The 56,479-nt window shown below is 58.6% G+C and carries 56 protein-coding genes, 1 tRNA gene and 1 riboswitch (2 of these 58 running past the window's edge); of the genes, 36 read left to right on the plus strand and 21 right to left on the minus strand.

Annotated elements, in window-relative coordinates; genetic code table 11:
- Together QO002_RS12760 and QO002_RS12765 are read right to left on the minus strand one after the other, a co-directional pair.
- Positions 1-477, minus strand: partial view of a DUF1775 domain-containing protein gene (locus tag QO002_RS12760; RefSeq protein WP_307230174.1) — the 5' portion only. 492 nt of this gene lie to the left of the window's left edge; 477 of the gene's 969 nt are visible here — the first part of the coding sequence; the start codon lies at positions 475-477; its stop codon lies beyond the left edge, outside the window.
- Between the two features lie 104 nt (positions 478-581).
- Positions 582-944: a hypothetical protein gene (locus QO002_RS12765; RefSeq protein WP_307230176.1), complete on the minus strand. Its 363-nt coding sequence runs from the start codon at positions 942-944 to the stop codon at positions 582-584.
- Between the two features lie 254 nt (positions 945-1,198).
- Positions 1,199-1,286, plus strand: a riboswitch (glycine riboswitch).
- 144 nt (positions 1,287-1,430) lie between these two features.
- Here QO002_RS12765 and gcvT point away from each other — a divergent pair.
- From gcvT to gcvP, 3 genes are read left to right on the plus strand one after another with little or no spacing between them, the layout of a single operon-like run.
- Positions 1,431-2,570, plus strand: coding sequence for a glycine cleavage system aminomethyltransferase GcvT (gcvT, locus tag QO002_RS12770; RefSeq protein ID WP_307230179.1), 1,140 nt, complete (start codon positions 1,431-1,433; stop codon positions 2,568-2,570).
- A gap of 16 nt (positions 2,571-2,586) precedes the next feature.
- Entirely contained in the window at positions 2,587-2,949 is a 363-nt protein-coding gene (gene gcvH, locus QO002_RS12775; RefSeq protein WP_307230181.1) for a glycine cleavage system protein GcvH, read from the plus strand.
- Entirely contained in the window at positions 2,949-5,819 is a 2,871-nt protein-coding gene (gcvP, locus tag QO002_RS12780) for an aminomethyl-transferring glycine dehydrogenase (protein WP_307230183.1), read from the plus strand. The genes gcvH and gcvP overlap by 1 nt, the downstream gene beginning before the upstream one ends.
- A gap of 95 nt (positions 5,820-5,914) precedes the next feature.
- On the opposite strand, the gene QO002_RS12785 is transcribed toward gcvP, so the two are convergent.
- The 9 genes from QO002_RS12785 to QO002_RS12825 all read right to left on the minus strand — a co-directional run bounded on the left by QO002_RS12785 (position 5,915) and on the right by QO002_RS12825 (position 15,352).
- Positions 5,915-6,340 (minus strand): response regulator, encoded by a 426-nt coding sequence (locus QO002_RS12785; RefSeq protein WP_307230185.1) that lies wholly within the window; start codon positions 6,338-6,340, stop codon positions 5,915-5,917.
- A 5-nt stretch (positions 6,341-6,345) separates the two neighbouring features.
- A complete protein-coding gene (locus tag QO002_RS12790) occupies positions 6,346-8,220 on the minus strand; it encodes a PAS domain-containing sensor histidine kinase (RefSeq protein ID WP_307230187.1) in 1,875 nt (624 codons plus the stop codon).
- 103 nt (positions 8,221-8,323) lie between these two features.
- On the minus strand, positions 8,324-8,716 hold the full coding sequence (gene sufA, locus QO002_RS12795) for a Fe-S cluster assembly scaffold SufA (protein WP_307230189.1): 393 nt from the start codon (positions 8,714-8,716) through the stop codon (positions 8,324-8,326).
- A gap of 98 nt (positions 8,717-8,814) precedes the next feature.
- Positions 8,815-9,195 carry an SUF system Fe-S cluster assembly protein gene (locus QO002_RS12800; RefSeq protein WP_307230191.1) on the minus strand — a complete coding sequence of 127 codons (381 nt, stop codon included), beginning with the start codon at positions 9,193-9,195 and terminating at the stop codon, positions 8,815-8,817.
- A 12-nt stretch (positions 9,196-9,207) separates the two neighbouring features.
- The gene (locus QO002_RS12805) at positions 9,208-10,449 is read right to left on the minus strand and encodes a cysteine desulfurase (RefSeq protein ID WP_307230193.1); all 1,242 of its coding nucleotides are present in this window, start codon (positions 10,447-10,449) and stop codon (positions 9,208-9,210) included.
- Between the two features lie 13 nt (positions 10,450-10,462).
- Positions 10,463-11,737 (minus strand): Fe-S cluster assembly protein SufD, encoded by a 1,275-nt coding sequence (sufD, locus tag QO002_RS12810; RefSeq protein ID WP_307230195.1) that lies wholly within the window; start codon positions 11,735-11,737, stop codon positions 10,463-10,465.
- Between the two features lie 10 nt (positions 11,738-11,747).
- A complete protein-coding gene (sufC, locus tag QO002_RS12815) occupies positions 11,748-12,503 on the minus strand; it encodes a Fe-S cluster assembly ATPase SufC (RefSeq protein ID WP_307230197.1) in 756 nt (251 codons plus the stop codon).
- A gap of 72 nt (positions 12,504-12,575) precedes the next feature.
- Entirely contained in the window at positions 12,576-14,045 is a 1,470-nt protein-coding gene (sufB, locus tag QO002_RS12820; RefSeq protein ID WP_307230199.1) for a Fe-S cluster assembly protein SufB, read from the minus strand.
- 140 nt (positions 14,046-14,185) lie between these two features.
- A complete protein-coding gene (locus QO002_RS12825) occupies positions 14,186-15,352 on the minus strand; it encodes a cysteine desulfurase family protein (RefSeq protein WP_307230201.1) in 1,167 nt (388 codons plus the stop codon).
- A gap of 222 nt (positions 15,353-15,574) precedes the next feature.
- On the opposite strand from QO002_RS12825, the gene QO002_RS12830 reads away from it, so the two are divergent.
- Positions 15,575-16,252: an alpha/beta hydrolase gene (locus QO002_RS12830; protein WP_307230203.1), complete on the plus strand. Its 678-nt coding sequence runs from the start codon at positions 15,575-15,577 to the stop codon at positions 16,250-16,252.
- A 169-nt stretch (positions 16,253-16,421) separates the two neighbouring features.
- Here the strand turns inward: QO002_RS12830 and QO002_RS12835 are convergent, their stop codons facing one another.
- Complete coding sequence (locus QO002_RS12835) at positions 16,422-17,618, minus strand: GGDEF domain-containing protein (RefSeq protein WP_307230204.1); 1,197 nt, start codon at positions 17,616-17,618, stop codon at positions 16,422-16,424.
- Positions 17,619-17,725: 107 nt separating this feature from the next.
- The gene (locus QO002_RS12840) at positions 17,726-18,868 is read right to left on the minus strand and encodes an anhydro-N-acetylmuramic acid kinase (RefSeq protein ID WP_307230206.1); all 1,143 of its coding nucleotides are present in this window, start codon (positions 18,866-18,868) and stop codon (positions 17,726-17,728) included.
- Positions 18,869-19,020: 152 nt separating this feature from the next.
- On the opposite strand from QO002_RS12840, the gene tyrS reads away from it, so the two are divergent.
- The gene (tyrS, locus tag QO002_RS12845) at positions 19,021-20,274 is read left to right on the plus strand and encodes a tyrosine--tRNA ligase (protein WP_307230208.1); all 1,254 of its coding nucleotides are present in this window, start codon (positions 19,021-19,023) and stop codon (positions 20,272-20,274) included.
- 40 nt (positions 20,275-20,314) lie between these two features.
- Here the strand turns inward: tyrS and QO002_RS12850 are convergent, their stop codons facing one another.
- Positions 20,315-23,710, minus strand: coding sequence for a YhdP family protein (locus QO002_RS12850; protein WP_307233357.1), 3,396 nt, complete (start codon positions 23,708-23,710; stop codon positions 20,315-20,317).
- A 329-nt stretch (positions 23,711-24,039) separates the two neighbouring features.
- Here QO002_RS12850 and QO002_RS12855 point away from each other — a divergent pair, with 329 nt between their 5' ends.
- The 4 genes from QO002_RS12855 (at position 24,040) to QO002_RS12870 (ending at position 28,553) form a co-directional block, all read left to right on the plus strand.
- Positions 24,040-24,525: a peroxiredoxin gene (locus QO002_RS12855; protein WP_307230210.1), complete on the plus strand. Its 486-nt coding sequence runs from the start codon at positions 24,040-24,042 to the stop codon at positions 24,523-24,525.
- On the plus strand, positions 24,522-25,349 hold the full coding sequence (locus tag QO002_RS12860; protein ID WP_307230212.1) for a ferritin-like domain-containing protein: 828 nt from the start codon (positions 24,522-24,524) through the stop codon (positions 25,347-25,349). Before QO002_RS12855 ends, QO002_RS12860 begins: the two co-directional genes overlap by 4 nt.
- Positions 25,350-25,468: 119 nt before the next feature.
- On the plus strand, positions 25,469-26,797 hold the full coding sequence (locus tag QO002_RS12865; protein WP_307230214.1) for a M23 family metallopeptidase: 1,329 nt from the start codon (positions 25,469-25,471) through the stop codon (positions 26,795-26,797).
- Positions 26,798-27,026: 229 nt separating this feature from the next.
- Positions 27,027-28,553: a DEAD/DEAH box helicase gene (locus QO002_RS12870; RefSeq protein WP_307230216.1), complete on the plus strand. Its 1,527-nt coding sequence runs from the start codon at positions 27,027-27,029 to the stop codon at positions 28,551-28,553.
- 130 nt (positions 28,554-28,683) lie between these two features.
- Here the strand turns inward: QO002_RS12870 and QO002_RS12875 are convergent, their stop codons facing one another.
- Complete coding sequence (locus QO002_RS12875; RefSeq protein ID WP_307230218.1) at positions 28,684-28,818, minus strand: hypothetical protein; 135 nt, start codon at positions 28,816-28,818, stop codon at positions 28,684-28,686.
- A 208-nt stretch (positions 28,819-29,026) separates the two neighbouring features.
- Here QO002_RS12875 and QO002_RS12880 point away from each other — a divergent pair, with 208 nt between their 5' ends.
- The 4 genes from QO002_RS12880 (at position 29,027) to QO002_RS12895 (ending at position 30,881) form a co-directional block, all read left to right on the plus strand.
- Positions 29,027-29,245, plus strand: a complete 219-nt coding sequence (locus QO002_RS12880; protein WP_307230220.1) for a hypothetical protein — start codon at positions 29,027-29,029, stop codon at positions 29,243-29,245.
- A gap of 143 nt (positions 29,246-29,388) precedes the next feature.
- A complete protein-coding gene (gene lexA / locus QO002_RS12885) occupies positions 29,389-30,093 on the plus strand; it encodes a transcriptional repressor LexA (protein ID WP_307230222.1) in 705 nt (234 codons plus the stop codon).
- A gap of 124 nt (positions 30,094-30,217) precedes the next feature.
- Positions 30,218-30,291: transfer RNA gene (locus tag QO002_RS12890), tRNA-Cys, on the plus strand.
- A 329-nt stretch (positions 30,292-30,620) separates the two neighbouring features.
- Positions 30,621-30,881 carry a hypothetical protein gene (locus tag QO002_RS12895; RefSeq protein ID WP_307230224.1) on the plus strand — a complete coding sequence of 87 codons (261 nt, stop codon included), beginning with the start codon at positions 30,621-30,623 and terminating at the stop codon, positions 30,879-30,881.
- A 173-nt stretch (positions 30,882-31,054) separates the two neighbouring features.
- Here the strand turns inward: QO002_RS12895 and QO002_RS12900 are convergent, their stop codons facing one another.
- Positions 31,055-31,582, minus strand: a complete 528-nt coding sequence (locus QO002_RS12900; protein WP_307233359.1) for a flavin reductase — start codon at positions 31,580-31,582, stop codon at positions 31,055-31,057.
- Positions 31,583-31,721: 139 nt separating this feature from the next.
- Between QO002_RS12900 and QO002_RS12905 the strand changes: the two genes are divergently transcribed.
- The 8 genes from QO002_RS12905 (at position 31,722) to QO002_RS12940 (ending at position 38,389) form a co-directional block, all read left to right on the plus strand.
- Positions 31,722-32,801, plus strand: a complete 1,080-nt coding sequence (locus tag QO002_RS12905) for an ABC transporter substrate-binding protein (RefSeq protein ID WP_307230226.1) — start codon at positions 31,722-31,724, stop codon at positions 32,799-32,801.
- A 2-nt stretch (positions 32,802-32,803) separates the two neighbouring features.
- Complete coding sequence (locus QO002_RS12910) at positions 32,804-33,814, plus strand: P1 family peptidase (RefSeq protein ID WP_307230228.1); 1,011 nt, start codon at positions 32,804-32,806, stop codon at positions 33,812-33,814.
- Positions 33,815-33,905: 91 nt separating this feature from the next.
- Positions 33,906-34,580 (plus strand): ribulose-phosphate 3-epimerase, encoded by a 675-nt coding sequence (gene rpe / locus QO002_RS12915; RefSeq protein WP_307230230.1) that lies wholly within the window; start codon positions 33,906-33,908, stop codon positions 34,578-34,580.
- Entirely contained in the window at positions 34,580-34,747 is a 168-nt protein-coding gene (locus QO002_RS12920) for a hypothetical protein (protein WP_307230232.1), read from the plus strand. Before rpe ends, QO002_RS12920 begins: the two co-directional genes overlap by 1 nt.
- Positions 34,748-34,755: 8 nt before the next feature.
- Positions 34,756-35,304 (plus strand): hypothetical protein, encoded by a 549-nt coding sequence (locus tag QO002_RS12925; RefSeq protein ID WP_370878547.1) that lies wholly within the window; start codon positions 34,756-34,758, stop codon positions 35,302-35,304.
- 80 nt (positions 35,305-35,384) lie between these two features.
- The gene (gene purB / locus QO002_RS12930; protein WP_307230235.1) at positions 35,385-36,686 is read left to right on the plus strand and encodes an adenylosuccinate lyase; all 1,302 of its coding nucleotides are present in this window, start codon (positions 35,385-35,387) and stop codon (positions 36,684-36,686) included.
- 146 nt (positions 36,687-36,832) lie between these two features.
- Positions 36,833-37,138, plus strand: a complete 306-nt coding sequence (locus QO002_RS12935) for a PilZ domain-containing protein (RefSeq protein ID WP_307230236.1) — start codon at positions 36,833-36,835, stop codon at positions 37,136-37,138.
- A 219-nt stretch (positions 37,139-37,357) separates the two neighbouring features.
- On the plus strand, positions 37,358-38,389 hold the full coding sequence (locus tag QO002_RS12940; RefSeq protein ID WP_307230238.1) for an IS110 family RNA-guided transposase: 1,032 nt from the start codon (positions 37,358-37,360) through the stop codon (positions 38,387-38,389).
- 237 nt (positions 38,390-38,626) lie between these two features.
- On the opposite strand, the gene QO002_RS12945 is transcribed toward QO002_RS12940, so the two are convergent.
- Entirely contained in the window at positions 38,627-39,433 is an 807-nt protein-coding gene (locus QO002_RS12945; RefSeq protein ID WP_307230240.1) for a DUF2189 domain-containing protein, read from the minus strand.
- Between the two features lie 202 nt (positions 39,434-39,635).
- Here QO002_RS12945 and QO002_RS12950 point away from each other — a divergent pair, with 202 nt between their 5' ends.
- Together QO002_RS12950 and QO002_RS12955 are read left to right on the plus strand one after the other, a co-directional pair.
- Positions 39,636-40,190 carry an RBBP9/YdeN family alpha/beta hydrolase gene (locus tag QO002_RS12950; protein WP_307230242.1) on the plus strand — a complete coding sequence of 185 codons (555 nt, stop codon included), beginning with the start codon at positions 39,636-39,638 and terminating at the stop codon, positions 40,188-40,190.
- Positions 40,191-40,305: 115 nt separating this feature from the next.
- Positions 40,306-42,915: a sensor domain-containing protein gene (locus QO002_RS12955; protein ID WP_307230244.1), complete on the plus strand. Its 2,610-nt coding sequence runs from the start codon at positions 40,306-40,308 to the stop codon at positions 42,913-42,915.
- Positions 42,916-42,976: 61 nt separating this feature from the next.
- Here the strand turns inward: QO002_RS12955 and QO002_RS12960 are convergent, their stop codons facing one another.
- Positions 42,977-43,291: a DUF1476 domain-containing protein gene (locus QO002_RS12960; protein ID WP_307230246.1), complete on the minus strand. Its 315-nt coding sequence runs from the start codon at positions 43,289-43,291 to the stop codon at positions 42,977-42,979.
- A 235-nt stretch (positions 43,292-43,526) separates the two neighbouring features.
- Here QO002_RS12960 and purC point away from each other — a divergent pair, with 235 nt between their 5' ends.
- The 6 genes from purC (at position 43,527) to arsC (ending at position 46,682) form a co-directional block, all read left to right on the plus strand.
- Positions 43,527-44,291: a phosphoribosylaminoimidazolesuccinocarboxamide synthase gene (purC, locus tag QO002_RS12965; protein ID WP_307230248.1), complete on the plus strand. Its 765-nt coding sequence runs from the start codon at positions 43,527-43,529 to the stop codon at positions 44,289-44,291.
- 16 nt (positions 44,292-44,307) lie between these two features.
- Positions 44,308-44,550 carry a phosphoribosylformylglycinamidine synthase subunit PurS gene (gene purS, locus QO002_RS12970; protein ID WP_307233363.1) on the plus strand — a complete coding sequence of 81 codons (243 nt, stop codon included), beginning with the start codon at positions 44,308-44,310 and terminating at the stop codon, positions 44,548-44,550.
- An 18-nt stretch (positions 44,551-44,568) separates the two neighbouring features.
- Complete coding sequence (locus QO002_RS12975; protein ID WP_307230251.1) at positions 44,569-44,826, plus strand: hypothetical protein; 258 nt, start codon at positions 44,569-44,571, stop codon at positions 44,824-44,826.
- Positions 44,823-45,494: a phosphoribosylformylglycinamidine synthase subunit PurQ gene (purQ, locus tag QO002_RS12980; RefSeq protein ID WP_307230253.1), complete on the plus strand. Its 672-nt coding sequence runs from the start codon at positions 44,823-44,825 to the stop codon at positions 45,492-45,494. Before QO002_RS12975 ends, purQ begins: the two co-directional genes overlap by 4 nt.
- A gap of 84 nt (positions 45,495-45,578) precedes the next feature.
- The gene (locus QO002_RS12985; protein ID WP_307230254.1) at positions 45,579-45,992 is read left to right on the plus strand and encodes a hypothetical protein; all 414 of its coding nucleotides are present in this window, start codon (positions 45,579-45,581) and stop codon (positions 45,990-45,992) included.
- 342 nt (positions 45,993-46,334) lie between these two features.
- The gene (gene arsC / locus QO002_RS12990; RefSeq protein ID WP_307230257.1) at positions 46,335-46,682 is read left to right on the plus strand and encodes an arsenate reductase (glutaredoxin); all 348 of its coding nucleotides are present in this window, start codon (positions 46,335-46,337) and stop codon (positions 46,680-46,682) included.
- 99 nt (positions 46,683-46,781) lie between these two features.
- Here the strand turns inward: arsC and QO002_RS12995 are convergent, their stop codons facing one another.
- On the minus strand, positions 46,782-47,003 hold the full coding sequence (locus QO002_RS12995) for a DUF1127 domain-containing protein (RefSeq protein WP_307230259.1): 222 nt from the start codon (positions 47,001-47,003) through the stop codon (positions 46,782-46,784).
- A 91-nt stretch (positions 47,004-47,094) separates the two neighbouring features.
- Between QO002_RS12995 and QO002_RS13000 the strand changes: the two genes are divergently transcribed.
- The 7 genes from QO002_RS13000 to QO002_RS13030 all read left to right on the plus strand — a co-directional run bounded on the left by QO002_RS13000 (position 47,095) and on the right by QO002_RS13030 (position 54,796).
- Complete coding sequence (locus QO002_RS13000) at positions 47,095-48,510, plus strand: aminotransferase-like domain-containing protein (protein WP_307230261.1); 1,416 nt, start codon at positions 47,095-47,097, stop codon at positions 48,508-48,510.
- 160 nt (positions 48,511-48,670) lie between these two features.
- On the plus strand, positions 48,671-50,905 hold the full coding sequence (gene purL, locus QO002_RS13005) for a phosphoribosylformylglycinamidine synthase subunit PurL (RefSeq protein WP_307230264.1): 2,235 nt from the start codon (positions 48,671-48,673) through the stop codon (positions 50,903-50,905).
- A gap of 19 nt (positions 50,906-50,924) precedes the next feature.
- Positions 50,925-51,158 carry a BolA/IbaG family iron-sulfur metabolism protein gene (locus QO002_RS13010; RefSeq protein ID WP_056326083.1) on the plus strand — a complete coding sequence of 78 codons (234 nt, stop codon included), beginning with the start codon at positions 50,925-50,927 and terminating at the stop codon, positions 51,156-51,158.
- Positions 51,159-51,164: 6 nt separating this feature from the next.
- Positions 51,165-51,389 (plus strand): hypothetical protein, encoded by a 225-nt coding sequence (locus QO002_RS13015; RefSeq protein ID WP_307230267.1) that lies wholly within the window; start codon positions 51,165-51,167, stop codon positions 51,387-51,389.
- A gap of 169 nt (positions 51,390-51,558) precedes the next feature.
- The gene (gene grxD / locus QO002_RS13020; RefSeq protein WP_307230269.1) at positions 51,559-51,894 is read left to right on the plus strand and encodes a Grx4 family monothiol glutaredoxin; all 336 of its coding nucleotides are present in this window, start codon (positions 51,559-51,561) and stop codon (positions 51,892-51,894) included.
- A 334-nt stretch (positions 51,895-52,228) separates the two neighbouring features.
- Positions 52,229-53,467, plus strand: a complete 1,239-nt coding sequence (locus QO002_RS13025; RefSeq protein ID WP_307230271.1) for a multidrug effflux MFS transporter — start codon at positions 52,229-52,231, stop codon at positions 53,465-53,467.
- 42 nt (positions 53,468-53,509) lie between these two features.
- Positions 53,510-54,796 carry a multidrug effflux MFS transporter gene (locus tag QO002_RS13030; RefSeq protein WP_307230273.1) on the plus strand — a complete coding sequence of 429 codons (1,287 nt, stop codon included), beginning with the start codon at positions 53,510-53,512 and terminating at the stop codon, positions 54,794-54,796.
- A gap of 61 nt (positions 54,797-54,857) precedes the next feature.
- On the opposite strand, the gene QO002_RS13035 is transcribed toward QO002_RS13030, so the two are convergent.
- Positions 54,858-55,682, minus strand: a complete 825-nt coding sequence (locus QO002_RS13035; protein ID WP_307230275.1) for an inositol monophosphatase family protein — start codon at positions 55,680-55,682, stop codon at positions 54,858-54,860.
- Positions 55,679-56,479, minus strand: the 3' portion of a protein-coding gene (gene ttcA, locus QO002_RS13040) for a tRNA 2-thiocytidine(32) synthetase TtcA (RefSeq protein ID WP_307230277.1). Its footprint extends 87 nt past the window's final position; 801 of the gene's 888 nt are visible here — the last part of the coding sequence; the start codon falls outside the window, past its right edge; its stop codon occupies positions 55,679-55,681. The genes QO002_RS13035 and ttcA overlap by 4 nt, the downstream gene beginning before the upstream one ends.

Below are 56,479 nucleotides of genomic sequence, written 5' to 3' on the forward strand. Positions count from 1 at the left end.
GTGAGCGCTCTGCCCCGCCGCAGGGATCTGATCCCACGTCACCTTGCCGTCGGTACCGCACAGTTGGATTACGGGGAAAGCTATTTCCGTTTCCTTGTCAAAACCCGAGATGCGACCGCTGATGACGAAGGTATCGTAATATTCATCCGGCAGTTCGCCGCCCTTCCAGCGAATTTCCAGAGGACCGGATTTCACCGGCTTGCCATGATCGTCATAGGTCTTCTGATAGTCGCCCTTGATGATTTCCAGCGTCCAGCCAGCCTTGGGCTGCGGCTTGGCGAATACGAATCCCTCGGGCAGCTTTACCTGCACCTCATTGGTCGGCTTGCCATCGCAACCATGCGGTATCTGCAGGATGGCCTTGAAGCCCCGTTCGGACACGGCCTTGTCGTTTTCAAAGCTTGCGTGGGCAAAAGCACTGGCCGCTCCAACGAGCGAAAATCCTGCAGCAAGCAGGGAAATATGAATGCGGTTCATCGTCTGTCTCCTGGCCGGCGCTGTTTCGCAAGGCCGGTTTCCGCCTGATTTAAGGCGTTTGTCTCGTCGTGATGTTGAAGCTTGCCGGCTATAGCGCGGCGCAATCATGCGAGCGCAGGGGGTGCGCGTGCGTGTGGGCGCGGATGGTAGCGATCAACAAGGGCGGGCTCGAATACCGCCCTCTCCGCTATGCGGAGATAGCCACGGACGAGAAAGTGCTCATGCGGTGCTTCCGGCACAAACGCAGTGCTTGCCAATCGGCAATAGTCACAGAATGGCGCCTGCTTCTCGTGCGGAACCGAATGATCCTGATCAGATACGCCGTCAGTTCCGAAGCAGATATCGGCAATCGTGCCGTCCGGCAGGGGAAGGTACGAGGCCGCGACGGGATCGAGCGCGCGTGCGGCAGGTACCTGATGGGCGAAGACGGAAAATAGAAGCGCGAACGCAGCCACAAGGCGCGTCATCACTCCCAAATTCCGTCGTTTCCGCATTGCGTGTACCCTCACCCGAGATGTCCGGAAATAATCCGAACGTGATGAAAAAGCAAACCGCAAGTTCAGGCGCCTCACCCCGAAGCGCCAGAAAATCCATCTCAATATTTCAGTCGACACAGCATGGGATTCCAAATGCCACGATGCACTTGATATGCAGCGACAGAAATCTGTTTGGGCGCGACATTTTACGCTTGCCAAGCTTCCGGTATCACCGTTATCTGAGGATGATCTTGTTGGGAGAATCCGGTTTCGACCGGTGCCGAAGGAGCAACCGCCCCGGAAACTCTCAGGCCAAAGGACCAGCAAGGTGCCTATAGGACTCTGGAGAGAAGCATTTTTCCGCTCGCCGAAGGGATAACAATCTCAGGCAAAGGGACAGAGGGGGCTCTATGAACGACGCCACAAGTGCGTCGGTAAGTTGGAGCCGGCGCATCGCGCCAGACCTGGAGGCCGGATTTGGACGATCGTTCCCCCCTGAAACAGACCCCGCTACATGCACTGCATGTTTCCCTCGGCGCTCGCATGGTGCCGTTTGCCGGTTATGACATGCCGGTGCAATATCCGGCAGGCGTGCTGAAGGAGCATCTGCACACCCGCACAGCGGCGGGCCTGTTCGACGTATCCCATATGGGCCAGATCCGCCTCACCGCAAAATCCGGACGGATCGAGGATGCAGCACTTGCGCTCGAAAAGCTCGTTCCCGTCGATGTTCTCGGGCTCGGGGAAGGCAGACAACGTTATGCGCTGTTCACCAACGCGAACGGCGGAATTCTCGACGACCTGATGGTGGCAAATCGTGGCGATCACCTGTTTCTGGTGGTCAATGCCGCCTGCAAGGACGCCGATTTTGCCCATTTGAAAACCCATCTTAGCGATACCTGCGATCTCGAAATGCTGGAGGACCGCGCGCTGATTGCGCTTCAGGGGCCGCATGCCGTCAGCGTGCTGGCCGAGCTGTGGGCCGATATCGCCACCATGCGCTTCATGGATGTCGCCGAGGCCGAATTGCATGATGTGCCCTGCATCATCTCGCGTTCCGGCTATACCGGCGAGGACGGTTTCGAGATCTCCATTCCCGCCGCTTCGGCCGAAGATGTCGCTCGCCGCATTCTCGAACATCCCGATGTCCTGCCGATCGGTCTTGGCGCCCGCGATTCATTGCGGCTCGAGGCTGGCCTTTGTCTCTATGGCAATGACATCGATACCGGCACGACGCCGGTGGAGGCCGGGCTCCAATGGGCGCTGCAAAAAGTACGACGCGGAGGCGGCAGCCGTGAAGGCGGCTATCCCGGCGCCGATTTTATCCTTCGCCAGCTATCCAATGGCGCAAGCCGACGTCGCGTGGGCCTGAAACCGGAAGGCAAGGCACCCGTTCGCGGTGGTGCATTGCTTTTCGCCACGGCCGAAGGCGGCAATCCGATCGGTTCCGTTACATCAGGCGGTTTTGGCCCAAGCGCGGAATTCCCCGTCGCCATGGGCTACGTCCCGACCGACCTCGCCTCTCCCGGCACGACCGTGTTCGCCGAAGTTCGCGGCAAGTACTTGGCCGTAACCGTTACCGCCCTTCCTTTTGTCACCCCAAGCTACAAGCGCTGATCAGGAGCTGAACCCGATGTTGAAATTTACCGATGAACATGAATGGCTGAAGATCGAGGGTGGCGTCGCGACGGTCGGCATCACTGCCTATGCCGTGGAACAGCTGGGCGATTTGGTTTTCGTCGAACTTCCCGAGGCCGGTTCGGCCTTTGCCAAGGGCGACACCGCATCGACCGTCGAATCCGTCAAGGCTGCTTCCGATGTCTATTGTCCGCTTGATGGCGAGATCGTTGAGAGCAACCAGGCCATCGTCGACGACCCGTCGCTGGTCAATAGTGACCCGCAGGGCGCCGGCTGGTTCTTCAAGCTAAAGCTCAGCGATCCTTCGGCCGTCAACGCCCTACTCGACGAAGCCGCCTACAAGGAGCTTATCGCCTGATGAGCATGCCCACTGATTTTACCTTCACCGACTACAAACCCTATGACTTCGCCAATCGGCGTCATATCGGCCCTTCGCCGGAAGAAATGGCCGAGATGCTCAAAGTCATCGGCTATCCGAGCCTTGATGCGATGATCGACGACACTGTTCCGCCGTCGATCCGGCAGAAGAGCGCGCTCGAATGGGGCGCGCCGATGACCGAGCGCGAGGCGCTCGACAAGATGCGCGAGACCGCGAACCGCAACAAGAAGCTCGTCTCGCTGATCGGCCAGGGTTACTACGGCACGATCACGCCGCCGGTCATCCAGCGCAACATCCTGGAAAACCCGGCCTGGTACACGGCCTATACGCCCTATCAGCCCGAGATCAGCCAAGGTCGTCTCGAAGCGCTGCTGAACTACCAGACCATGGTGTGCGACCTGACCGGTCTCGACGTCGCCAACGCGTCGCTGCTTGACGAGGCGACCGCTGCCGCCGAAGCCATGGCGATGGCGGAGCGCGTGTCGAAGTCCAAGCAGAAGACCTTCTTCGTTGACGAAAACTGCCACCCGCAGACGATCGCGCTTGTGAGGACCCGTGCCGAGCCGCTCGACTGGACCGTCGTTGTCGGTGATCCCGCGAAAGACCTGGAATCTGCCGATGTCTTTGGCGCGATCTTCCAGTATCCCGGCACCTATGGTCATGTCCGCGATTTCTCAGGCCTGATCGCCCGTCTGCATCAGACCGGCGCGATTGCCGTCGTTGCAGCCGATCCGCTGTCGCTGGCGCTGCTGAAGTCGCCGGGCGAAATGGGCGCCGACATCGCAATCGGCTGCAGTCAGCGCTTTGGCGTACCGGTCGGCTATGGTGGCCCGCATGCCGCCTATATGGCCGTCAAGGATGCCTACAAGCGTTCCATGCCCGGCCGCCTCGTCGGTGTTTCCGTCGATTCCCGCGGCAACCGCGCCTATCGCCTATCGCTTCAGACCCGCGAACAGCACATCCGCCGCGAAAAGGCGACATCCAACATCTGCACCGCGCAGGTTCTGCTCGCCGTCATGGCTTCGATGTATGCGGTGTTCCATGGGCCGAAGGGCATCAAGGCTATCGCCCAGAGCGTGCACCAGAAGACCGTACGGCTTGCCATGGGCCTTGAAAAGCTCGGCTATACCGTCGAGCCAGATGTGTTCTTCGATACGATCACCGTCGATGTCGGCAAGCTGCAGGGCATCATCCTCAAGACCGCGGTCGCCGAGGAAGTGAACCTGCGCAAGATCGGCGATACCAGGATCGGCATTAGCCTCGACGAGCGTTCGCGCCCGGTGACGCTTGAAGCCGTCTGGCGTGCCTTCGGCGGCGATTTCAAGGTGGAAGAGTTCGAACCGGACTACCGCCTGCCGGAAGCCCTGCTGCGCACCAGCGAATACCTGACGCATCCGATCTTCCACATGAACCGCGCGGAAAGCGAGATGACCCGCTACATCCGCCGGCTGGCCGACCGCGACCTCGCGCTCGACCGCTCGATGATCCCGCTCGGCTCCTGCACCATGAAGCTCAATGCGACGGCGGAAATGCTGCCGATCACCTGGCCGGAATTTTCGGAAATCCATCCGTTCGTGCCGGCAGACCAGGCCGAAGGCTATCGCTACATGATCGACGACCTGTCGCAGAAGCTCTGCGTCATCACCGGTTACGATGCGATCTCCATGCAGCCGAACTCCGGTGCGCAGGGCGAATATGCCGGTCTGCTGACGATCCGCGCCTATCACCTTGCCCGTGGCGACGATCATCGCGACGTTTGCCTGATCCCGACCTCCGCCCATGGCACCAATCCGGCGTCTGCCCAGATGGCCGGCATGAAGGTCGTGGTCGTCAAGGTCTCTGACAATGGCGACATCGACATGGACGATTTCCGCGCCAAGGCGAACCAGTATGGAGCCAACCTCTCCTGCTGCATGATCACCTATCCCTCAACCCATGGCGTGTTCGAAGAAAACGTCGGTGAGGTCTGCGAGATCGTCCACAGGCATGGCGGTCAGGTCTACATGGACGGCGCCAACATGAACGCCATGGTCGGTCTTGCCCGCCCCGGTGACATTGGCGGCGACGTCAGCCATCTCAACCTGCACAAGACCTTCTGCATTCCCCACGGCGGGGGCGGTCCGGGCATGGGTCCGATCGGCGTCAAGGCGCACCTTGCTCCCTACCTCCCGAGCCACCCGGAAATCGAGGGGCTCGGCGGCACGGGTGCTGTATCGGCCGCTCCCTTCGGCTCGGCCTCGATCCTGCCGATTTCCTGGAGCTACTGCCTGATGATGGGCGGCGAAGGCCTGACGCAGGCGACGAAGGTAGCGATCCTCAACGCCAACTACATCGCCGCCCGCCTGAAGGGCGCCTATGACGTGCTCTACAAGTCGGCCAAGGGCCGTGTTGCGCATGAGTGCATCATCGACACCCGCCCGCTGGTCGACAGTGCCGGCGTCACCGTCGATGATGTCGCCAAGCGCCTGATCGACTGCGGCTTCCACGCCCCCACCATGAGCTGGCCGGTCGCCGGCACGTTGATGATCGAGCCGACCGAATCGGAGACCAAGGCGGAACTCGACCGTTTCTGCGATGCGATGCTGGCAATCCGTCAGGAAGCCCGCGATATCGAGGAAGGCCGCATGGACAGGCTGAACAACCCGCTCAAGAACGCGCCGCACACGGTGGAAGATCTGGTCGGCGAATGGGATCGTCCCTATACGCGAGAGCAGGCCTGCTTCCCGCCCGGCGCTTTCCGGGTCGACAAGTACTGGTCTTCGGTCAACCGCGTCGACAATGTCTACGGCGACCGCAATCTTGTCTGCACCTGCCCGCCGCTCGAGGACTATGCCGAGGCGGCCGAGTAAGCAGGAAAACCATGGCGCGTCGAGCTACGGCGCGCCATGGCTCCGGGGTTGCAATAAGCCCGAACGCGCCGAGCGCGATATATCCTGACAGCTATTTAGTGAGGCCGCGTCGTGTGGGGATGTACCGCGACATCCAGCCAGAATCGCGAAAAGCCCTCGGCAAACTCCCGGTAGCCGCTGATCGAGGACGGCTTGATCGCATAGGCGTTGGCACCGGAGGCATAGGAACGATAGACGTCGCGCGGGTTCATGGATGATGTCAGCATGATCACCGGGAGGACGGCAGTTTTCTCATTGTTGCGAATCTGGCGCAGCAACTCCATGCCATCGGTCCCGGGAATGTTGATGTCCAGAAGAACATAGTCGAATTGACCGTCCGATAGCGAAATCGTTGCGTTGTCGGCATCCGTCACATGGATAATTTCCAGACCTGTTCCGATGTCCGTAAAAGCCCGGATCACGAAACGCGCATCGACCATATCGTCTTCGACGACAAGCAGTCTTTTTACGCCGGTTGCCACGTCTTCTATTCTTCCGATCTTGGTGCTTCTGGAAGCGTCACCACGAAACGTGCACCGCCTTGGAACGTCGTGTCAAGCTCGATGGAGCCATTGTGACTTTCCGATATCCGCTTTGCGAGCGACAGGCCGATACCTGTTCCCGGATAGCGCGTTTCGTCACGATGGAGCCTCTGGAAGACATCGAAAATTTTCTTGGCATAACGAGGCTCCACCCCGATGCCATTGTCTTCGACGCAGAGCGTCACGACACTATTTTCCGTCTCGCCATAGACTTTGATAATCGGCGCGACATCATCGCGACGGTATTTCACGGCATTGCCGATCAGATTCTGGCACAGCCGCTTCAAAAGCTCCGCATCGCCGCGCACTCTGGGCAGAGGACCAAGCTCGATGAGAGCTCCTGCCTCGCGAATAAAGCTGTCGAGGTTCGCGATGGCGTCGGCAACGATATCGCTGAGGTTCACGTGCTGCCAGTTGTCGATCTGATCCACGATCTGGGCATATTCCAGGAGGCTGTCGATCAACTGGTCCATACGCCTTGCACTTTGGCGAAGGTGCTTCGCATAAACAGGAATTTCATCGAGATGACCTGAAACCAGATCCTCCGATATCATGTCCGAAAACATCGAGAGATGTCTGAGCGGCGCCTTGAGGTCGTGGGAGACGGTGGCCGTGAATTGGTTCAGCGCATCGTTCTTGCGTTGGAGTTCGGCGGTCTGCTCCGCAAGACGGTCCTGCTGTACCTTCAGCTCCGTCACATCACGCCCGACGGTGACCAGTTCCACGGGCTTCTTGCCCTTAAATACGGCGACACCGGTCCAGAGTATCCAGGTTTCGGTGCCGTCGGCCGCGACATATCGATATTCGCGTGAACGGACGGGTTCATCCGGCGTAAAACGCGAAAAAGCCTCCTCGACCATATGTAGCTGTTCGGCAGGCCAAAGCGTCCGTCCGTCCCTCCCGGAAATTTCTTCGCCGGTCATGTTGTAGCGGGCGGCGTAGTGATCATTCGCGAAAAGTATTTTCAGTTTATCGTCAACTCGCAGAACCATTTCCGGAAGAATCTGGAGCAGGGCCAGATATTCACGCTGCTTGGCTTCCAGAGCCAACTCCGCCTGTTTGACGTCCGTCACGTCGATGCGCAGGCTGACGACATGACCGTGCGGGGTTGCAAGGCTCTCGGAACGGATCCAGCGGTCGTCACCATGACGGAAAATAACGGTTCCTGAAGGCCCGCGGTTGTTGGCGCGCCGCTTTTCCAGCCATTCCTCTGCGGCGGGGGTTCCCGGCGGGAAATCGAGGTAGTTACCAACCTTCATATTGGCCTGCAGAATGCCTTCGAGCGTCGCTCCCACGAAGACGCTGTAGCCAGCCTTGCCGCACATATCCCGGTAAGCGCGATTGAAGAGGAGCACTTTTTCGTTTTCGTCGAAGATGGCAAAACCTACTGGCACCGCATCCAATGCGTCATCGGTCGCCCTTTTGAGAGCCCGGCGGTAGGTGTCTCGTGCAACCTGCTCGGTCACATCGCGTATCACACCGATGTAGCCTTGCAAAATGCCCTGGTCGTCAACCACCCGGCTGCCGGTCAACTGCCCTTTGAACTCGGTGGAATCCTTTCGACGATACCGGAAAACCAAATCGTCGAATGTCCGGGGCGATTGCGAAAGGAAACCCTCTTCCTTTGCAATTCTGAACTCGGCCTCGTCCCCATGCAGCATGGAGACATGCTTGCCGATAACCTCGCAATCTTCGTAGCCAAAGGTTGTTTTCGCTGCCTTGTTCAGGGAGCGCACCATTCCCTTGTCATCAGCAAAGACCACGCATTCGGGGAAGGACTCGTATAAGGCGTGCTCGAAATTTTCTTTGGCATACGGCATGTGCTGAGCCTATCCCGACATGGAGACGCGCATCATACACATGTGCAAAAAATTGCAATACGCCACCGAAAATGGCCGCATCTGCGATGCGTAACGGGCTGTTTTAGCCCGCGCGCACCGTCGCGCCACCTGCTGCAGCAAGGGTTGCCAGATCCGCAGGTTTAAGCTCGACCGATTCGCCGCAGCCGCAAGCCGATGTCTGGTTCGGGTTGGTGAAGGTGAAGCCGGAGCGAAGCGTCGTCACTTCGAAATCCATGCGGGTGCCGAGCAGGTAAAGAACAGCCTCCGGCGCAACCCAGACCTTGGCACCACTGAATTCGACCAGATCGTCCTTCGGATTAGGCTCGGTCACCATGTCGACAGCATATTCCATACCGGCGCAGCCGCCCTTCTTGATGGAAACGCGGATACCCTTGGCATCACCGCCGGCGTTCTCGACGATTGCCTGAACGCGACCGGCGGCCGCCTCGGTCAAACTCATGACTGCAAAGCCCATCGGCTCACTCTCCTTGCACAACCGGGTTCAAGGCCCGGTCCTTCCAGAATCAAATGTAATGTGCTGACGTTAACGGATCAATCCGGCTTGTGCGGATGTCAGTACCAACCAACCGCGACCTGTGCCTCCTCTGACATCCGGTCTGGCGTCCACGGCGGATCGAAGGTCATCGAGACTTCAACGCCGGAAACGCCCTCGACGGCGCCAACGGCATTTTCGACCCAGCCCGGCATTTCGCCAGCGACCGGGCAGCCTGGCGCTGTTAGCGTCATGGCGATCTTCACCATGCGGTCGTCCTCGATGTCGATCTTGTAGATCAGACCGAGTTCGAAGATATCGGCCGGAATTTCCGGGTCATAAACCGTTTTCAAGGCCGACACGATATCGTCGCTCAGCCGCGCAAGTTCGTCCGCGGGGATGGCGGAATGCACGATCCCCTCGCGCACGTCGATCTTGTCTGCTGTCGTATCAAGGCTCATCGAAATCATTCCTTACGCAAAGAATTTGCGGGCCTGGTTGAGTGCATCGACCAAAACGTCCACTTCGGCCCGGGTATTGTAAAGGCCAAAGGATGCACGGCATGTGGAGGTCACGCCGAAGCGTTTCAAGAGCGGCATGGCGCAATGGGTGCCGGCACGCACTGCCACCCCCGCCCGATCGATCACCATCGACACATCGTGGGCATGGATACCTTCCAGTTCGAACGAAAAGATGCCGCCCTTGCCTGGCGCATTGCCGATCACCCGAAGCGAATTGATGGTGGATAGCCGCTCGTGCGCATAAGCCGCGAGGTCAGCTTCATGCCTGGCAATCGACGCGCGGCCGATGTTCTCCATGTAGTCCAGCGCATAGCCGAGCCCGATCGCCTGCACGATCGGCGGTGTACCGGCCTCGAAGCGGTGCGGTGGATCGTTGTAGGTAACGACGTCCTCGGTCACCTCAAGGATCATTTCGCCGCCGCCCATGAAGGGCCGCATCTCCTTAAGCCGATCGGTCTTGCCGAACAGGACACCGATACCGGAGGGGCCGTAAAGCTTGTGGCCGGTCATGACATACCAGTCGCAGTCGATATCCTGGACATCGACCGGCATATGAACGGCTGCCTGGCTGCCATCAACCAGCACCGGAATGCCACGCTCATGCGCGATCCGGCAGATTTCCTTCACTGGAACGACGGTGCCGAGCGCATTCGACATATGTGTAATCGCGACGAGCCTGGTCTTCTCTGTCAGGCATTTGACGAAGTCGTCGATATGAAACGTTCCCTGGTCGTCCACCGGCGCCCAGACGATCTTTGCGCCTTGCCGCTCGCGCATGAAATGCCACGGAACGATGTTGGAGTGATGCTCCATGATCGAGAGTACGATCTCGTCGCCCTCACCGATTTTCGGCATGCCGTAACCGTAGGCGACCGTGTTGATCGCTTCGGTGGAGGACTTGGTGAAGACGATGTTGTCGACGGAGGGCGCATTCAGGAAGCGGCGCACCTTTTCGCGCGCAGCCTCGTAAGCGTCCGTCGCGGCATTCGACAGGAAATGCAGGCCGCGATGGACGTTGGCATATTCGTTGGCATAGGCATGGGACACGGCATCAATGACCACCTGCGGCTTCTGGGCCGAGGCGCCGTTGTCGAGATAGACGAGCGGCTTGCCATAGACTTGGCGCGACAGGATCGGAAAATCCTTGCGGATCGCTTCAACGTCGTAGGCAGGCACCGGTACCGTGTGTTCCATGGTCAATGTCCAATCAGGCCCGCTTTTCGAGCCAGGAAGCGATGATCGATTCCAGATGCTCGATCAGCGACTCGTCTTCCAGTTCCTCGACGATCTCGTCGACGAAGGCGTTGACCAGCATGGCGCGCGCCTTGTTTTCGGGAATCCCGCGAGCCTGCAGGTAGTAGAGGTGCGTCGGGTTGATATCGATGACGGTGGCGCCATGGCCGCACTGGACGTCGTCGGCGAAGATCTCCAGCTCCGGCTTGGCCGAAAAATCGGCGTCGTCTGAGAGAAGCAGCGTGTTGCAGGCCATGCGCGCATCTGTCTTCTGCGCATCCGGAGCAACCCGGATCTGCCCTTGGAACACGCCCTTGGCGCGATCGAACAGCACGTTGCGGATGATCTCCGTGGACGTGGTATGCGGCACGTCATGACCGAGCGTGAAGGTCACGTCCGTATGGCTGTCGCCGCCGAGCAGGTTGATGCCGCGCAGCTGGAAATCAGCACCCTCGCCTGTCGTCACGCCATGGATTTCCTGGCGCACCAGCTTGCCGCCGGCATTGATGATGAAGAGCTTCAGCTTGGCATCGGTTCCGAGGTCGAAATTTACTTGGCCCAGATGGCTGTCGGACGCGCCCTGCTGCTGCAGGATGACCCAGGTGATCTCGGCGCCTTCATCGAGGATGAGATCACTGACCGTCGTCACAAGGCTCGGAGCATCGTTTGTGGAAAGATGACGCTCGATGACGAGCGCCTTCGAGTTTACACCGAAGGTGATCGGGAAACGGCTGTGGCTCTGGCCGGCGCTCTGAACGAGCTGCAGTTCCAACGGGTGAGAAAGCTCGGTGTCGGCCGGAATTTCAATCTCGAAACCGTCACGGACGAAAGCGCCATTGATGCGGCCAATCACGTCGTCGCTGCCACGCTCAACGAGATCAGCTGCGGCCACACCTTCCACAAGGCTTTCGCCATAGGTGCGAACGTGGATGCCAGCCGGCGCAGCCTTTACGCTCGCCTTGCCATTTAGAACGGACAGAACCGACGAGCCTGCGACAAGCGGATCGACGCCTTCCGAAAAAGCGGCGGGATCGACAGCCGGCACGGCACGCAGCAGGGCGCGCAGGTCGGTATAGTGCCAGGATTCGATGCGCCGCGTCGGCAGACCTTCCTTTTTCAGCGCATTCAACAGGGTATCTCGCGCCGAAAGCACGGCGCCATCACCCGGCAGTTCGCCGAGCTGGGCGGTATAGGCATCGACGAGAGCCGTCTCTGAGGCCGTCATCGTGATTGCCGTCTGGATGTTCATGGAAAGCTCCTCAGGCGGCCGCGCCGATGATATCTGCATATCCGTTGGCTTCGAGATCGAGCGCCAGCGACTTGTCGCCGGACTTGATGACCTGGCCCTTGTAGAGAACGTGGACGGTATCCGGCACGATGTATTCGAGCAGGCGCTGATAGTGGGTGATGACGATGACGGCGCGATCCGGCGAGCGTAGCGCGTTGACGCCATCGGCAACGACCTTCAGCGCATCGATGTCGAGGCCCGAGTCGGTTTCATCAAGGATGCAGAGCTTTGGCTCCAAGAGCGCCATCTGCAGGATTTCGGCACGCTTCTTCTCACCGCCGGAGAAGCCGACGTTGAGCGGACGCTTCAGCATCTCCGGGTTGATCTGCAGCTTTGCGGACGCTTCCTTGACGCGGCGGATGAAGTCCGGCGTCGTCAGCTCGTCTTCGCCGCGATACTTGCGCTGCTCGTTGAGCGCGACCTTCAGGAACTGCATCGTTGCGACGCCAGGAATTTCAACCGGATACTGGAAAGCCAGGAAGATGCCCTTTGCCGCACGTTCGGACGGGTCGAGATCGAGAATGCTCTCGCCGTTATAAAGAATATCGCCTTCGGTGACTTCGTAGTCCGAGCGGCCAGACAGGATGTAGGAGAGCGTCGACTTGCCCGAGCCGTTCGGGCCCATGATGGCGGCAACTTCGCCGGCTTTCACGGTCAGGTTCAGGCCACGGATAATTTCAGTGCCGTCTTCGGCGATGCGGGCATGGAGGTTCTTGATTTCAAGCATTCTATTGTCCTCTTGGGAACACAAGCAATGCACGCGGCTTTGCGCGCGCTGGTTCAATTCGGGTAGCCGAGCCTAGCCCACGGAGCCTTCGAGCGAGATGCCGATCAGCTTCTGCGCTTCGACGGCAAATTCCATCGGTAGCTCCTGGATGACTTCCTTGACGAAACCGTTGACGATCAACGCGATCGCTGCTTCGGTCGGGATGCCACGCTGCAGGCAGTAAAACAGCTGGTCTTCGGAAATCTTCGACGTCGTGGCTTCATGCTCGAACTGTGCCGTCGAGTTCTTTGCCTCAATGTAAGGCACGGTATGCGCACCGCACTTGTCGCCGATCAGAAGCGAGTCGCACTGCGTGAAGTTGCGGGCGTTCGATGCCTTGCGGTGGGTCGAGACCTGGCCGCGATAGGTGTTCTGGCTGAAACCGGCAGCAATGCCCTTGGAGACGATACGGCTCGACGTGTTCTTGCCGAGGTGGATCATCTTCGTGCCGCTGTCGATCTGCTGATAGCCGTTAGAAACGGCGATCGAGTAGAACTCGCCGCGGCTGTCGTCACCGCGCAGGATGCAACTCGGATATTTCCAGGTGATCGCCGAGCCGGTTTCGACCTGCGTCCACGAGATCTTCGAGCGGTTGCCACGGCAATCGCCACGCTTGGTGACGAAGTTGTAGATGCCGCCCCTGCCCTGCTTGTCGCCCGGATACCAGTTCTGGACGGTGGAATACTTGATCTCGGCATCGTCAAGCGCAACGAGTTCGACCACGGCGGCATGCAGCTGGTTTTCATCGCGCTGCGGTGCAGTGCAGCCTTCGAGGTAGGAGACGTAGGCGCCTTCTTCCGCGATGATCAGAGTGCGCTCGAACTGGCCGGTGTCCTTCTCGTTGATGCGAAAGTAGGTCGACAGTTCCATCGGGCAACGAACGCCCTTCGGCACGAACACGAAAGAGCCATCGGTGAAGACGGCCGAGTTGAGCGTTGCGTAATAGTTGTCCGTCGTCGGAACGACCGAGCCGAGGTACTTCTTGATGAGATCGGGATATTCGCGGATGGCTTCCGAGATCGACATGAAGATTACGCCGGCCTTCTTCAGCTCTTCCTTGAACGTCGTGACAACCGATACGGAGTCGAAGACAGCGTCGACGGCGATCTTCGAGGTCTTCACGCCGGCCAGCATTTCCTGCTCGCGCAACGGAATGCCAAGCTTTTCATAAACCTTCAGTAGTTCAGGATCGATTTCGTCGAGCGACTTCGGGCCGGTCTGGCCCTTTGGCGCGGCGTAGTAATAGATGTCGTTGAAATCGATCTTCGGATAATCGACGCGAGCCCATTTCGGTTCTTCCAGCGTCAACCAGCGACGATAGGCATCGAGACGCCATTCGAGCATCCATTCCGGCTCCTGCTTCTTCTCGGAGATGAAGCGGATGATATCCTCGGACAGACCCTTGGGAGCCTTGTCCATTTCAATCTTGGTCTCAAAACCATATTTGTACTGGTCCACATCGATCAGGGCGACCTGATCGATTGTTTCCTGCACAGCTGCCATGTCGTTCTCCAATCTTGCCGGATCCAAGGTCCGGCAGCTTGTCAATCCGATACGTTTTCGGCGTATCGCTTATGTAATGGCTAAAGGGCGATTTTCACCCCGTTTGCCAAGCGGAAAATTCCCTTTCCGCAACTTTCTCGTCATGCCGCAGCGCCCGAAAGCCGCCGCCGCCCCGAAATCTTCGAAAAGACCTCTACACATCTGTCGATATCCGTATCGGTCGTCGACGGACCGATGGAAAGACGCAGTGCGCCCTGCCCGGCATCATGCCCCATCGCCGTCAGCACATAGCTCTGCCCGACCTTGCCCGACGAGCAGGCGGAACCGGCCGAAAGGGCAATGCCTTCCAGGTCGAAAGCAATCTGCCCCGTCTCGGCCTTCAAGCCGGGAATCGTGAAGAAAGACGTGTTGCCGATACGTGCGCCGTCGCGACCATGGATCAACACATCAGGTGCCGCGGCCATCATCGCACTTTCCAACCGGTCGCGCTTAGCTGCAATCAATGTCATGCAGGCTTCGATATCCTTCGTCGCGATATCAGCCGCCGCGCCAAAGCCGGCGATGGCGACGGGATTTTCGGTTCCGGAGCGATGCCCCTTTTCCTGGCCGCCACCACGGATCAAGGCTGACGGCATGAGGATCTCGCCACGCGCGACAAGCGCACCGGCCCCCTTTGGTCCGCCGATTTTATGGGACGAAACCACCATGAAATCCGCGCCGATCTCCTCGATCGACAAGGAAACGCGACCTGCCGCCTGCACCGCATCGACGACAAGGATGCCACCAGCTTCCTTGACAAGCGCTGCCACGGTTTCCATCGGCTGCAGGATACCTGTCTCATTGTTGGCGAGCATGACCGCGACCATCGGAAGACCGCTCGCCCGATCATGGCCGGCGAGCACTGCCTTCAGCGCATCGAGATCGATCATGCCGGCTGGCGTGACTGGAACTTCTTCAACGTCCTGGCTGGCAAAACGCCCGCCCTCGCGAAAAGCCGGATGCTCGATCGCGGACACATAAAGCCGGCCGATCCTCAGCGGCGTCTTGCCCATGCGGAAATCAGGAGTGAGGACCAGATTGGCCGCTTCCGTCGCACCGCTGGTGAAGATCACGCTTGCAGCAGAAGCACCGCACAACGTAGCAACGGAGCGACGCGCGTTCTCGATCATCATCCGCATCCGCCGACCTTCGGCATGAACGGACGAAGCATTGCCGACCAGATCAAGCACGGACAAGCAGGCATCGCGCGCTTCGGTCAGAAGCGGCGCCGTCGCATTCCAGTCCATATAGATGCGCGCTTGCGTCATGATCCTTGCCAAACAGCGGCCTCAACCCATCTAAAGGCAAACGGCCGGTGCATTTTTCTTGAAATTTTCGCTTCGCTTGCCGTAAGAGACGACATCACCACGGAAGCCCGTGATCAGTTTTGAATGGTTCTAAACTGTGTTTTAGAAAAGCTGAGTGATTTCGTCAAGACAGTTCAGTGTCTGAATCGGTTTTTTAGGACCATACGCATACCCGGAGAAACAATGCCCGAAGTCATTTTCAACGGCCCCGCCGGTCGCCTTGAAGGCCGCTACCAGCCTTCCAAGCAGAAGAACGCACCGATCGCCATCGTCCTTCATCCGCACCCCCAGTTCGGCGGCACGATGAACAACCAGATCGTCTACCAGCTGTTCTACATGTTCCAGAAGCGCGGCTTCACGACGCTCCGCTTCAACTTCCGCTCCATCGGCCGCAGCCAGGGCGAGTTCGACCACGGCGCCGGTGAATTGTCCGATGCCGCCTCGGCTCTCGACTGGGTGCAAAGCATGCATCCGGATTCGAAGAGCTGCTGGGTCGCCGGTTATTCCTTCGGCGCCTGGATCGGCATGCAGCTTCTGATGCGCCGCCCGGAGATCGAAGGTTTCATGTCGATCGCGCCGCAGCCGAACACCTACGACTTCTCCTTCCTCGCCCCCTGCCCGTCCTCGGGCCTGATCATCAACGGAGATCTGGACAAGGTCGCGCCGGAGAAGGACGTCAATACGCTCGTTGAGAAGCTGAAGGCACAGAAGGGCATCCTGATCACCCACAAGACTTTGCCCGGCGCCAACCACTTCTTCAACGGCCAGGTCGATACGCTGATGGGCGAATGTGAAGATTATCTGGATCGCCGCCTCAACGGTGAACTGACGCCGGAACCGGCTGCCAAGCGCATCCGCTGATCCTTAAATCATGTCGCGCAAAAGTGTGCAGCGGTTTTGCATAACGACATGCGCAAAAACAAAGAGCTAAGGCGGGGGAAGCGAATGTGAAGGATCGCGACACACCTTAGCGCCAAGCATCAATCGGCCCGGCATCCCGCGATGCCGGGCGTTTCTGTATCAATCGAACCTATGCCCGCGCTTGGCGCGCGGCATAGGCCGTCAGTTCGGATTCGTTTCGTTCGGCTCGAACAACACGGTTGCGGCCATTCTTCTTCGCTTCATAAAGCGCCTTGTCGGCAGCCTGAAGAATCACGTCGATTGGTTCACGTGCATTCTTCATCGCGCAGACGCCGAAACTTGCGGTGAGACGGACATGCTCCGGCAAACCGGGTAGCTTGTCAGACGAAAAATTGCCGCGAACGGCCTGGGCAAACAGATAGCCCGTCGCATCGCCGGTGGAAGGCAGGAAGACGGCGAACTCCTCTCCCCCAAGCCGCGCACAGACGCCATCAGCCGGCGCATGTTCCATCAGCGTCTGCGCCAGTTTGACGATCACCTGGTCCGCGGAGAAATGCCCGTAGGTATCGTTGACCGCCTTGAAGTGATCGAGATCCACGAGAATGACACAATGCGGAAACGCCGCAATTGGCCGTGCGATGACCCGGTTCACCCGTTCGAAGAATCCTCGGCGGTTCAGAAGACCCGACAGGGGGTCAATCTCGGAGCGCGACTTCGCCTCATCCATGATGTCGACGACGATGACGGCCAGCAAGGTGAGGCCGGTCGAAACCACGAGGATCGCACCCAGGCTCTGCGATACCAGCGCATAGGTACTGGTGAGATAGGCCTGCGCATTGGGACCTGCGGTTATCACGGCGAAATAGGATTTGCTGAGGAAATGCAGGCCGGTCAGCAACAAAAGGGCCATGAGCGTACGATCGCCATAGCCTCGGCGACCTGAACGATAGACGGCGAGCGCTGAAACCATCTCCACGACGAAAAACGGCAGCTGGTAACCGAGCGAATGTATCCAGCTGTTGCGCGGCAGATCGTAGATGAGCAGGTTTACACCCAGCGAGATGCCAAAGAGCAGCAAGGCTCCGCCGATATTGACGGGAAAGACGTAAAGGGAACCGATGCCAACCCGGATGAGATAGACGCCAAGAAGCAGCGATGCAAAGGCACCGAGCGACCACAACCTGTCGAAATCATCGAATCGTATCAGAAGCTCAAAAACCGCAGCCAGCGATGCGGTAGCGAATGCGGCGGCAAACCAACGGCCTGCGGCCGGAAAGCGGCTTCGTCCTGCAATAACAAGGAAAAACACGCAGAACAGCTGCGCGATCAGGAAGTTAACAACGAGAAGAAATAGCGCGCCGTTCATCAAGTCCGTCCGTATCGGGTGCACCCCGTGCCCTTGCCGCCGTGCGCGCAGTCTGCAGTCACGGGCAGGATTAAGCGGCAGACTAACACGCGCCGGCAAAGGAACCGTTAATCAACTTTCGGGATTGCCCTTTCGCTGGGCTTGGCCAGCACACCACCGCTCACGGCATGGGATACACCAGTCGTGCCCGGAAAAGTCAGCGGAAGCTCAAGCTGCGAACGGACCGCAAGATAAGCCCAAGCCTCGGCTTCCATAGCATCTCCATCAAAACCGAGTGCTTCGGCCTTGATGACACTTGCGCCGTTCAGCCGGGCAAGCTCCTCAAGATGGGTCATGATGATCTGGTTGTGTCGACCACCGCCGCAGACGACGTAGCGTTTCGGCGATTCGGGAAGGTGTGACGCCGATTTCAGGATGGCGGCCGCCGTCACATAGGCAAGCGTGCGCGCGCCGTCTTCAAGCCCGGCTTCGATTTTGGACGGCGGACGAAAGTCGTTACGATCAAGCGAACGCCGCCGATTTGATACAAAGAACGGATGTTCGAGATAACGGGCGGCGAGATCGGACAAGACTTTGCCGCGGTCTGCGATCGCGCCTCCTTCATCGAAGGCCTGGCCTGTGCGCAATTCCACCCACTGGTCGATCAGCGTGTTGCCCGGCCCGCTGTCATAGGCGACGATTTCGCCCTTGGTGCCAATAAACGTCAAGTTGGAAATACCGCCGATGTTGACGAAGACCGTTGCGGAACGGTCGTCCAAACTTCTCGCCAACGCCGAGTGATAAACCGGAATGAGCGGCGCGCCCTGCCCCCCGTGTCGCATGTCGTTGGCGCGCATGTCATAAACGACCGGGATGCCGGTAAGATCTGCCAGCAACTGCCCGTCGCCCAGCTGCACCGTCAAGGCCTCGTCGGGCCGGTGCAAAACCGTCTGGCCATGAAAGCCGATGACATTGATATCGCCGTGCTTCAGACCATTGTGGAAGAGAAAATCGCTGACGGCAACGGCATGCCGGATCGTGAGGTTGCGCTCGAGCGCTCCGAGGTCCGCCGGCCTGGCCTTTCGATCGGTGACTTTCTTTGCGTCAACAAGACCCTGCTTCAAACGGTCGCGAAAACCTGCCTCATAGGGCACGCTCATGGATGGGGCGCGTTCGATCTGCCTGTCGCCGTCGGTGCGCAGGAGGGCAATATCGATACCGTCCATGCTGGTACCACTCATCAGCCCGATCGAAGTCCACACAGCCTTCATCCCGTCGTCCCTTTGCTTACCGATCCGCTCACTCAAAGTTTGCAGGCGCAAACAGGTGCATCTTGCCGAAAAGAGTGGTAAACGCCCCGCCGTTGTCCAACAAGAGCGCTTGTCCGCTCATCCTTCAACAGCCTACCGAGAGAGACGATCTCATGTCCGAGTACAAGTCCGATTTCCTGCGCACGCTGAAAGAGCGTGGTTTCATCTACCAGACGTCCGACGACGCCGGTCTTGACGCCCTCTTTGCCAAGGAAACAGTGACGGCCTATATCGGCTTCGATCCGACCGCTCCGAGCCTTCACGCTGGCGGTCTGATCCAGATCATGATGCTGCATTGGTTGCAGGCAACCGGCCACCGACCGATCTCACTGATGGGTGGTGGCACCGGCATGGTTGGCGATCCGTCCTTCAAGGAAGAATCCCGGCAACTCATGACGCCGGACACGATCCAGTCGAATATCGACAGCATCAAGACGGTCTTCTCGAACTACCTCACCTATGGGGATGGTCCGAAGGATGCGTTGATGATCAACAACGCCGACTGGTTGCTTGGCATCAATTACCTGGAATTCCTGCGTGATGTCGGCCGCCACTTTTCGGTCAACCGCATGCTCGCCTTCGACAGCGTCAAGACCCGCCTTGATCGCGAACAGTCGCTGTCCTTCCTGGAATTCAACTACATGATCCTCCAGGCCTATGACTTCGTCGAACTCAACAAGCGGACGGGCTGCCGGCTGCAGATGGGCGGTTCCGACCAGTGGGGTAACATCATCAATGGCATCGACCTCGGCCACCGCATGGGAACGCCGCAGCTCTATGCTCTGACCTCGCCGCTGTTGACCACGTCTTCCGGTGCAAAGATGGGCAAGTCGGTGAACGGCGCCGTCTGGCTCAACCCGAGCATGTTGTCGGCCTATGACTTCTGGCAGTACTGGCGCAATACCGAAGACGCCGACGTGTCGCGCTTCCTCAAGCTCTATACGACACTGCCGATGGACGAAATCGCACGCCTTTCCGCGCTTGGCGGATCGGAGATCAACGAGGTCAAGAAAGTCCTCGCAACCGAGATCACCGCGATGCTCCATGGTCGTGTCGCCGCCGAGCAGGCTGCCGAGACTGCACGCAAGACCTTCGAAGAAGGTGCTATTGCCGAAAACCTCCCCACCGTCGATGTGACGGCTGCCGAACTGGATAGCGGCATAGGCCTTCTGTCGCTCATCGTTCGCGCCGGTTTTGCCGCCTCGAACGGCGAGGCGCGCCGCCATATTCAGGGCGGGGCTGTGAAGATCAACGATAACGCGATCTCTGATGAGCGTTTTGTCATCGGTTCCAACGACGTCACAGCAGAAGGTGTCGTCAAGCTGTCTGTCGGCCGCAAGAAGCATGCGCTGGTGCGCCCGGCCTAAGCCACAACGCTCCTGAGGCCGGCGCCTGGCGCCGGCTTTTCTATTGGAACTCGAAGATGTTGCGGAAAACCCCGGGAGCGATAAGCGACAAGGGGTTGATGACCAGGTTCGGCTTGTCGAACGGACCGGTGAGCTTGAAAGTGATCCCGAGCAGACCCCGATCACTCCCGTTGCCGAGCAGAACACCGATCAGCGGCAGTTCTCCGAACAGGCGGTTGAGACCGTAGAGAGGCATGAAGGTCCCTGTCATGTCCATATTGCCGTTCTTGTCACGCAGAACGCCTTGGAACGTCGCACCCACATCGACGCCGCGAACGATCCCACCGTCGAGCTTGACGGTGTTCTGATCCAGCGCGACATTGGCAAATCCACGATCAAAACGGGCGGAGCGAACGTCGATATCGCGTTTTACCGCCTGATTAAGACTACGTCCGTCCGAGCCGGTCGGTGTGGAGACGATCGATTGAAGGCGGGATTCGTTGATCAGGGAGAACTTGCGGATATCGATGCTTCCCCGCCAGGAATTCGCCCCCCGGTCCCGAAGTTTGACGTTGAGAAGCCCACCTCGCATGTTGCCATAGAGATCGGCGAACCGCGCAAGAGCGCCGGCGTCACCGCTGGTCAGTTCCAGCATGTTGTCAGGCCCGTTGGCAACGATTTTTGCAACCACCGCCTGCTCACTCTTGGTGACTGCGGATAGATTGAGGGCGTCGATCTGCTTTCCACGGGCAACGTAGCGCAGGTTGAGGTTCGAAAGCGTCTCGGAATGAAAACCCGTGACCGAATCGAGCGTGGCGGAAATGGAAACCTGGCTGGACTGATTGCCTCCGCCGGCGCTATCCGATTTGCGCATGTTATCCAGCAGAGGTCGAAAATCAGCGGTTCTACCACTGACCGTGACACCGTAACCGTTCTTCGCTCTCTCGAGCGAAACGCGGTAATCATCATCGGCAGCAAGGCGAACAGACGTGAAGTCTCCCTTACGCAGCCCACTCTTGTCGAGCACCAGGTCTCCGTTTGCGCCGAAACCGTCGCCTTTCAGTGCGAAATCACTGATCGACGTCACGCCATCACTTGTTTTTGCCGAGAAATCGAGGCTCGCACCAATTCCCCTGCCCTTTGACCATCCGACCCAAGGCAGTACCAGTGATGCATTGTCAAGATCGGCCGAAACGGTCTGGACGTCTTTGTCATCAACCTTGATAGCAACATCCACTGCGCCGCTGACAATATCCGCAAGGCCAGGGACCATCTTCCGAATGGCTTTGTCGTCGAATGTCCCGGAAATCTCGCGCTGGCGTTTGACCGTGCTTTGCGCACCCACTGGCTCCACGAGATTGAGATCCAGGGGAATCCCGTCGATTTCAGCCTTCGATTGCAGCTCCGCTTTCGTCTGATCGACGCGCAGCGTCCCGTTGATAGAGGAAATGTTTCGTCCGGCAATCGGCGTCTTTACATCGACACCATCGAGAGCCATTTCCGCCTGCCATTGTGGCGGCGATGGATTTTGTGATGGGATGAGGCCAAAACGGGCTCCGACTTCGGCTGTCATCGGCCCGGAAAAGTCCTCCACCTTGAAAGGCGTGCGTTGCAAGGCCCGGATCGGCCGATAGCTGACAAGCTCTGCCAGCGCATCTGCTTCTCCCGCCACATCAAGGCGCATTTCCGCCATAAGCGGCTTTTCGTAGGTTTTCGGAATGACAAAATCACCACCCCGCAAGGTCACGGACCGACCGGATGGGGAATAGGTCGTGCCACCCTTGATATCGATCTGCATATTCTCGCCCTTGAGCTTGAAAACTCCCGAAGCATCCCTCAAGGGCGGCAGATCACCCGCGATGTTCATGCGCACATCGGCGAGATTGAAGGAGATCATCAGCTCTTTGTCGTTGAGGTCGAGGGGGCCGACATTTTTCGCAATCCTGCCTTCCGGCAAGAATACTTCGATCTTGCCGTCGGTCACGGTTCCACCGAAGACGTTGGCGACAACCCATTTACGAGCCGTCTTGGCGATCCACCAGGGCCAGAGCTGCTTTACGGCCGCCGACTGCACCTTGTCGGTCAAGGCGGCAAAGCTGACTTGCGGCGATGTCTCGCCAAAACTCATGGAGAGCGATCCGACCATGGAGCCTTGCGCGCTTGCCACCGTCAGATGATCGAAAACAAGATCCTGAGTTTCCGACAGGTATTGGCCCCTCGCCTTCGCGTCGAACAACAACGGCGGATCGGAAACGTCCTCCGGCGCCGAACGAGCGCCCTGCGCCAGAAGGTCGATTGCAAAGCCCTTGCGCGTGTCCGCATTGACCTTGTCCAGGTCGATGATGGCGCCCGAGAAGGGGAAGGCAGATCGTCCCACCCTTACAATCGAAGGAAGGATATCAATGGAACCGCGCTTGAAATCGTATGAAAGATTGAGTTCTGATGGTTTCAGTGAAGAGGAAAGGCCTCCTGCTTGAAAAATCCCCGCCTCGGACGTCGCGCCAAGCTGCAATGTCGGCGCAGCGTTTTCACTGCCGCGCATGGCCTTGATCGTCAGACTCGCACTGCTGTCGATACCAAATGCGGTTTCGGTGGCGCTCGCCGACCTGTGCAGCAGCGCCGAGAGCGGAAGACCCGACGCCGTACCGTCCACCCGGACAATCTTGCCGCCATCCCCTGTTGTCGCCAGATGAAGCTCAGCCTTGTCACCGTCGATATCGAAGATACCCGCGATCCGCATGGAACCATTGAGGGCACGGGTGAAATCGAGAGTCTCGATCACCACCGGGACGATACGCTTTCGCGGGCCGGTAAAGGACAGCCGCACGTCGGCAATTCTGACATTTTCGGTATTCCCCCGCGCAATAAAGCGCGAGATCGCATCGATCTGTCCGAAGGCACTCTCAAGCCCCTCCCCGACATCACTGATACGGATGCCTGTCAGGTCGATCGGTTTGCCTTGAGGCAACAGCGTGGGATCGAGCATGGCGCCTTCGGCCTCGATCTGCGAAACAGCCACTCGACCGGTCAACAACGCAAGCGAATCAAGCTCGATATAAACCGAGCGCGTCGTGATGAGACGCTTTTGGGAGGTGTTTTCGACCAGGGTCACATCCTGCGCCTTCAGCGCCAGCGAACCGCTTGATGTCATCCGTAGGACGGTACTGCCCACTTCGGCGTGATAGTCATTCCCCAGCGCAGTATTCAGCGCAGCCATAGCGTGGGCGTTCAGCGGCCTGTCGATCAAACCGCCTTCGACTGCCAACAGCAGCAGCATCACCAACCCGAGGGCTAAACCGCAAATTCCGAGAAAAATCCCGGCCGTGAGATGAACAGCGCCACGCTTCAAAGGTGCATGAACGATGCAGGGATCGTGGGCCTGCGCTGACGGCAGGCGATGCAGGGCGATGATGTCACCCTTGCCAAATTTCACCTTCTCGCCGCGAATTTCGCTCATCGGCGCAGCGTGCCTCCGTCGATCGGCTTCTGTCCAGTCATATGTCTCGTCTTCCTCGCCGGACAGCCCGGATATGTGGCGCAGGTCTGCACCATTGGTATCGAACATGCTTTGCAAGAAGCTGTCCGCATATCGGATAGTCAGCTCCTCTGCGTCAAGCCAAACCGTTGACCACGGTCTGGGGGAACGGCGCAATGTCGGCTCAAGGCAATCCCGCCGAACACCAAAATAAAGGTTCGCAGACCGCAGGTCTTTACGCGTGGGGAGCCTGCCGTTAAAGCCGGAGCCGGGTGCCTAAAAGAAGAAGCAGTCGAAAACGAGGTCAATTCATGGCAAAAGTGGCAGCAGGAGATGCAGCTCCCGATTTCGAACTGCTTCGCGACGGGGGCGGAACCATTTCGCTGGCGTCATACCGGCTTGGGTGGCTCGTCCTTTTTTTCTATCCCAAGGACGACACCAGCTCCTGCACCACAGAGGCGATCAATTTCAGTTCCAAGGCGGAGGAATTTGCAGCAGCCGGCGTCAGCCTGCTGGGTATATCGCCGGACCCGGTGAAGAAGCATGATAAATTCATCAAGAAGTACGACCTGAAAACCCCGCTGGTCTCCGATGAGACGAAAGCAGTCTGCGAGGCCTATGGTGTCTGGGTGGAAAAAACACTCTATGGTCGCAGATACATGGGGGTCGAGCGAACGACCCTGCTTATCGATCCGGAAGGTGTTGTCCGCCGTGTATGGGAAAAGGTGAAGGTCACAGGCCATGTCGAAGACGTCCTGGCGACAGCGAAGATGCAGGCGGAGCATGGCTCGACATGACGGAACTTCCTCGCATCCATAGCCTTCGCGACGGCGCGGCCAAGGCAATAGCGGCTGCCGATCTCGATCTGAAGACCGAACTTGCACAGGAGACTGCGCGGCGATGGGACGACCGGAAGCTTTCCCTGCGTTCGCCGCTTGACCTTACGGTACCCGAGCGCCCGGGTCGCCCGGCCCGTCCGGAATTGATCGCACCCACGAAGATGGTGCGCCGAACACTACACTCGACACGCGGCCGGGTAGCGCTCCTGCATGCCATTGCTCACATCGAACTGAATGCGATCGATCTTGCCCTCGATATCGTCGCCCGGTTTGCGGGCGAAAAGGTGCCGAATTCCTTCTTCGACGGCTGGATGCGGGTTGCCTTCGAGGAAGCCAAGCATTTCCGTCTCGTGCGCGATCGCCTGCGCCAGCTTGGGGCGGATTATGGCGACATGCCCGCCCATGACGGTCTCTGGCAGGCCGCGCACGACACCCGAAATGACCTGACCGCGCGGCTTGCCGTCGTGCCGCTGATTCTCGAAGCACGCGGCCTGGACGTTACGCCGGCCCTTCAAGCCAAGATGCGCGAGGCCGGAGACATGGAAAGCGCTGCTGTTCTGGACATCATCTACGAGGACGAAAAAGGTCATGTGGCCGTCGGCGCCAAGTGGTTTCGCTTTCTGTGCGCTCGTCAGAAAAAAGACCCGGCAGCCACGTTCCAGGCCCTGGTGCGAGCGAATTTCCGCGGACCGCTCAAGGCGCCATTCAACGATGTTGCTCGCGCCGAAGCCGGGCTGACGCCCTCTTTCTATCGCTCGATGACGGCTTCGACAAATATCTGATTTCTATCGCTATGAAGTGGATTCCATACCGCGGAACGAGGCGCGGGAAAGGCTTTGTTAACCTTAATAATATCTAATCACAGCCATCAAAAGCGCATCTATATGATGGGGGCGATCAGGTGTCAGGACGCACGGAAAATCGCGTTTTCGGCAAGAAAACCGAGAAACACATCCTGATTCTCGCCAAGGGGGACAAGGTCAGGCATATGACTTTCCAGCCATGGACGGTGGCTGTATCAATGTGCTTCGCTTCCGCCCTTACGGTCGGCTATCTCGCCGCCACATCCTATCTCGTCCTGCGCGATGACCTTATTGGCGGAACCATGGCCCGTCAGGCACGCATGCAGTACGAATATGAAGACAGGATCGCAGCTTTGCGTGCGCAGGTGGATCGCGTCACAAGCCGTCAGCTGCTGGATCAACAAGTCGTCGAAGAAAAAGTCGAAAAGCTGCTGCAGCAGCAGCTCGCCCTGACCTCCCGCCATGGAAAACTCGGCTCGCTTCTCGATCGCGCCGAAAATGCCGGCGTCTCGACGGAGAAAGGCGAAGCCATCACGCCTACAGCCAATGCCTATGAAAAACGTGCGGATGCAGCCGGTTCTCGCGGCCTGCGGGCCATCGAACGGCTCATGGGCATCAGCAAGTCCGATTCGCTCCCCCCGATACAGGCCGCTCTCGGCTATGCACCCGCGACTGAAAACGAACCGACTTCGGACCGCGCTGACCGGCTGTTTTCCCGCGTGACCCTTTCGCTCAAGGATATTGAGCATGCGCAGCGCTCCCGGCTCCAGACCCTGACCGAGCAGACGGCCGACACCGCCGACGAGATCGCAGCGATCGTTGGGCGCACCGGCGTGCACATCGATGACAAGCCGCTGGAGGAGGCAGCGGACACGGCTCCGGCAGAAGAGGGCTCTGCCATTGGCGGTCCGTTCGTCGAACCAGAGTCCTCAGAGGATTTCAACGCATCGCTTGTTGCCCTGGACGGCGCCCTGGGGCGGCTTGAGCAGATGCGAAGCCAGGTCAAGAAATTACCCTTCTCTAACCCCTCTCCGGCAAGCGATATCACCAGCCGCTTCGGCAACCGCGTCGATCCTTTTCTGGGCAGGCTGGCGCTCCATGCCGGCATTGATTTCCGGGCATCCCTCGGCACACGGATTGTGGCGACAGCGCCCGGTACCGTGATCACGGCAGGACATAGTGGCGGCTATGGAAACATGGTCGAGATTGACCACGGCAATGGCGTGACGACACGCTTTGCCCACTTGTCAAGTTCGCTGGTCAACGTTGGCGATCATGTCGAAGCCGGACAAGTCATTGCCAAAACCGGCAACACCGGGCGCTCCACCGGCCCTCATTTGCATTACGAGGTTCGTCTCAATGGCGAGGCCGTCGATCCCATGCGTTTTCTGACCGCCGGCATGAAGATCGAAAAGCTCGTAAACTGAGGCCGGCCTTAAAGCATATGCCTTTGAAACAGGCATAAAAAACCGATTATTACCGTCTTCTCTAAAAGGCATCCGGAATTTACTTCTTTTTATTGACTGATCAATCGATCAAACGCCCGGTTTTCTTGACTTTGTGCCGCTTTGAGCCTAAGAGCCCCCACAACGCGCCCCGTGGGTGAGCGCGATGTCACCAGTGTTCTCCCGAACCGGAACGGAAACAGATTTCCAATTGACCACGTTTTCTGATCTTGGCCTGAGCCAAAAAGTACTCTCCGCAGTAACTGATGCGGGCTACACCATTCCGACGCCAATCCAGGCAGGGGCCATTCCGCCAGCCCTCCAGCGTCGCGACATTCTCGGCATCGCTCAAACCGGCACAGGCAAGACCGCTTCCTTCGTGCTACCGATGCTGACGCTCCTGGAAAAGGGACGCGCACGGGCTCGCATGCCACGCACGCTGATTCTCGAGCCGACGCGCGAACTCGCTGCGCAGGTTGCCGAAAACTTCGAAAAATACGGCAAGAACCACAAGCTCAATATTGCGCTGCTCATCGGTGGCGTGTCCTTCGACGAGCAGGATCGCAAACTGGAGCGCGGCGCCGACGTGCTGATCTGCACCCCCGGCCGCCTGCTTGATCACTGCGAGCGCGGCAAACTCCTGATGACCGGCGTTGAAATCCTGGTCATCGACGAAGCCGACCGCATGCTGGATATGGGATTCATTCCCGATATCGAGCGCATCGCCAAGCTTATTCCGTTCACCCGCCAGACGCTGTTCTTCTCTGCCACCATGCCTCCGGAAATCCAGAAGCTGGCCGACCGGTTCCTGCAGAACCCGGAACGGGTCGAAGTGGCGCCGCCCTCCTCCACCGCCAAGACCGTGACGCAGCGTTTCGTTGCGGCCCATGCGAAGGACTACGAGAAGCGCGCCGTTCTGCGCGACCTCATCGGTGCACAGCAGGAGCTGAAGAACGCGATCATCTTCTGCAATCGCAAGGTTGATGTCGCCGATCTCTTCCGCTCTCTCGAACGTCACGGCTTTTCGGTCGGCGCGTTGCATGGCGACATGGATCAGCGCTCGCGCACCACGATGCTGGCAAACTTCAAGGATGGCGGCATCAAGCTGCTGGTCGCATCGGACGTTGCTGCTCGCGGCCTCGATATCCCCGATGTCAGCCACGTCTTCAATTTCGATGTGCCGATCCATGCGGAAGACTATGTGCACCGAATCGGTCGCACCGGTCGTGCCGGTCGCTCAGGCGCCGCCTTCACGCTGGTGACCAAGCGGGACACCAAGTTCACCGACGCCATCGAAAAGCTGATCGATCTGAAGATCGAATGGCTGAATGGCGACCTTTCGGCCCTTCCGGCGCCGATGGAAAGTTTCGACAACGGCAAGTCCGACCGCAGCAAATCGGATCGTGGTCGGGATCGTGATGGCAAGCGTGGCCGGCGGAACGACACCGATAGAGGCGCGTCCAGTCACAAATCGGACACCAAATCAGACGATATTGCGATCGCAAGCGAAGCAGTGACGACAACAAAGGCGGAACCCGTGAGAACAGAACGTAAGGCAGAAACCAAGCCGCAGAATAGCCAGCGCAATGGCAATCGGAATGCTTCTGCGCCGTATCCTGCCAATGATGACAACCGCGACCGTCGCAACCGCTACCGCCGCGACCATGACGATGGCCCGACGCCCGTTGGCTTTGGTGACGACATTCCGGCCTTCATGCTGATCGCGGGCAAGGCCTGATCCGTCAACGCTTGACGCTTTTTATTTGCAAGCCGCCTTCACTTTTCGTGCAGGCGGCTTGTTTCGTATCCGGCTACCGATCACCGGGTGACGGACGTCGCCGACCGAATGTATTTGGTCTTGAAGGGCGTTAACCGCCGACAATGACGAGCGCAGTGGTGAGCGGCGCAGACGCGGCGTGGGTCCACAGCTGGTAGCCAACCACGGTGCCCAGGATGGCTGACCAGATTGCAAAATCTCCGAAGCGAAAAAGGGGCTCTCTCATCGTCGTTCTCCCGAAGGGCTTTGTGACGTTCTTGATGGGAATATCGCCCCTATCGTTCACCGTTTAAAGATCGAAACCAGTGAACACTGCTTCCAGAATTGAACAATCAACTCGTTCGGGTAGAGTTGCAAAACGGTGACGCGTGTCGAAAATCGTGGTAGAATCCAATCATGAACCCGCGGCAATGCAGTTGTTACGGAGGATCGCTATGCATTACAGCCTTCAGTTCTTCACATGGACGCCAAAGCAGGGCGTTCATCAGGTCGGCTCTGCCGTGGAAGTGAACGCGATTAGCCCGAAGCTGGCAGCGACAACGCTTCTTGGCGTGCGCCTTGACGAAGCAGGTGCTGCTCGAAAGCTTGCTGTTCGCGTCTGGAGCGACAGCGACGACTGCAAGGCCGATTGCGCCTGCTACTATTATCATTGAGCGGCCAAACGGACAGCAGCGACAACGCCGCATTTTTTTCATGTGCCTTTCCGGAATTCACGTGGTTTTAAGCACTTGCGGAACACAAATGGAACATATAGTGTCTGTTCTTGATTTGTTTCGCAATTCCGGAGTGAAATGTCATGCTGACCCGCAAGCAACAGGAACTGCTGCTTTTCATTCATGAGCGCATGAAGGAATCCGGCGTGCCGCCGTCCTTCGACGAAATGAAGGATGCCCTGGATCTTGCGTCCAAATCGGGCATCCACCGTTTGATCACAGCCTTGGAAGAACGTGGGTTCATTCGCCGGCTTCCGAACAGGGCGCGTGCGCTCGAAGTGATCAAGCTGCCGGAGGCCTATTCGCCAAGTCTTCAGCCCAAGCGCGGCTTTTCTCCCAGCGTCATCCAGGGGAGCCGGGATGTAGCGCCGCCCCCCGCCAAAGCTCGCCCGCCGGAAACCAACTCCGTCAATGTGCCTGTGATGGGACGAATCGCGGCGGGTGTCCCGATCTCCGCTATCCAGAACAACACGCATGATATCTCCGTACCATTCGAAATGATCGGTGCCGGCGAGCATTACGCTCTGGAAGTGCGCGGCGATTCGATGATCGAAGCAGGTATCCTCGACGGCGATACCGTCATCATCCGCAACGCTAACACCGCCAGCCCCGGTGAGATCGTTGTGGCCCTCGTCGATGATGAAGAGGCGACGCTGAAGCGCTTTCGTCGCAAGGGTGCTTCTATCGCCCTGGAGGCCGCAAATCCGGCTTATGAAACGAGGATCTTCGGCCCGGACCGGGTGAAAATCCAGGGCAAGCTCGTCGGCCTCATTCGCAAGTATCATTGAGGCGCTCCGGCGTTCGCGCCTCAATCAAAGACGGGAAAAATCACAGCATTCGCGGATATTCCCCTTGCGATTTGTCTAGGATGATTCTAAACGCTCGCAACGGCCCGAGTGATCGGACCTGAGAGGCCTCGTGGCGGAGTGGTGACGCAGAGGACTGCAAATCCTTGTACCCCGGTTCAATTCCGGGCGAGGCCTCCAAATTTTTCCCGCCACGAAAACAAGTGCTTACGGCTGCATTTTTGCGGTTAAGTACTGGGTGGCTCAACATCAACATATTTTCGTTGCGAAAAACCTCTGCCGTCTGCGCTCCCAGTCGCGCTTGAGGCTTTGCATAGCCTGTAAATTTTGAAACTCGAGGATGCACCCTCCGCTTTTAACGTGCACTCCAAAACCAAGTCCGCACTCGTTCGAACTCTTTTCCTGCACGCCAGGCCCCTCCGCAACTTCTGTTGTTCATCGCCTGGGAGGAACCTTTGCCAGTCTGTCCCGTTGCCCTCTCAGTTCGACCGTGAGAAGGAGTTTGAGCGATGGCGACCCATTTGGATGAACGGGGCGACAGGGTTTCGAGCGTAGACGAAGATAGAACAGTCAAGGCGACCACAAACGAGGCGCGGCAGGGCGGACTGGGAAAACCTGTTTTTATCGTACTGATCTGCGGGTTGCTTTTGGCTATTGTCGCGTGGGCGGGTGCGGAACTGTTCGGTGAGAGCACCGATAATGACGCTTCAACCCGGACCCAGCAGACCACTCCGATGACACCCGCGGAAACTGGCGTCTCCAACAGCTAGGCCACGACTACCTCGCCGAGCAACGAAGCGCAGCAACCGGCACCTGTCGACAAGGATCCAACGCCGCAGACCGGCTCCGGTGATTAACGGCCCGTGAGGGCGTCAAACTAGACGGCGCGGCTTAGACCTATGGTATGCCCGTGTTTTAACGGGTGCTCAAATATCGCTGTCGCTTAAACCGAGCGGTAGCCTCTGTTGAGATAGACAAGTGCTTCCCTGGCCTCAGCAGTCTGCATCGCGACTACTTTGCCAAACAGCACCATATGCGTTGCGATGCGCTTGACGTCGATCACCTCGCAATCGAAGACAGCCATTGCACCGTTTAGCGAGGGCGCACCCGTCAAAAGCGTGCCCCAATCGCCGTGGTCGAACCGGTATTCAGGTTCGATGGGTTCGCGACCTGAAAATACGTTGGCCAACCCTATCTGATCGGCGCCCAGGACGTTGAGGGCAAAACAACCGCTAGTCAGAAAGATGTCATTTCGCACGTTGGCCTGGTTGAGGCACACAAGCAGGGTCGCAGGATCATCTGACACCGAGCAGGCGGCAGTAATCGTTACGCCGCGACGGGCCTCGCCCTCCGCTGTCGTCACGATATGGACATGGCCGGCAAGTTGGCTCATGGCGTCACGATAGGAAACGGGGTCGAGGGCAAGCGTCTGCAACACGAAACTCTCCGAACAATGTATGGCCTTACACATAGTCGTTGGCGGAAAATATGTAAGCGGCAAGTGCAGATCTGGACACAGCGCCGTGATCTTTTCCTTTGACCCCAAAGGCCACATCTTTAAAACAGCAGCTATCAACGGAACACGCCGAAAATTTGGGATGGAACTGCGAATGCGTCGACTGACAGCAAGTCTTGCCATGGCTGCGATTATAATTGCATCGCCGGCTGCAGCGGCCGGTCTCAAGATCGCGGTTGTCGCTCCGGCCGAAGGTCCCTTCGCGCTGCTCAGCAAGCAGATCACCGATGGTGCAAGCTTCAAAGCCAAGGATCGTGGCACCGAAATCATACCCATTGCCGAGACGTGCGAGGCTTCGGGCAGCGCGGACCTTGCCAAGGCAATTGTCGATAGCGGCGCCGAAGCTGCGATCGGTTTTCTCTGCACGGAAAGCCTCGAGGCCGCCATGCCCGTTCTCGCCCCTGCCAATATTCCAGCCATCACGCTCAGTGTCCGCTCCGATATCCTGATGGGCGACGCGATCAAGAACAATTGGCCCTTCTTCCGTCTTGTTCCGAATGCCGGCGCGGAATCGACAAAGATCACGGAAGCAATTCTTGCGCGCTGGAAGAACGAACCACTGGCGCTGATTGATGATGGCACGATCCATGGGCGTGAACTTGTTGAGAGCATCAAGGGCGCCCTCGCCGAGATCGGCCTGACGCCGCTCTTTGCCGATACCTACCGCCCTGCCCAGGAACAGCAGGTCGCCCTCGTGCGCAGGCTGGTCAAAAGCGGCGCTACCCATGTTTTCGTGGGCGGCGACCGGTCCGATATTGCGGTGATTGCACGGGATGCGAAGGCGGAAAATGGAGGTCTCATCTTCATGGGTGGAGAAGCGCTGAATGCCGCGGACGATCCGGTGCCACTGGAAGATGGTGTGCTGGCGATTGCCCTGCCCGACTATGCACGCCAGCCGGCAGCCGCAGATGCAACGGCTGCATTCAATCAGGCCGGCATCGTGCCGGAAGGTTATGTCCTGCCAGGCTTCTCAGCCGTTACCCTGCTTGAAGCGGCGAAGGACAAGGCTGCCGCCGAAGACATCCCGCTGCGCGCCGCCGTGGCGCGCGGATCATTCGAAACAGCTATTGGCACTGTTAGCTTTGGCGCTGACCACGAATTGAAGCCGACACCCTATCGGCTGCTGGAATGGCGCGACGACCGTTTCGTCGAGCCAGCCCAACAGGTGAACTGACGATGCGGCCAGGCCCGCGCAACTCCATCACCGATGTCGCCGGGATCAAGGTTGGCAATGCCGAGGACGTCAGCCTGAAATCCGGCGTTTCTGTCGTCGTCTGTGATGAGCCGGCGATTGCGGCCTGCCAGGTGCTCGGCGGCGCCCCCGGTACCCGCGAAACGGATTTGCTTGAGCCACACAATACGGTCCAGGCAGTGGACGCCATCGTTCTTTCCGGCGGATCCGCCTTCGGGCTCGACGCCGCGTCCGGCGCGCAGAGCGCCCTTGCCGAAGACGGTCGCGGCTTTGCCGTTGGCCCCGCGCGCGTGCCCATTGTTCCGGCCGCCATTCTTTTCGATCTGCTCAATGGTGGCGACAAGTCGTGGGGTCGATATCCGCCCTATCGCGAGCTTGGCTATGATGCCGTGCGCAATGCCGGTCTGGCGTTTCGGACCGGCAGCGCCGGTGCCGGCACCGGGGCGCTCACGGCAGGCTTGAAAGGCGGGCTCGGCACGGCATCGGCGATCGAAGGCGGCATGACGATCGGTGTACTCGTTGCCGTCAACGCGCTGGGTTCCGCGACGATTGCGAGTTCCCGGCATTTTTGGGCAGCTCCCTTCGAGGAAGGCAATGAGTTCGGCGGTCTCGGCATGCCACACCCTTTCCCGCAAGGAGCGCGCACTATCCGCACCAAGATGGGCGGCAAGCCCGCGGAAATGCGCAACACCACCATCGCCGTAATCGCCACCGACGCCCTGCTGACGAAGGCAGAAGCCAAGCGACTGGCGATTGCCGCCCATGACGGATTCGCCCGTGCGCTCTGGCCAGCGCATACGCCATTTGATGGTGATATTGTCTTTGCCCTCGCCACCGGGAAGAGCGGCGTGAAACCCGATGAGCGTGGTTTCGTCACGCTCTGTGCCCTTGCCGCCTCCACGATGGCACGCGCTATCGCAAGGGGCGTGCACGATGCTACGCCCATGGATGGGGATACTCTGCCGGTTTGGTCTCAATCGCCTCCACACGCCTGAAAAGGCTGTCGCGAGCACGGAATCTTGCTCGCAATATTGTTTGCGCACCACAGCGGTGCTATTGCCCGGAAAACGCCTGGAGCCAAACATCATGACATTGCCAATACGCATCGCCCCGTCGATTCTCGCCGCAGATTTCGCAAAACTCGGCCAGGAAGTTCGCGATGTGACCGAGGCGGGCGCCGACTGGATACATCTCGACGTAATGGACGGCCACTTTGTGCCCAACATCTCCTTCGGGCCGGATGTCATCAGGTCTCTGCGACCGTTCACCAGGGCAACGTTCGATTGCCACCTGATGATCGCTCCGGCGGATCCTTATCTCGAGGCCTTTGCAAAGGCGGGTTGCGATATCATCACGGTTCATGCCGAAGCCGGTCCGCATCTGCATCGGTCGCTGCAGACCATCCGTAATCTCGGCAAGAAAGCCGGCGTATCGCTCAATCCCGCAACGCCTCCCAGTGTCATCGAATACGTCCTCGATACCGTGGACCTCGTTCTTGTGATGTCGGTCAATCCTGGTTTTGGCGGGCAGAAATTTGTAACCTCCGCCCTCGACAAGATCCGCACGATCCGGTCGATGATCGGGGATCGGCCAATCGAGCTTGAAGTGGATGGCGGGGTTGCAGCCGATACGATCGCTGATATCTCGGCTGCCGGTGCCAACGTCTTCGTCGCCGGTTCCGCCATCTTCAAGGGCGGCAAGATCGAGGCCTACAGCGATATGATCGGTACCCTGCGCACGCTCGCCGAGGCTGGCCGCTGATGACCGCGCCGGCCCGCACGATCGATTGGATCGCGGGCTGGTTTATGCTGGCTTCTGCCCCTGCTTTTGCGGGTGATATTGCCTCGCTCGGGGTCATCGGCTTTTCTGAGGATGGCGGTGCCTTTGCCTTCGAGGAAGATGGTGTCGCGGACACGGAGACACGCTGATGCTCCAGATGGGTGACTCGCCTCCGGAAAAGCAAGGCACTCTCCGCCGCGCGATACTGCGTCTGAGGGAAACAAGCCCAAGCCTTCGCGAACTCTTCTGCGGCGCAATTCTCTGGGGCGTCATGATGGCTGCGGCAGCCTTTGGGGCGCTCTATCTTCAAAACAGAGCGGAAACCGCGCGGCTTGATGCGGTGCTGGCGCTTTATCTTTGCGGCGGCATTCTTGCCTGGCCTTTTGCGCTCTCTCTGGCTCGGTTTTGCGCATATGATCGCCGCAGCGAGGCACGCTTCGCCGCCTATTTTGTCTGCCTGACGGTATTTACCATCACTGCAACGGCATTTCTCTTCGCCATGCAATACCGGCAGTTCTACGAACAGTGGCACGCCCCGTTTGGCAGCCGCATCTGGATTTATCAGTTTATCATCACTGGCGCTGGCGCCACTTACCAGTTTGTCGTCATGGGCGTGCGACTGTTCGTTCCGTTCGGAGCGGTCGTGCTTGCAGCAACAAGCCTGTGGCTGGCAAAACCTCGACTTTCACCGCCCTGGAACCGCTAGCGATCGACTCGAGCGTTGAGATTGCCCCCTATCTTTGCTAGAGGCACAGCCAACTTCACCTCAATACGAAAGCAAAGCCCATGATCCCCCGCTACTCCCGGCCGGAAATGGTCGCCATCTGGTCGCCTGAAACGAAGTTCCGCATCTGGTTCGAGATCGAAGCCTATGCCTGCGACGCACTGGCAGAGCTTGGCGTCATTCCGAAGGAAGCGGCAAAGATCATCTGGGAAAAGGGTAATGCTGCCGAATTCGACGTCGCGCGGATCGACGAGATCGAAGCTGTCACCAAGCATGACGTCATCGCGTTCCTGACCCACCTCGCCGAATTCGTCGGTCCGGACAGCCGCTTCATCCATCAAGGGATGACCTCCTCAGACGTGCTGGACACGACCTTCAACATCCAGCTGGTTCGGGCCGCCGACATCCTGCTTGCGGATATGGACCGCGTTCTCGCGGCGTTGAAGGCACGCGCCTTCGAACACAAGGACACGGTGCGCATCGGCCGCAGCCATGGTATCCATGCCGAGCCGACGACTATGGGGCTGACACTTGCCCGCTTCTACGCGGAGATGAGCCGCAACCGCGACCGGCTGGTCGCTGCCCGGGCGGAAGTGGCAACCGGTGCAATTTCGGGTGCCGTCGGCACCTTCGCCAATATCGATCCGAGCGTCGAAGAATACGTTTGTGAGAAGCTCGGTCTCGTGCCCGAGCCGATCTCGACGCAGGTCATCCCGCGCGATCGTCATGCCATGTTCTTTGCCACGCTCGGCGTCATCGCGTCTTCGATCGAAAACGTGGCGATCGAAATCCGTCATATGCAGCGCACGGAAGTTCTGGAAGCCGAGGAATTCTTCTCGCCCGGCCAGAAGGGCTCGTCAGCCATGCCGCACAAGCGCAATCCTGTCCTGACGGAAAACCTGACCGGCCTTGCCCGCCTCGTGCGCATGGCCGTGACGCCAGCCATGGAAAATGTCGCCCTCTGGCATGAGCGTGATATCTCGCACTCTTCCGTTGAACGCGCCATCGGACCTGACACGACGATCACGCTCGACTTTGCACTGAACCGTCTGGCCGGTGTCGTCGAGAAGCTGGTGATCTACCCGGACAACATGCTGAAGAACATGAATAAGTTCCGCGGCCTTGTGCATTCCCAGCGGGTGCTGCTTGCCTTGACGCAGGCTGGCGTGTCACGCGAGGACGCGTATCGCCTGGTTCAACGCAACGCGATGAAAGTTTGGGAACACGGCAAGGACTTCCTCGAAGAGCTGCTGGCAGACGCCGAGGTTCGCGCAGCCCTTCCGGAAGAAACCATCCGCGAAAAGTTTGACCTTGGCTATCACACCAAGCACGTCGATACGATCTTCCGCCGGGTATTCGGCTGATTTTCGGCTGGGGAGCCTTCGGGCTCCCTCTCCCGCCCCCCTGCGTTCCGCTTTGACGCAGATGCCTCAAAAGCGAACGGTTTTCTCAATCGAATCCTCAGCCTTTGGTGAAATCCTGCCTTTCAACGAATAATGGGAGGCAAGACATGCCGGTTCAGCAGGTTGTTGAGAGGAAGGCGAAGCGGGTTGCGACGAAGTTTACCGGCGAGGTCACGTGCAAGGGCGGCACCAGCCGTGGTATCGTCAAGGACCTGTCCCCGGCTGGCATCTGCTTCCAACTCTATTTCGACATCAATGCGAAGACAGGCCAGGAAGTCACCATCGAGAGTGACGAGCTTGGCCATCTGACAGGCGTCGTCCACTGGTACCGAGGCGACAGGATCGGCATTCGCCTTCACGCGTCATCCAACACCTCGGCCCAGGTTTCGTCCTACTTCAAGTACTTCCGTTAGCGTTTGTCAGGGAAAAGTGGAAACCGGTTTTCCCGTAAAGACAAACGAAAACAAAAGAATCTAGAGGATGCCTGGTTCAATCCGAACCGGACATCCTCTAGATGCCGTAATGGGCCGACGCTTCCGAGAATGTAGCCAGATTGGTGGCTGTCCCTCAGAATGACGATGTTGAGACGGGGTCCGAGCTGGTCGGCCCCAAACATCAAGCGAGGAACAGCCATGGAGTACTTTGCCGGAATTGATGTTTCTTTGGAAGCGAGCAGCGTGTGTTTGGTGGATGCCGCGGGCAAAATTATCCGCGAGACGAAGGTAGCGAGCGATCCAGATGCGCTGATCGAACACTTTGTTTCGTTGGAGTTTGCCGTGAGGCGGGTGGGGCTTGAAGCAGGTCCCTTGTCTCAATGGCTCCATGAGGGCCTAACGAAGGCTGGCTTTGATGTCGTTCTGCTGGAAACCCGCCATGTGAAGGCTGCCCTGTCGGCGATGATCATCAAGACGGACCGTAAAGATGCACGCGGCATCGCCCAATTGTTGCGGATGGGATGGTATCGCGCTGTGCATTCGAAATCTCCCGGCTCGCAGGATGTCCGGGCGCTTCTGACCGGTCGCAAACTGCTGCAGGCCAAATTGCGTGACGTCGAGCTCAGCATTCGGGGTATTTTGCGGGGCTATGGCTTGAAGGTTGGCGAGGTGAGCCGCGGCCGATTTGAAGCACGAATATTTGAGCTCGTCGACGGACATCCGGTGTTGAAGACCGTGATAGGCGCTATGTTGCAGGCTCGTCATGCGCTTTGGACGGAGTTCACCAAAATGCATCGTGAGATGTTGAAGATCGTTCGCCAGGATCAGGTCTGCCAAAGACTGATGACCACACCGGGCGTTGGTGCGCTCGTTGCTATTACCTATCGCTCCGCGATCGACGACCCAAGCCGGTTTACGAAATCTCAGACCGTCGGCGCCTACTTCGGGTTGACGCCGAAGAAATACCAATCCGGCGAGACGGATCTGGACGGTGGCATCAGCCGGGTTGGTGACACAATGGTGCGCACCGCCCTTTACGAGGCGGCCCACATTATGCTGACCCGTGCTACCAGGTTCTCGGCGCTGAAACGATGGGCAGTCGATGTGGCAAAACGGCGTGGCATGAAACGGGCGAAAGTCGCGCTGGCCCGCAAGCTTGCGACGATCCTTCATCGTATGTGGGTGAACGAGAGCGAATTCCGTTGGGGCAAGGAAGCCTCTGCGGCATAGATAGCGGTATCGAGACGAGGTATTTTGGGCTCGTCTCAATGAAGGTCCCGTCACCGGGACGAGAGCCTGGCAAGGTCGTAAGTAGTGCTGTGAGGCTTCGGCAATCACGCCGCCTAGATTGACCTGCCGGTTCTGATCTTATGCGGCCTGCGTGTTGACCACGGACAGAAGCATGATCCTGGTGACGAGATTTTGGTACTGAGGGACTTGACGAACAAAGGCCCATTACAGAAGGCGCTACTTGATCTGCAACGGTTCGATCATCTTGCGATAGAGATGCCAGGTCGCATGACCGAGAACCGGCATGATGACTGCCAGTCCGACAAACACCGGGATTGAGCCGATCACAAGGCCACAGGCAACAATCAGCCCCCAGACCGCGACAGGAACCGGGTTGACGAGCGTTGCCTTGATCGACGTCTGGACTGCGGACACCGCTCCGACATCGCGGTCGAGCAGCAGTGGAAACGATACGACAACAGTCGACAGCACGATAACGGCGAATACGAAGCCGACAGCATTACCGACGAGAATGAGGTTCCATCCGGCTTCTGTGGAGAGAATTCCGTTCAGAAATGCGGTAATGGACGCTGGCGGCATCTCGCCAACCAACTGGACATAGAGCGATTGCGCAATCACCAGCCACATCACGAAGAGAGCGAGCAGCATTGCAGCCAACGCAAGGATCGAGGGGATGGCCGCAGAGCGACGAACATCCAGCGCGTGCCGCCAGGATGTGTCCATGCCAGCCTCCCGCCGTCTACTGATCTCGTAGAGCCCGATTGCAGCAACCGGCCCGATGAGTGCAAAACCGGACGCCAGCGGATAGAGAAGCGGCAGCATGTTGGCGCCGGAACTCCAGGCAGCCAGAACGACACCGGCAATGGGATAGATCAGTCCGAGAAAGACGTAGTGCGACGGCTTTTCGCAGAAATCGTCCCACCCTCGGTAGAGAGCCTCAAAGACATCGGAAACGGTAATTTTCCGAATGCCGGGGTGGGCAACCGTACCTTCGGCACCGGCCATTACATGAAATGCTGTCATGACGAGATCTCCTCCTGATCCGGGGTAATCTTCGCCGCACCTCTCTGACGAGGTCGTAGGGAAAAGCGGCGCAAACGATATCGTGACATTCCGCATTGCATCGACGCATATAAATCGTCGATAATCCATGCACTGAGCATATACCCGATTTGTCTTTCCATCACTTGACTTCGAGGGCAGACGACCTCACATCGCCGTTACTATGAAAGCATCAGAAGCAGATATCCTCATCGTCCCCGGTTATACCAATTCCGGCCCCGATCACTGGCAGACGCGCTGGCAGAACAAGCTCGCGTCCGCCCGTCGTGTCGAACAGGCGGAATGGTCCAAGCCCGTGCGCGAAGATTGGGTTGCCCGGATGATCGCCGAGGTCAACGCTGCCACCAAGCCGGTCGTGATCGTTGCCCATTCGCTCGGCGTGGCAACGGCTGTCCACGCGCTGCCGCATATCGAGAAGAAAATTGCGGGCGCTTTTCTGGTGGCGCCACCTGAGGTTACCAATCCCAGGATCAGGCCCAAGCACCTGATGACTTTTGGCCCCTACCCCCGTGATCCGCTACCTTTTCCATCGCTGATGGTTGCAAGCCGCAATGATCCGTTTGGTTCTTATGATCATGCCGGCGACATCGCCAATGCCTGGGGCTCGATGCTGGTCGATGCCGGTGAATCCGGCCACATCAACAGCGAATCCGGCCATGGCCCGTGGCCGGAGGGAACCATGGTTTTCGCGCAGTTCCTGAGCAAGTTGCAGGCTTAGGCACAAATTGATCGTCATTTTCCGTCACAGTGCTGATGAAAGTGCGTGTGGCGGAAAGGAACTGGACGGTTTCGGATCGCCATTAATCACACTTTCATGAGTGATGTGGAAGATAATGGCAAATTTCCAGAACGGCCAAGACGTGACGACATCAGACACTCGAAGCGCAAAAAGGTTGGCCGACACGGCCGCCAGCGACGGTTTCCCGGCCCAGGCACTCCTCGATGATGCGCCTGCAGGGTTTTGCCTGTTCGACGGAAACGGAAAACTCCATTACGCTAACGCAATGCTTGAGCGCCTGCTGCCGGGCAGCAGGCGAGGTGTTTCGATAAACGAACTCGTCAGCGCAGAAAGCGTTGGCAGCCTCAGGCGCGCGCTCGCAACGCTCGATGAAACGGGCGCTGGCGTTTCGCATTGCGAGTTGCGCTCTAGTGCCGCAGGCGGCACCCACAGGTGGCTACAGGCCTCGCTCTCTGTGTCGGATCTCGATAACGGCCGCCAATACACGATGCAGGTCCAGCCGATAGACGGCGCGATGCAGAAAATAGCCATTCTTGAGGCAAGCGAGACACGTTGGAAACACGCTCTCGACAGCGCCCACCAGGGTGTGTGGGATCACGATTTCAAAGCGAACGACCTTTTCTACTCGGCAACCTGGAAGAAAATCCGCGGCATGGCGGCAGATGCCACGGTCGATGGCGAGCTGGAAACCTGGATCGAAAGCGTTCACCCCGATGATCGCGCCTGGGTTTTGGAGTGCATCCGTCGTCAGGACGAGGGCGAAGTCGAATTCAACACCTTCGAATATCGCGAGCGTCATGCGGATGGCCACTACGTCTGGATCGAAAGCCGTGGAGCTTCCATCCAGTGGGGCGAGGACGGACGACCGACACGCGTAATCGGTACCGACACGGATATATCGGCGCGAAAGAAGGACGCTGCCCGGCTACAGGAAATCTCGCGGCGCCTGCGACTTGCGCTCGATATCTCCAAGATCGGGGTCTTCGAAGCCAACCTCGATCGCGGCACGGTGGTTCGCGACGCCGAACTGATCCGCCTCTACGGCTATGACCCCGAGACCACCGACCCCGGCCGGGCCATGTTCGAAGAACTGCTGCATCCCGACGACTACGACGAGGCGATGCGTATCGTGCAGGAAGGAACGGCTTCCGGCGAACCATTCATGAACGCCTTCAGGATCATCCGGCCTGATGGAGAGACCCGCCACATCCGTTCCCGTTCGATCGTCTTTATCGATGGCGAAGGAGAGCGAAAGCTGGTCGGTGCCAACTGGGACGTAACCGAAGACATCAATCTTCGCGATGAACTCGATCACGCACGACGCCTGGCCGAAGCGCGCAATGACGAACTGGAGGCCGCCAAGGCCAGGATCGAGTACAACGCTCTCCACGACCACCTGACAAAACTGCCCAACCGCCGTTATCTCGACCAAAAACTTGACGACTGGATGGCCGGCAGGGTGCGCTATTGCGCCATTCTGCATATCGATCTGGATCGCTTCAAGCAGATCAATGATACGCTCGGCCATCAGGCGGGCGATGCCATGCTGGTTCATACGGCGCAGGTCCTTTCCAGCGCCATAGACACCGGGGATTTTGTAGCGCGCATCGGTGGTGATGAGTTTGTCATTCTCTGCGCGCCGCGCACGTCACCCGACGATATTGTGCCCATGGCCAACGGTGTCATCGACCTCCTGCGCCGCCCTGTTCCTTATCAGGGCTATCTCTGCCGGTTCGGTGCAAGCGCCGGCATCGCCTGGGTTGGAGATGACGGGCAGGATGCGCGCCTATCCCTCATGAACGCCGATATCGCGCTCTACCGCGCCAAGAGCCTTGGAAGAAACCGGTCCGAATTTTTCACCAAGCATCTCCAGACCCAGATCCAGCATGCCAAGCGCACCGCTGATGACATTATCCGAGGGATCGAAGATGGAGAGTTCATCCCGTTCTATCAGCCTCAATTCAATGCCCGCACGCTGAACATTACGGGCGTGGAAACTCTGGTCCGCTGGCAACACCCCCGTCTCGGCCTGCTGGCTCCGGACCATTTCCTGAAGATCGCCGAGGACATCGATGCCCTGTCGACCATTGACCGGGCAATCGCATCGCAGGCCCTGCGGGATTTCGCAAGCTGGGACGCGGCCGATCTTCCCGTGGCACGCCTCTCTCTCAACGTCTCTTCGCGCCGACTGCGCGAGCCTGACCTGGTGGAAAGCCTGAAGGCGCTCGACTTCCCCCCGGGACGATTGTCCTTTGAACTTCTGGAATCGATCTTCCTCGATGAACTGGAGGACGGCGTATCCGAGACGATCGCGGCCTTGAAGGCCTTGGGGATCGAGATCGAGATCGACGATTTCGGCACTGGCCATGCATCGATCATCGGGCTACTGAAGCTCAGCCCTGCCCGCCTCAAGATAGATCGAGCCCTGATAAAGCCGCTCACGGACGTGCCGGAGCAGCGCAAGCTGGTTGGCTCCATCATTGACATCGGCCACTCGCTGAATGTCGAAGTGGTTGCAGAGGGCGTGGAAACGCTCGCCCATGCGGTTATTCTGCAGGATCTCGGTTGTGACATCCTCCAGGGTTACGCCTTCGCGCGTCCAATGGCGCGGGAGGACTTCGAGGTATTTGCCCGTGCCTGCAAATGGCCACAGGAAACCAAGAGTTTTTCCCCGAAGACAACGGCCATCAAGGGTTCCGTATAGACACGAAAGCCACCCAGCTCGCGCTCGGATGGCTTTCTTGAGTTCCTGCGAAGCAGGGGTATCAGCCGTTTTCGATTTGCGAAATAGCTTCTGACAAAAGCTCGATCATCTTCAAACGAATCTGGTCGTCAGTCTGGGCGATGCCGGCGGCGTCGAAATCGGCGCGTAACTTACGCACGACGCCTTCGTGACCCACCTCTTCGAAATCGGAGGCGACCACTTCCCTGGCATAGGCCTGAGCATCATCCTTGCCGAGAAGACCCGCAGCCCAGAGCCCGAGCAGCTTGTTGCGCCGAGCCTCGGCCTGGAAGCGCCCTTCCTCATCCAGCGCAAACTTTGCTTCGAAAGCCTTTTCGCGATCCTGCATGTTGGTCATTCTCGATCTCCCTAAGAATTCGGTACCATGCGAGCATAGCGCCCATAAACCAAAAGCCTGTCAAAAGTGCAATGCGAAGTTTTCGGCATTGAAGACTTTCATGCTAAGCTGCGCAGTGAATTCGGGGGACGGGTCAACAGGCCGATTGTGAAATCGTTTCTTTTCCGCTATGGACCCGCTTAGGAAATGCATATCGGCGCGGCCCAAGAGCGCCAGCAACATAGAGACACCATTCATGAATCGTCGCCGCCGTATCTACGAAGGCAAAGCTAAGATCCTTTATGAGGGTCCCGAGCCAGGCACGCTGATCCAGTTCTTCAAAGATGACGCCACCGCCTTCAATAAGAAGAAGCATGACATCATCGACGGCAAGGGTGTACTCAACAACCGTATCTCGGAATACATTTTCACCCATCTGAACAGGATCGGGATTCCGACCCATTTCATCCGCCGCCTCAATATGCGCGAGCAGCTGATCAAGGAAGTGGAGATCATTCCACTCGAGATCGTCGTGCGCAACGTCGCCGCGGGTTCGCTTTCCAAGCGCCTCGGTATCGAGGAAGGCGTCGTTCTTCCCCGCTCGATCATTGAATTTTACTACAAGGCCGATGCTTTGGAAGACCCGATGGTCTCCGAAGAGCACATCACCGCCTTCGGCTGGGCAAACCCGCAGGAACTTGATGACATCATGGCGCTTGCCATTCGCATCAACGACTTTCTTACGGGCCTGTTCCTCGGCGTCGGCATCCAGCTCGTCGATTTCAAAATCGAATGCGGTCGCCTTTTCGAAGGCGATATGATGCGCATCATTCTTGCCGACGAAATCTCTCCAGACAGCTGCCGTCTCTGGGATGTCGAGACCAAGGAAAAGATGGACAAGGACCGTTTCCGCCGTGACATGGGCGGTCTGGTCGAAGCCTATCAGGAAGTCGCCCGCCGCCTCGGCATCATGAACGAGAACGAACCACCGCGTGGCTCCGGCCCGGTTCTGGTCAAGTAATCAGGAAACGATGACAGTGATCAATGCACGCGTAACTGTGACGCTGAAGAATGGCGTTCTGGACCCGCAGGGCAAGGCAATCGAGGGCGCCCTTGGCGCTCTCGGTTTCGACGGCATCGGCCATGTCCGCCAGGGTAAGGTCTTCGATCTCCAGATCGAGACAACCGACAAGGCCAGGGCCGAAACCGACCTCAAGGCCATGTGCGAAAAACTTCTGGCAAACACGGTAATCGAGAACTATTCTATCTCCCTCTCCTGATGGTTGAGGGAATGGCCCATGGTAGACGTTACCACCGACCTGATCTACGAATTGCTCAAGAAAATGCGGATGGACCTATCCAATCTCAAATTTGAGATGTCGAGAGTCAAATCGGAATTAGGCACTGTTCGCGGCACGATGATTGCAATTCAGCAGGACGTAAACAATATTTACGCCACGCTCGGTCGTCACGAGACCCGTCTCGAACGCATTGAAAATCGCCTCGAACTGCGTGAGCTCGCCGAGGCCCAAGCAAGGTTTGAACCGCACCCATGAAATCTGCAGTCGTCCAGCTTCCCGGCCTCAACCGCGACCGCGACATGATCGCGGCTCTGACGAAAATTTCTGGCAAGGCGCCGGTCACCATCTGGCAGACAGAAACCGAGATCCCGGATGTCGATCTGATCGTCATTCCCGGCGGATTTTCCTACGGTGACTACCTGCGCTGTGGTGCGATTGCCGCCCGTATGCCGGTGATGCAGGCGATCAAGGCCAAGGCAGAAGCTGGCGTGAAAGTTCTGGGTGTCTGCAACGGGTTCCAGATTCTCGTCGAAGCCGGCCTCTTGCCGGGCGCATTGATGCGCAACGCCTCGCTGAAGTTCGTTTGCCGCGAAATCAAGCTTGAGGTGGTCAACGCCGAGACGGATTTCACGCGCGCCTATCAGGCCGGCCAGATCATCCGATGCCCCGTCGCCCATCATGATGGAAACTATTTCGCAGACAGCGAAACACTGAAGTCCATCGAGGACAATGGCCAGGTCCTGTTTCGCTATGCGGAAGGTACCAATCCCAACGGTTCGGTCAACGACATCGCAGGCATCGTCAACCGCGCCGGCAATGTGCTGGGCATGATGCCGCATCCGGAAAACCTGATAGAGGCTGCTCACGGCGGTGCTGACGGCCGCGGCCTGTTTGCTTCGGCGCTCGACGTAATAGCCGCTTAACCCTTCGCTTGATAGAAGCCACCCGGCAAGCTGCACGGAAGCGATTCGCGCGCCGTGTTCTTGCCGAGAGCAAAAGGGTTTTCCATGCGCGCTGTGCCGTTCTTCCGCCTTTCAATCGCAGTTGCGTCCCTATCCGCAGTTCTGGTCATGGCAGGTTGCCAATCCGAGCCACCGGCGCCCGCGCGCGACACCGGCGCCCTGCCGACGATGGAGCGCATTGCGCTTGCCGCCAACAGCTGCTGGTTCAAATCCGGCGACCCAGCCTTCAAGGCCTACCGCCTTGCTCCTGAACTCAACTCCTTCTCCGGCCGCCCTCGCATCCTGATCGTCAAGCGGAACTCGCCGGAAGCAAGGCCGCTCGCCGTCATACAGGCAGAAGGCCATCCGGCCCGACTGCAGGCTTTCGGTCCCCTGCTGAATGAGTCCATCGGTTCACGGATGACGTCGGACATCCGCCGCTGGGCAGCGGGCAACAGCGCATGCAAAGGCGCCGCCTGATCTCACATCGATCGCCGGCTTTTCACCTATCGCAAATCTGCAGAGAGCACGAATTGCCGCCCTCCGCTGCGAATCTACCGCTATTGGCCAACGCCACAGGTTGCATTTTTATGCAACCTGCAATTTATAGCCTGGTTAGTTCTAGCGAGTTCCTTTTTTTGGCGTGGTGATAAAAACTCGCCTCGACGCGGGAACCCGGCGCATTTTTCAGCCCTTCCTCCCTATGAAAGAGCATCGCATCCTCGTCATGAAATCGACCTAGATCGGGGTTGCCGCTTCCCGGCGGTTTCTGATCCCTCATCCTTCTTCAGTGTTACCCGTCGCATTCAAAAAGGCATGATCATGACCATCACCATCTACCATAACAACCGATGCGGCACGTCACGTGCGGTTCTCGATTTGATTCCAGAGACCGGTGCAGAGCCCATCGTCATCGACTATATGACTGCACCGCCGGAGCGCGAATTGCTGCTGGCCATGCTGGTTGCCATGGACCTATCGCCACGAGCCTTGCTTCGCACCAAGGAAGCCGCTTACGACGACCTCGGGCTTTCCAATGAAACCTTGAGCGATCGTGATCTGCTCGATGCTATGATTACCCATCCTCAGCTGATGGAGCGTCCCGTGGTCATCAGCGAAAAGGGCGTCCGCCTGTGCCGCCCGAAAGAAAAGGTGTTGGAAATTCTCTGAAACCAACCCGCCCACGGGAGGTCTTGGCGAAAGTCCAAGGATCCAGTCAAAAAACGGCAGGGCGGCAAGAGCCGCCCTTTCAAAACACCGCTTTTGAATTCAATTCCAAAATGGTCTGGCAGCCTCCTGCCAGGCCTCACGGTCGGTAATGCCGATGTCGAGTAATTGCTCGGGTGACATCTCGCTTAACGCCAGACGCCCGCGTCTTTTCTGCCCGCAAAGAACAATCCAATATATCAAAGACATGAAAAAGTTACGCTTTTCACGCGTGACGGATGTCCGCGGCTGCGGCGGGAGGCAAATTGTATCTATTGTCGTCATTGTATCATCCAATCATCAATTGTATCCCTACAATTTGTGTTTCTGACTATCGATTGACTCATTGATTGTTTCAACATACATAATTGTAACCATGACAAGTTGGATGCCAGACCCACGCACCGGCGACGGGCCGATGTACGCCCGCATCGCCGAGCAGATCGAACACGCGATCACCGACGGAACGCTGCCTGCCGGCGCCAAATTGCCGCCGCAACGTAACCTTGCCTTCGATATCGGCGTGACCTTGGGCACCGTCGGCCGCGCCTATCAGATCGTGCGCGAACGTGGACTGGTGAGCGGCGAGGTCGGCCGCGGCACCTATGTGCTGGAACACGCGGAAAGCCGCCCTGCCGAGCAGGCAGATCCGCTGACGACGGCGCTTGCCGGCACGCGGCCGATCAAGGCACCACCGGGTAAGCTACGCTTTGACAGCACGGCCGCGCCGGATATCGGCCAGGGGCGATCACTGGAGAAAATCGTCGTCGATATCAGCCGCGAGCATCATGCTGAGATCGCCAGCTACGCCCGTGACTTTCCTGATCATTGGTTCGAGGCGGGCAGCCAATGGCTGGCAAAGGGCAATTTTCGCCCCCTCCCCGAGCGCATCGTGCCGACACTGGGCGCCCATGCCGGCGCAGTCGCCGTAATCGCTGCCGTCACAGCTCCGGGCGACAAGATCGCCTTTGAAAGCCTGACCTATTCTCAAGTGAGCCGCAGCGCGGGATTGATCGGGCGTCGAACCATCCTTATGCGCTCGGATGAATACGGTCTGGATCCGGAGGATTTCGAGAGGGTCTGTGCCCAGCAACATCCCAAACTCGCCTTCCTGATGCCGACGGCGCAGAACCCGACGGTTGTCACCCTCTCGCTGGAACGGCGCCAGGCCATTGCCGACATAGCGCGGCGATATGGCGTCTGGCTGCTCGAAGACGATCTCTATGGCGCAATGACCGGCAGCATGACGCCGCTGCTCGCCGAGCTTGCACCGGATCGCACCTTTCTTGTCGGCGGTCTGTCGAAATCGGTTGCGGCCGGCATCCGCGGCGGTTGGGTGGCTTGCCCTCCGCATTTCAGCCAGCGCATCCGCATTGCCCACAAGATGGTGACCGGCGGCGTGCCGTTTCTGATGGCCGAGCTTGGCGCGCGGATGGTGCTTTCGGGAGAAGCCTCGCGACTACGTGCCCGCTGCATCGAGGAAATCCGGGCACGCGAAGGTATCGCCCGGGAGGCTTTTGCGGGCTTCGAGTTCAATTCCGATCCGAATGTGCCGTTCCTCTGGCTGAAGTTGACGGAACCGTGGCTTTCCGGAACCTTTAAGCATGCGGCCTTCGAGGAGGGCGTGATGGTCGATGACGAGGACGAGTTCAAGGCTGGCCGCACAGACGTCGCCTATCACCGCGTGCGCATCGGTTTTTCGTCACCGTCGCGGGAAGAGGTCCGGCGCGGTTTCCTCATTCTCCGCCGACTTCTGGACAGCGGGCGCGTGGGCTACGACAGTTTCGCCTGAGAGGCCGTAAAAACCCCGGCATTCACCTGTTCGCGGGGGCATTTTCCTGTCGCGCCGCAGCGCATCATAGGTTAAAGAGACCGCAAAAGCGCGCCCTGTCTCCTCGCAGTTCCGGATGCCCATTGGTGCCCGGAATGCCCAACGGACCCAACGGATCACGATGACCATTTCCAACACCCGCCCCATCACCCCGGAACTCATCGCTTCGCACGGCCTGAAAGCCGACGAATATCAGCGCATCCTGGATCTGATCGGTCGCGAGCCGACGTTCACGGAGCTCGGTATCTTCTCTGCCATGTGGAATGAGCATTGCTCCTACAAGTCCTCGAAGAAGTGGCTGCGGACGCTGCCGACCAAGGGACCGCGCGTCATCCAGGGACCGGGCGAAAATGCTGGCGTCGTCGATATTGATGACGGTGACTGCGTCGTCTTCAAGATGGAGAGCCACAACCACCCGTCGTACATCGAACCTTATCAGGGTGCCGCGACCGGCGTCGGCGGCATTTTGCGTGACGTCTTTACCATGGGCGCACGTCCCATCGCGGCGATGAATGCACTGCGCTTTGGCGCACCGGATCATCCTAAGACCCGCCATCTCGTCTCGGGCGTCGTTTCCGGCGTCGGCGGCTACGGCAATTCCTTCGGCGTGCCGACGGTCGGCGGCGAAGTCGAATTCGATGCCCGCTACAACGGCAACATTCTCGTCAACGCCTTTGCGGCCGGCCTTGCAAAGTCGAATGCCATCTTCCTCTCGGAAGCCAAGGGCGTTGGCCTTCCGGTTGTCTATCTCGGCGCCAAGACCGGCCGCGACGGCGTCGGTGGTGCGACGATGGCCTCTGCCGAATTCGACGAGTCGATCGAGGAGAAGCGCCCGACGGTTCAGGTCGGCGACCCCTTCACTGAAAAGTGCCTGCTGGAAGCCTGTCTCGAACTGATGAAGACCGGCGCGGTCATCGCCATTCAGGACATGGGCGCCGCCGGCCTCACCTGCTCGGCCGTAGAAATGGGCGCCAAGGGCGACCTCGGTATCGAACTGCAACTCGATCAGGTACCTGTCCGCGAAGAACGCATGACGGCCTATGAGATGATGCTGTCTGAAAGCCAGGAGCGCATGCTCATGGTTCTGGAGCCATCCAAGGAAGACGTCGCCAAGGCGATCTTCGTCAAGTGGGGCCTTGATTTCGCAATCGTCGGCAAGACCACAGACGACCTGCGCTTCCGTGTCATCCATCAGGGCGAGGAAGTCGCAAACCTGCCGATCAAGGAACTGGGCGACGAGGCTCCGGAATACGACCGTCCCTGGACCCCGGCCGTTACCCCCTCACCGCTCGCCGCGAACGACATCCCGCAGGCCGATGTCGCCGATGCACTGCTGTCGCTCGTTGGCTCTGCCAACAATTCGTCGCGCCGCTGGGTCTACGAGCAGTACGACACGCTGATCCAGGGAAATTCGCTGCAGCTTCCCGGCGGCGACGCCGGCGTCGTGCGCGTCGATGGCCATCCGACCAAGGCGCTCGCCTTTTCCTCAGACGTCACACCGCGTTACGTCGAGGCCGATCCTTATGAAGGCGGCAAGCAGGCTGTTGCGGAATGCTGGCGCAATATCACAGCGACCGGCGCTCTGCCCCTTGCCGCGACCGACAACCTGAATTTCGGCAATCCCGAACGCCCGGAAATCATGAGCCAGCTCGTGCATGCTATCAAGGGCATTGGCGAAGCCTGCACAGCGCTCGATTTCCCGATCGTCTCGGGCAATGTCTCCCTCTATAACGAAACCAACGGCCAGGGCATCCTGCCGACCCCCACGATCGGCGGTGTCGGCCTGATGAAGGATTGGGCCACCATGGCCCGCATCCGCTTCGCGGCCGAAGGCGATGACATCCTGCTCGTCGGCGCACCGAAAGGACTTGGCACCCATATCGCCCAGTCGGTTTACATGCGTGACATCCACGGCCGCACGGACGGCCCGGCACCCCATGTCGATCTCGACCACGAGCGCAAGACCGGCGATTTCGTCCGCAGCCTGATCGTCGATGGCCTTGTCAGCGCCGTTCACGATTGCTCGTCGGGTGGTCTTGCCCTTGCCGTCGCCGAAATGGCGATGGCGTCCGGCATCGGCGCCAAGGTTGGTGCAGTCGATGGCCGCGATCCGATCCCGGTCTTCTACGGCGAAGATCAGGGCCGCTACGTCGTCACGGTGAAGCCAGAATACGCCAAGACCGTTGCCGAGCGCGCCGTGGCTGCCGGCGTCAATGCACCCGCCATCGGCATTACTGGCGGCACGGAAGTTGTCCTGGGAGCAGCACGCCCGCTTTCAATTCTGGAATTGCGCTCCGCCCATGAATCGTGGTTCCCTGACTTCATGGATGGCGGTCAGCAGATCGCTGCCGAGTGATGTGCAAGGAGTAACGACGATGCCTATGGCCCCTGGCGATATCGAGGACATGATCAAGGCGGGAATTCCGGGTGCGAAGGTAACTATCCGGGATCTGGCCGGGGACGGCGATCATTACGCTGCCGAAGTGGTGGCCGAGGCATTTCGCGGCAAGACCCGCGTGCAGCAGCACAAGATGGTCTATGATGCACTGAGCGGCAACATGGGCGGCGTCCTCCACGCGCTAGCCTTGCAGACGTCCGCACCGGAGTAAGGCTCGATGGCCAACCTGCTCAATGAACTGGTCACCGGTGTTGTTGAAAGCGTCCTGAAGGAAGTGTTGAAGAAGAGTGGTGTCAAAACCAAGTCCAAGCGCAAGAAGCGCCAGACACGCGATGCTTCCGGCCAGTTCACGCGGGCAAAGGCCAAGCCAAAGGCGAAACCTGCGAAGAAACAGGTGAGCCGCCGCAGGACGGCCGCTTCCCGTAGCAGGGCCAAGGCTTGATCCTGCCAGACTGACGCGAAAAATGATCAATCGATTACGTCTGCGTTAAAAAGCGGATGCCGCCATCAATTTTTGTTGCGCCCCGGGTGTAAACCGCAAAGGGTGCATGTTATCTAAGGGCGATCGACCCTGCCCGACCTTGAATCGGGTATAGCCAAGGATTTTGGACATGAGCGGAATTAACGATTTCATCGACAACGAAGTAAAGACGAACGATGTCGTTCTTTTCATGAAGGGCACTCCGCAGTTCCCACAGTGTGGTTTCTCGGGCCAGGTGGTCCAGATGCTCGATTATATCGGCGTAGACTACAAGGGCATCAACGTGCTCGCCGACGCCGATCTTCGCCAGGGCATCAAGGATTATGCCAACTGGCCGACCATTCCGCAGCTCTATATCAAGGGCGAATTTGTCGGTGGATGCGACATCGTGCGTGAAATGTTCCAGGCTGGCGAACTGCAGTCGCACCTTGAGGAAAACGGGATTTCGGTCAAGGGCGCAGCCTAACACCTGTCCGTTGGACTTGAGAGAGGCGACTTCGCCTTTCTCCCCCGGAATACGCACATTTCGCTCGTTCCAGGTGCCTTCAGCGCCACTCGATGATATTTTTTGTCATCATTCGGTGATGATTGCGCGTTATCGCGCCCCTGTCCGCATTTCATCCGAAAGCGGATTCTCACGATATGCCATCGGGCGCCCCAGCCCGAGGCCGTATTATTTTCATCTTTGAAAGCGCTTTTGAATTTGCGCATTTCAAATTTTGACGCCCTCGCTTCGTCCTCAGTCAGGCGGCGTGGCGCCGCGCATTTCATCGGCTACCGAGCCGCGTCAGGAAACTGCAATGACGACCACCATGCCTGAAACGGCAGTTTTGCCGAGCCTACCCAAAGCCCAGTTCGTTGCCCTGATGGCAATGCTGATGGCAATCAACGCCATCTCGATCGATATCATGCTGCCGGGCCTCCAGCAGATCGGTGCGAGCCTCGGTGTTGCCGACGAAAACGAACGTCAGTTCGTGATCACCGCCTATCTGCTGGGCATGGGCGTGGCGCAGCTGTTTTTCGGGCCTTTGTCTGACCGGTTCGGCCGCAAGATCCCGCTTCTCGCTGGTTTAGGGCTTTACGCCGTCTGCGCGCTTTCCATCGTCTTTGTTCCGAGCTTCACGGGGCTTCTCTTGTTGCGCTTCGTTCAAGGGGTCGGCGCTGCGGCGACGCGCGTCATCTCGGTCTCCGTGGTCCGCGACGTCTACGGCGGTCGAATGATGGCCGAAGTCATGTCGCTGGTCATGATGGTCTTCATGATTGTGCCGGTCATCGCACCGAGCATCGGTCAGCTGATCATGTTGTTCGCCGAGTGGCATATGATCTTCGTCGTGATTTGCCTTTTTGCTATGTTCGTTGCGTCGCTCGTGGTTTTCCGCCTGCCGGAAACGCTGCCTGAGGACCATCGCCGGCCGTTTACCCCGGCTTCCATCATCGGTGGCTTTCGCATCGTTCTGACCAACCGTGTCGCATTGTTCTACACGCTGGCGATGTCGTTTATCTTTGGCGGGCTTTTCGGCTTTATCAACTCTGCCCAGCAGATTCTCGTCGGCGTCTATGGTCTTGGGGTCTGGTTTCCGTTGGCTTTTGCAGGTTTTGCCAGCTTGATGGCGGTCGCCTCCTTCACCAACTCCAGGCTGGTGCGCACTTACGGGATGCGCAAGCTTTCCCACGCGGCGCTTATCGGCTTTATCGTTGCGAGCTTCGTCTGGATGCTGGCGGCGAATGTCACTTCGCTCCCCTTCTGGCTCTTTGTCGTGCTCTATAGTTTCGCCATGTTCCAGTTCGGTTTGATCGGCGCCAATTTCAATGCCATGGCAATGGAGCCGCTCGGCCATGTCGCCGGTACAGCTTCCTCAGTCATCGGCTTTACCCAGACGATCTTCGGTGGCGTCATCGGCGCCCTGATTGGCCAGGCCTTCGACGGCACGGTCGTTCCGCTCGCTACCGGCTTTTTCGTTGTTGCGGTCGTCGGCTTTGTCTTCGTGCTTATTGCGGAGAAGGGAAAGCTGTTCCGTCCGCATTTTCCCACGACCTGACCCCAAGCAATTCCGTCCCTCCCAGACGCTATAGGTTCCATCATGACCACGACCACCACGCCTTCCACAGAGGCCACCACAGGCTCGGCCCGCATAAATCTCGGCTTCTTCGAGTTCGTCATCACCATCGCCTTAATGACGGCGAGCGTGGCTCTTGCCATCGATATCATGTTGCCGGCACTACCGAGCATCGGACAGTCGCTGAATGTCGCCAACACCAACGACACCCAGTTGGTGATTGCGGTGTTCTTCCTTGGCTTCGGCTGTTCTCAGATCATCTTCGGCAGTCTCTCGGATGCCTTCGGTCGCCGCAACATCCTCGTTGCGGGGCTTGCCTTCTTTGCGGTGACGATGTTTGCGGCGGCGTTGACGGAAAGCTTCCAGATGCTTCTGATCCTGCGTTTCGTGCAGGGCATCGGCGCGGCAGCGGTACGGATCACCACCATGGCGGTGGTTCGCGACTGCTTCGGCGGACGTGAGATGGCGCGTGTCATGTCCTATGTCATGATCGTTTTCATGATCGTGCCGATCATCGCACCGTCAATCGGGCAGGCAATCGTCTTCTACGCAAACTGGCACTGGATCTTCATCCTGCTCGGCTGTGTCGGGGCGATCCTCGCCCTCTGGGCGATGCTTCGGATGAAGGAATCACTGCCCGCTTCCGAACGGCTGCCACTCTCGGTGGGCGCGGTCCTTTCAGGTTTCGCGACAGTGCTGACCAACCGCATCACCTGCGGCTACATGATCGGGCTTACGCTGTTCACCGCGGTTATCTGCGCCTACATCGTCACCGTCCAGCAGATTTTCGGCGAGGTCTACGGCCTTGGCGACTGGCTGCCGATCGCCTTTGCAGGCACGGCCGGCGGCATCGCGGTCGCCAATTTCGCCAACGGTTATTTCGTCCGCAGCTTCGGCATGCGCCGTATCTCGCACGCAGCGATGATCCTGTTCACCGTCTTGTCGGTTTTCGGCCTGGTGCTCGCCTTGAGCGGCACGCCGCCTTTCGTCGTTTCCTATCTTCTGTTCTCTGTCCTGCTGATGTTCTTTGCGGTCATTGCCACAAATTTCACCGCCATCAGCCTGGAGCCGATGGGACATCTCGCGGGCACCGCAACGGCGGTCACCGGATTCGTCTCCACGACAGTCGGCGCCCTCATCGGCGGCGCGGTCGGCCAGATGTTCAATGGAACATTGCAGCCGATCTTCGCCGGCTTTGCCGCCTTCGGTATCGTCACTATCCTTGCCGTTCTCTGGGCGGAAAAAGGCAAGCTCTTCACCCATCCGGGCGACGATAGCGCATTGCTCGAAGCGGGCGGCGGCCACATGTAACGAAAACGCCCGCGGATTTTAGATCACGCGGGCGTTTCTTTATGCAAGGATCGGCTTTTGGTCAGATCGTGAAGACTTCCCGGCGCAGAAGCTCCCAGCTTTCACGGTCGGATGCCAGAAGCAGACCACCGTCCAGATCGCGCGCAGTATAGGGCGAACCGTCAAAGCGCGCGATATAGGCGCCTGCCTCTGCGCTGATCAGTGCGCCTGCCAGATGGTCCCAGGGCATCAGCTTCTTGTACATCAGGAAGTGAAAATGGCCGCCGGCGAAAGCGCGGTATTCATGGGCAGCGCAACGATAGCTCGTCGCAATGCGAACCTTGGCCATGTTGCCCATGATCGTGCGGCGGTCCTGCGGATCATAAAAGCCCGTCGACGCGCATCCGACCAACGCCTCCAGCGGTACGCCGGGCGAAACAGCAAGTCGTTCCTGCGAACCATCGGCCTTGCAGAGCCAGGCGCCGGAACCACGCTCGGCAATCACCCAGTCGTTGCCCATCGGGTCGTAGATGATGCCGGCTACGGTTTCGCCCTTTGCAACGACGCTCGCCATGACGCCGAAGAGCGGCATGCCGGCTGCATAGTTGAAGGTGCCATCGATTGGATCGACCACGACGGCGAGATCCGCCCCGGAAAGCTTGTCGAGAAGCAGCGGATCGGCAGCGACCGATTCCTCGCCGATAAAGACGGCCGAGGGTGCGAATTCCGCAACTCGCGCCTTGATCAGCCGCTCGGCGGCTTCATCCGCTTCGGTGACGAGATCAATCGCCTCGCTTTTCATTCGCACGTCATCGCTTCCAAGGTTGCGGAAGCGCGGCAGGATTTCCTTGGCCGCTGCCTCCTGCAAGAGATTGGCCAGCAAAGCGATATCGACAGTCTCGGTCATTCACGGGGCTCCGCAATCAGGGATTTGAAATCGAACAGCTTCGGGTCGAGCAGATGGGATGGATTGGTATGGCCGAGCGCCCGCAGCATCGTGTCCTTGCGGCCGGGCATGCGCCGTTCGATATCGGAGAGCATCGCCTTCATCGCATTGCGCTCCAGCCCGTCCTGCGAGCCGCAGAGATCACAAGGGATGATCGGGAACTCCATCGCGGCTGCAAACTTGGCGAGATCGTCTTCGGCGGCATAGGCGAGCGGCCGTAGCACCATCAGGTCGCCCTCATCATTCAGCAGCTTCGCCGGCATCGTGGCGAGACGTCCGCCATGGAAGAAGTTCATGAAGAAGGTTTCGAGGATATCTTCGCGGTGATGGCCGAGAACCAGTGCATCGCAGCCCTCTTCGCGGGCAATACGATAGAGATTACCACGGCGCAGGCGCGAACAGAGCGCGCAGTAGGTTCCGCCTGCCGGCACCTTCTCCTTCACGATTGAATAGGTATCGCGATACTCGATCCGGTGTTGCACGCCGATTGAGGCGAGGTATTCGGGAAGCACGTGTTTCGGAAAATTCGGCTGCCCCTGGTCGAGATTGCAGGCAATCAGTTCCACGGGAAGAAGGCCTCGCCACTTCAGATCCAGCAGCAACGCCAGGAGACTGTAGCTGTCCTTGCCACCGGAAACGCCGACCAGCCAGCGCCTCTGGCCGTTCAGCATGCCGAAGTCATCGATCGCCTGGCGCACCTGCCGCAACAACCGCTTGCGCAGTTTGTTGAAGGAAACCGAGGACGGCATCTTCTCGAA

The organism is Pararhizobium capsulatum DSM 1112 (assembly GCF_030814475.1).
Classification (GTDB): Bacteria; Pseudomonadota; Alphaproteobacteria; order Rhizobiales; family Rhizobiaceae; genus Pararhizobium; species Pararhizobium capsulatum.

What these genes read in the sequence shown, in the direction of transcription:
- QO002_RS12855 (WP_307230210.1), top strand. Translation starts at nt 24,040, where the DNA reads ATGGCAAAAGTGGCAGCAGGAGATGCAGCTCCCGATTTCGAACTGCTT.
- QO002_RS12800 (WP_307230191.1), bottom strand. Translation starts at nt 9,195, where the DNA reads ATGAGCCTTGATACGACAGCAGACAAGATCGACGTGCGCGAGGGGATC.
- sufB (WP_307230199.1), bottom strand. Translation starts at nt 14,045, where the DNA reads ATGGCAGCTGTGCAGGAAACAATCGATCAGGTCGCCCTGATCGATGTG.
- QO002_RS12875 (WP_307230218.1), bottom strand. Translation starts at nt 28,818, where the DNA reads ATGAGAGAGCCCCTTTTTCGCTTCGGAGATTTTGCAATCTGGTCAGCC.
- QO002_RS12835 (WP_307230204.1), bottom strand. Translation starts at nt 17,618, where the DNA reads ATGAACGGCGCGCTATTTCTTCTCGTTGTTAACTTCCTGATCGCGCAG.
- QO002_RS12850 (WP_307233357.1), bottom strand. Translation starts at nt 23,710, where the DNA reads ATGAGCGAAATTCGCGGCGAGAAGGTGAAATTTGGCAAGGGTGACATC.
- QO002_RS12860 (WP_307230212.1), top strand. Translation starts at nt 24,522, where the DNA reads ATGACGGAACTTCCTCGCATCCATAGCCTTCGCGACGGCGCGGCCAAG.
- QO002_RS13015 (WP_307230267.1), top strand. Translation starts at nt 51,165, where the DNA reads ATGGCCAACCTGCTCAATGAACTGGTCACCGGTGTTGTTGAAAGCGTC.
- QO002_RS12840 (WP_307230206.1), bottom strand. Translation starts at nt 18,868, where the DNA reads ATGAAGGCTGTGTGGACTTCGATCGGGCTGATGAGTGGTACCAGCATG.
- QO002_RS12805 (WP_307230193.1), bottom strand. Translation starts at nt 10,449, where the DNA reads ATGGAACACACGGTACCGGTGCCTGCCTACGACGTTGAAGCGATCCGC.
- QO002_RS12910 (WP_307230228.1), top strand. Translation starts at nt 32,804, where the DNA reads ATGCGGCCAGGCCCGCGCAACTCCATCACCGATGTCGCCGGGATCAAG.
- sufC (WP_307230197.1), bottom strand. Translation starts at nt 12,503, where the DNA reads ATGCTTGAAATCAAGAACCTCCATGCCCGCATCGCCGAAGACGGCACT.
- QO002_RS12900 (WP_307233359.1), bottom strand. Translation starts at nt 31,582, where the DNA reads ATGTGTAAGGCCATACATTGTTCGGAGAGTTTCGTGTTGCAGACGCTT.
- QO002_RS13010 (WP_056326083.1), top strand. Translation starts at nt 50,925, where the DNA reads ATGCCTATGGCCCCTGGCGATATCGAGGACATGATCAAGGCGGGAATT.
- QO002_RS12905 (WP_307230226.1), top strand. Translation starts at nt 31,722, where the DNA reads ATGCGTCGACTGACAGCAAGTCTTGCCATGGCTGCGATTATAATTGCA.
- purB (WP_307230235.1), top strand. Translation starts at nt 35,385, where the DNA reads ATGATCCCCCGCTACTCCCGGCCGGAAATGGTCGCCATCTGGTCGCCT.
- sufD (WP_307230195.1), bottom strand. Translation starts at nt 11,737, where the DNA reads ATGAACATCCAGACGGCAATCACGATGACGGCCTCAGAGACGGCTCTC.
- grxD (WP_307230269.1), top strand. Translation starts at nt 51,559, where the DNA reads ATGAGCGGAATTAACGATTTCATCGACAACGAAGTAAAGACGAACGAT.
- QO002_RS12895 (WP_307230224.1), top strand. Translation starts at nt 30,621, where the DNA reads ATGGCGACCCATTTGGATGAACGGGGCGACAGGGTTTCGAGCGTAGAC.
- QO002_RS12955 (WP_307230244.1), top strand. Translation starts at nt 40,306, where the DNA reads ATGGCAAATTTCCAGAACGGCCAAGACGTGACGACATCAGACACTCGA.
- purQ (WP_307230253.1), top strand. Translation starts at nt 44,823, where the DNA reads ATGAAATCTGCAGTCGTCCAGCTTCCCGGCCTCAACCGCGACCGCGAC.
- gcvP (WP_307230183.1), top strand. Translation starts at nt 2,949, where the DNA reads ATGAGCATGCCCACTGATTTTACCTTCACCGACTACAAACCCTATGAC.
- tyrS (WP_307230208.1), top strand. Translation starts at nt 19,021, where the DNA reads ATGTCCGAGTACAAGTCCGATTTCCTGCGCACGCTGAAAGAGCGTGGT.
- gcvH (WP_307230181.1), top strand. Translation starts at nt 2,587, where the DNA reads ATGTTGAAATTTACCGATGAACATGAATGGCTGAAGATCGAGGGTGGC.
- QO002_RS12950 (WP_307230242.1), top strand. Translation starts at nt 39,636, where the DNA reads ATGAAAGCATCAGAAGCAGATATCCTCATCGTCCCCGGTTATACCAAT.
- purC (WP_307230248.1), top strand. Translation starts at nt 43,527, where the DNA reads ATGAATCGTCGCCGCCGTATCTACGAAGGCAAAGCTAAGATCCTTTAT.
- QO002_RS12935 (WP_307230236.1), top strand. Translation starts at nt 36,833, where the DNA reads ATGCCGGTTCAGCAGGTTGTTGAGAGGAAGGCGAAGCGGGTTGCGACG.
- QO002_RS13025 (WP_307230271.1), top strand. Translation starts at nt 52,229, where the DNA reads ATGACGACCACCATGCCTGAAACGGCAGTTTTGCCGAGCCTACCCAAA.
- arsC (WP_307230257.1), top strand. Translation starts at nt 46,335, where the DNA reads ATGACCATCACCATCTACCATAACAACCGATGCGGCACGTCACGTGCG.
- QO002_RS12880 (WP_307230220.1), top strand. Translation starts at nt 29,027, where the DNA reads ATGCATTACAGCCTTCAGTTCTTCACATGGACGCCAAAGCAGGGCGTT.
- lexA (WP_307230222.1), top strand. Translation starts at nt 29,389, where the DNA reads ATGCTGACCCGCAAGCAACAGGAACTGCTGCTTTTCATTCATGAGCGC.
- QO002_RS12940 (WP_307230238.1), top strand. Translation starts at nt 37,358, where the DNA reads ATGGAGTACTTTGCCGGAATTGATGTTTCTTTGGAAGCGAGCAGCGTG.
- QO002_RS12945 (WP_307230240.1), bottom strand. Translation starts at nt 39,433, where the DNA reads ATGACAGCATTTCATGTAATGGCCGGTGCCGAAGGTACGGTTGCCCAC.
- QO002_RS12960 (WP_307230246.1), bottom strand. Translation starts at nt 43,291, where the DNA reads ATGACCAACATGCAGGATCGCGAAAAGGCTTTCGAAGCAAAGTTTGCG.
- QO002_RS12830 (WP_307230203.1), top strand. Translation starts at nt 15,575, where the DNA reads ATGCCCGAAGTCATTTTCAACGGCCCCGCCGGTCGCCTTGAAGGCCGC.
- sufA (WP_307230189.1), bottom strand. Translation starts at nt 8,716, where the DNA reads ATGGGCTTTGCAGTCATGAGTTTGACCGAGGCGGCCGCCGGTCGCGTT.
- QO002_RS12925 (WP_370878547.1), top strand. Translation starts at nt 34,756, where the DNA reads ATGGGTGACTCGCCTCCGGAAAAGCAAGGCACTCTCCGCCGCGCGATA.
- QO002_RS12995 (WP_307230259.1), bottom strand. Translation starts at nt 47,003, where the DNA reads ATGACGACAATAGATACAATTTGCCTCCCGCCGCAGCCGCGGACATCC.
- QO002_RS12920 (WP_307230232.1), top strand. Translation starts at nt 34,580, where the DNA reads ATGACCGCGCCGGCCCGCACGATCGATTGGATCGCGGGCTGGTTTATG.
- QO002_RS12985 (WP_307230254.1), top strand. Translation starts at nt 45,579, where the DNA reads ATGCGCGCTGTGCCGTTCTTCCGCCTTTCAATCGCAGTTGCGTCCCTA.
- QO002_RS12825 (WP_307230201.1), bottom strand. Translation starts at nt 15,352, where the DNA reads ATGACGCAAGCGCGCATCTATATGGACTGGAATGCGACGGCGCCGCTT.
- purL (WP_307230264.1), top strand. Translation starts at nt 48,671, where the DNA reads ATGACCATTTCCAACACCCGCCCCATCACCCCGGAACTCATCGCTTCG.
- QO002_RS13030 (WP_307230273.1), top strand. Translation starts at nt 53,510, where the DNA reads ATGACCACGACCACCACGCCTTCCACAGAGGCCACCACAGGCTCGGCC.
- QO002_RS12765 (WP_307230176.1), bottom strand. Translation starts at nt 944, where the DNA reads ATGACGCGCCTTGTGGCTGCGTTCGCGCTTCTATTTTCCGTCTTCGCC.
- QO002_RS12790 (WP_307230187.1), bottom strand. Translation starts at nt 8,220, where the DNA reads ATGCCGTATGCCAAAGAAAATTTCGAGCACGCCTTATACGAGTCCTTC.
- QO002_RS13035 (WP_307230275.1), bottom strand. Translation starts at nt 55,682, where the DNA reads ATGACCGAGACTGTCGATATCGCTTTGCTGGCCAATCTCTTGCAGGAG.
- rpe (WP_307230230.1), top strand. Translation starts at nt 33,906, where the DNA reads ATGACATTGCCAATACGCATCGCCCCGTCGATTCTCGCCGCAGATTTC.
- QO002_RS13000 (WP_307230261.1), top strand. Translation starts at nt 47,095, where the DNA reads ATGACAAGTTGGATGCCAGACCCACGCACCGGCGACGGGCCGATGTAC.
- QO002_RS12975 (WP_307230251.1), top strand. Translation starts at nt 44,569, where the DNA reads ATGGTAGACGTTACCACCGACCTGATCTACGAATTGCTCAAGAAAATG.